The sequence below is a fragment of the Arthrobacter sp. Y3223151 genome, from assembly GCF_059091125.1.
The window spans coordinates 1-57,671 of the sequence record NZ_JBNHGI010000012.1 but is presented as its reverse complement, the minus strand read 5'-3'; the positions used below and the strand labels follow the sequence as shown (position 1 = coordinate 57,671).

At 69.9% G+C, this 57,671-nt stretch carries 46 protein-coding genes, 1 tRNA gene and 1 pseudogene (1 of these 48 running past the window's edge); 28 read left to right on the top strand and 20 right to left on the bottom strand.

Going from position 1 to position 57,671, the window contains the following annotated elements; all coding sequences use genetic code 11:
- Nucleotides 1-1,207, bottom strand: the 5' portion of a protein-coding gene (locus AC5RUP_RS14585; protein ID WP_494158691.1) for a zinc-dependent metalloprotease. Its footprint begins 275 nt before the window's first position; the window shows 1,207 of its 1,482 coding nt (coding positions 1-1,207); its start codon is at nucleotides 1,205-1,207; its stop codon lies beyond the left edge, outside the window.
- A gap of 270 nt (nucleotides 1,208-1,477) precedes the next feature.
- On the opposite strand from AC5RUP_RS14585, the gene AC5RUP_RS14580 reads away from it, so the two are divergent.
- The 4 genes from AC5RUP_RS14580 to AC5RUP_RS14565 all read left to right on the top strand — a co-directional run bounded on the left by AC5RUP_RS14580 (nucleotide 1,478) and on the right by AC5RUP_RS14565 (nucleotide 7,288).
- A complete protein-coding gene (locus tag AC5RUP_RS14580; protein ID WP_494154461.1) occupies nucleotides 1,478-2,614 on the top strand; it encodes a YlbL family protein in 1,137 nt (378 codons plus the stop codon).
- A 271-nt stretch (nucleotides 2,615-2,885) separates the two neighbouring features.
- Complete coding sequence (locus AC5RUP_RS14575) at nucleotides 2,886-5,810, top strand: UPF0182 family membrane protein (protein ID WP_494154462.1); 2,925 nt, start codon at nucleotides 2,886-2,888, stop codon at nucleotides 5,808-5,810.
- Nucleotides 5,811-5,855: 45 nt separating this feature from the next.
- Nucleotides 5,856-5,932 (top strand) — tRNA-Met (locus AC5RUP_RS14570).
- A 210-nt stretch (nucleotides 5,933-6,142) separates the two neighbouring features.
- Nucleotides 6,143-7,288, top strand: a complete 1,146-nt coding sequence (locus tag AC5RUP_RS14565; RefSeq protein ID WP_494158690.1) for a hypothetical protein — start codon at nucleotides 6,143-6,145, stop codon at nucleotides 7,286-7,288.
- 113 nt (nucleotides 7,289-7,401) lie between these two features.
- Here AC5RUP_RS14565 and AC5RUP_RS14560 read toward each other — a convergent pair whose 3' ends face one another.
- Both AC5RUP_RS14560 and AC5RUP_RS14555 read right to left on the bottom strand, forming a co-directional pair.
- Nucleotides 7,402-8,169, bottom strand: coding sequence for a PspA/IM30 family protein (locus AC5RUP_RS14560; RefSeq protein WP_494067293.1), 768 nt, complete (start codon nucleotides 8,167-8,169; stop codon nucleotides 7,402-7,404).
- A 74-nt stretch (nucleotides 8,170-8,243) separates the two neighbouring features.
- Nucleotides 8,244-10,307: a TPM domain-containing protein gene (locus AC5RUP_RS14555; protein ID WP_494158689.1), complete on the bottom strand. Its 2,064-nt coding sequence runs from the start codon at nucleotides 10,305-10,307 to the stop codon at nucleotides 8,244-8,246.
- A gap of 339 nt (nucleotides 10,308-10,646) precedes the next feature.
- On the opposite strand from AC5RUP_RS14555, the gene AC5RUP_RS14550 reads away from it, so the two are divergent.
- The 4 genes from AC5RUP_RS14550 to AC5RUP_RS14535 all read left to right on the top strand — a co-directional run bounded on the left by AC5RUP_RS14550 (nucleotide 10,647) and on the right by AC5RUP_RS14535 (nucleotide 14,977).
- On the top strand, nucleotides 10,647-12,221 hold the full coding sequence (locus AC5RUP_RS14550) for a S1C family serine protease (protein WP_494158688.1): 1,575 nt from the start codon (nucleotides 10,647-10,649) through the stop codon (nucleotides 12,219-12,221).
- Nucleotides 12,222-12,425: 204 nt separating this feature from the next.
- Complete coding sequence (locus tag AC5RUP_RS14545) at nucleotides 12,426-13,241, top strand: electron transfer flavoprotein subunit beta/FixA family protein (protein ID WP_494000244.1); 816 nt, start codon at nucleotides 12,426-12,428, stop codon at nucleotides 13,239-13,241.
- 33 nt (nucleotides 13,242-13,274) lie between these two features.
- Nucleotides 13,275-14,219 carry an electron transfer flavoprotein subunit alpha/FixB family protein gene (locus tag AC5RUP_RS14540; RefSeq protein WP_494067289.1) on the top strand — a complete coding sequence of 315 codons (945 nt, stop codon included), beginning with the start codon at nucleotides 13,275-13,277 and terminating at the stop codon, nucleotides 14,217-14,219.
- Nucleotides 14,220-14,224: 5 nt separating this feature from the next.
- Nucleotides 14,225-14,977: a PIG-L deacetylase family protein gene (locus AC5RUP_RS14535; protein ID WP_494067288.1), complete on the top strand. Its 753-nt coding sequence runs from the start codon at nucleotides 14,225-14,227 to the stop codon at nucleotides 14,975-14,977.
- A gap of 41 nt (nucleotides 14,978-15,018) precedes the next feature.
- On the opposite strand, the gene AC5RUP_RS14530 is transcribed toward AC5RUP_RS14535, so the two are convergent.
- The 3 genes from AC5RUP_RS14530 to AC5RUP_RS14520 form a co-directional block, all read right to left on the bottom strand.
- On the bottom strand, nucleotides 15,019-15,603 hold the full coding sequence (locus AC5RUP_RS14530; protein ID WP_494154908.1) for an anti-sigma factor: 585 nt from the start codon (nucleotides 15,601-15,603) through the stop codon (nucleotides 15,019-15,021).
- Between the two features lie 74 nt (nucleotides 15,604-15,677).
- Entirely contained in the window at nucleotides 15,678-16,145 is a 468-nt protein-coding gene (locus AC5RUP_RS14525; RefSeq protein WP_494131901.1) for a tRNA (cytidine(34)-2'-O)-methyltransferase, read from the bottom strand.
- A gap of 85 nt (nucleotides 16,146-16,230) precedes the next feature.
- Nucleotides 16,231-17,157, bottom strand: coding sequence for a J domain-containing protein (locus AC5RUP_RS14520; RefSeq protein WP_494158687.1), 927 nt, complete (start codon nucleotides 17,155-17,157; stop codon nucleotides 16,231-16,233).
- A gap of 110 nt (nucleotides 17,158-17,267) precedes the next feature.
- On the opposite strand from AC5RUP_RS14520, the gene AC5RUP_RS14515 reads away from it, so the two are divergent.
- On the top strand, nucleotides 17,268-18,173 hold the full coding sequence (locus AC5RUP_RS14515) for a diacylglycerol/lipid kinase family protein (protein ID WP_494158686.1): 906 nt from the start codon (nucleotides 17,268-17,270) through the stop codon (nucleotides 18,171-18,173).
- Here the strand turns inward: AC5RUP_RS14515 and AC5RUP_RS14510 are convergent.
- The 3 genes from AC5RUP_RS14510 to AC5RUP_RS14500 are packed head-to-tail and all read right to left on the bottom strand — an operon-like array spanning nucleotide 18,095 to nucleotide 21,101.
- Nucleotides 18,095-18,913: a pyrimidine reductase family protein gene (locus AC5RUP_RS14510; RefSeq protein WP_494131898.1), complete on the bottom strand. Its 819-nt coding sequence runs from the start codon at nucleotides 18,911-18,913 to the stop codon at nucleotides 18,095-18,097. The genes AC5RUP_RS14515 and AC5RUP_RS14510 overlap by 79 nt on opposite strands.
- Nucleotides 18,910-19,854 carry a dihydropteroate synthase gene (gene folP / locus AC5RUP_RS14505; RefSeq protein ID WP_494158685.1) on the bottom strand — a complete coding sequence of 315 codons (945 nt, stop codon included), beginning with the start codon at nucleotides 19,852-19,854 and terminating at the stop codon, nucleotides 18,910-18,912. Before folP ends, AC5RUP_RS14510 begins: the two co-directional genes overlap by 4 nt.
- Nucleotides 19,851-21,101 (bottom strand): NAD(P)/FAD-dependent oxidoreductase, encoded by a 1,251-nt coding sequence (locus tag AC5RUP_RS14500; protein WP_494158684.1) that lies wholly within the window; start codon nucleotides 21,099-21,101, stop codon nucleotides 19,851-19,853. Before AC5RUP_RS14500 ends, folP begins: the two co-directional genes overlap by 4 nt.
- A 175-nt stretch (nucleotides 21,102-21,276) precedes the next feature.
- Between AC5RUP_RS14500 and AC5RUP_RS14495 the strand changes: the two genes are divergently transcribed.
- From AC5RUP_RS14495 to AC5RUP_RS14475, 5 genes are all read left to right on the top strand, one after another.
- On the top strand, nucleotides 21,277-21,933 hold the full coding sequence (locus AC5RUP_RS14495) for a helix-turn-helix transcriptional regulator (RefSeq protein WP_494158683.1): 657 nt from the start codon (nucleotides 21,277-21,279) through the stop codon (nucleotides 21,931-21,933).
- A gap of 78 nt (nucleotides 21,934-22,011) precedes the next feature.
- Nucleotides 22,012-23,235, top strand: coding sequence for a cysteine desulfurase family protein (locus AC5RUP_RS14490; RefSeq protein ID WP_494131894.1), 1,224 nt, complete (start codon nucleotides 22,012-22,014; stop codon nucleotides 23,233-23,235).
- A gap of 90 nt (nucleotides 23,236-23,325) precedes the next feature.
- Nucleotides 23,326-24,462 (top strand): tRNA 2-thiouridine(34) synthase MnmA, encoded by a 1,137-nt coding sequence (gene mnmA / locus AC5RUP_RS14485; protein ID WP_494155049.1) that lies wholly within the window; start codon nucleotides 23,326-23,328, stop codon nucleotides 24,460-24,462.
- Between the two features lie 150 nt (nucleotides 24,463-24,612).
- Nucleotides 24,613-24,978, top strand: a complete 366-nt coding sequence (locus tag AC5RUP_RS14480; protein ID WP_494067277.1) for a chorismate mutase — start codon at nucleotides 24,613-24,615, stop codon at nucleotides 24,976-24,978.
- 1 nt (nucleotide 24,979) lies between these two features.
- On the top strand, nucleotides 24,980-26,053 hold the full coding sequence (locus AC5RUP_RS14475; RefSeq protein ID WP_494158682.1) for a uroporphyrinogen decarboxylase/cobalamine-independent methonine synthase family protein: 1,074 nt from the start codon (nucleotides 24,980-24,982) through the stop codon (nucleotides 26,051-26,053).
- A 38-nt stretch (nucleotides 26,054-26,091) separates the two neighbouring features.
- Here AC5RUP_RS14475 and AC5RUP_RS14470 read toward each other — a convergent pair whose 3' ends face one another.
- From AC5RUP_RS14470 to AC5RUP_RS14445, 6 genes are all read right to left on the bottom strand, one after another.
- The gene (locus tag AC5RUP_RS14470; protein ID WP_494155306.1) at nucleotides 26,092-26,736 is read right to left on the bottom strand and encodes a DUF4166 domain-containing protein; all 645 of its coding nucleotides are present in this window, start codon (nucleotides 26,734-26,736) and stop codon (nucleotides 26,092-26,094) included.
- 63 nt (nucleotides 26,737-26,799) lie between these two features.
- A complete protein-coding gene (locus tag AC5RUP_RS14465; RefSeq protein WP_494158681.1) occupies nucleotides 26,800-28,092 on the bottom strand; it encodes a DUF58 domain-containing protein in 1,293 nt (430 codons plus the stop codon).
- A gap of 8 nt (nucleotides 28,093-28,100) precedes the next feature.
- Nucleotides 28,101-29,126 carry an AAA family ATPase gene (locus AC5RUP_RS14460; RefSeq protein WP_494067273.1) on the bottom strand — a complete coding sequence of 342 codons (1,026 nt, stop codon included), beginning with the start codon at nucleotides 29,124-29,126 and terminating at the stop codon, nucleotides 28,101-28,103.
- Nucleotides 29,123-30,382, bottom strand: a complete 1,260-nt coding sequence (locus AC5RUP_RS14455) for a DUF4350 domain-containing protein (RefSeq protein ID WP_494158680.1) — start codon at nucleotides 30,380-30,382, stop codon at nucleotides 29,123-29,125. The genes AC5RUP_RS14460 and AC5RUP_RS14455 overlap by 4 nt, the downstream gene beginning before the upstream one ends.
- Entirely contained in the window at nucleotides 30,379-31,077 is a 699-nt protein-coding gene (locus AC5RUP_RS14450; protein WP_494158703.1) for a DUF4129 domain-containing protein, read from the bottom strand. The genes AC5RUP_RS14455 and AC5RUP_RS14450 overlap by 4 nt, the downstream gene beginning before the upstream one ends.
- 2 nt (nucleotides 31,078-31,079) lie before the next feature.
- Nucleotides 31,080-32,363, bottom strand: coding sequence for a proline-rich domain-containing protein (locus tag AC5RUP_RS14445; protein WP_494158679.1), 1,284 nt, complete (start codon nucleotides 32,361-32,363; stop codon nucleotides 31,080-31,082).
- A gap of 191 nt (nucleotides 32,364-32,554) precedes the next feature.
- On the opposite strand from AC5RUP_RS14445, the gene mtrA reads away from it, so the two are divergent.
- The 7 genes from mtrA to secA all read left to right on the top strand — a co-directional run bounded on the left by mtrA (nucleotide 32,555) and on the right by secA (nucleotide 42,608).
- Complete coding sequence (mtrA, locus tag AC5RUP_RS14440) at nucleotides 32,555-33,232, top strand: MtrAB system response regulator MtrA (protein ID WP_493989146.1); 678 nt, start codon at nucleotides 32,555-32,557, stop codon at nucleotides 33,230-33,232.
- Nucleotides 33,233-34,927 carry an MtrAB system histidine kinase MtrB gene (mtrB, locus tag AC5RUP_RS14435; RefSeq protein WP_494012514.1) on the top strand — a complete coding sequence of 565 codons (1,695 nt, stop codon included), beginning with the start codon at nucleotides 33,233-33,235 and terminating at the stop codon, nucleotides 34,925-34,927.
- Nucleotides 34,908-36,635 carry an LpqB family beta-propeller domain-containing protein gene (locus AC5RUP_RS14430; protein WP_494131887.1) on the top strand — a complete coding sequence of 576 codons (1,728 nt, stop codon included), beginning with the start codon at nucleotides 34,908-34,910 and terminating at the stop codon, nucleotides 36,633-36,635. The genes mtrB and AC5RUP_RS14430 overlap by 20 nt, the downstream gene beginning before the upstream one ends.
- Before the next feature lie 108 nt (nucleotides 36,636-36,743).
- Nucleotides 36,744-37,595, top strand: a complete 852-nt coding sequence (locus AC5RUP_RS14425; RefSeq protein ID WP_494131886.1) for a ComF family protein — start codon at nucleotides 36,744-36,746, stop codon at nucleotides 37,593-37,595.
- Between the two features lie 239 nt (nucleotides 37,596-37,834).
- Nucleotides 37,835-38,557 (top strand): ribosome hibernation-promoting factor, HPF/YfiA family, encoded by a 723-nt coding sequence (hpf, locus tag AC5RUP_RS14420; protein WP_494154638.1) that lies wholly within the window; start codon nucleotides 37,835-37,837, stop codon nucleotides 38,555-38,557.
- A gap of 29 nt (nucleotides 38,558-38,586) precedes the next feature.
- Nucleotides 38,587-39,837 carry a winged helix-turn-helix domain-containing protein gene (locus AC5RUP_RS14415; RefSeq protein ID WP_494154639.1) on the top strand — a complete coding sequence of 417 codons (1,251 nt, stop codon included), beginning with the start codon at nucleotides 38,587-38,589 and terminating at the stop codon, nucleotides 39,835-39,837.
- Between the two features lie 44 nt (nucleotides 39,838-39,881).
- A complete protein-coding gene (gene secA, locus AC5RUP_RS14410) occupies nucleotides 39,882-42,608 on the top strand; it encodes a preprotein translocase subunit SecA (protein WP_494158678.1) in 2,727 nt (908 codons plus the stop codon).
- Nucleotides 42,609-42,617: 9 nt separating this feature from the next.
- Here the strand turns inward: secA and AC5RUP_RS14405 are convergent, their stop codons facing one another.
- Nucleotides 42,618-43,244, bottom strand: a complete 627-nt coding sequence (locus tag AC5RUP_RS14405) for an Rv3235 family protein (RefSeq protein ID WP_494158677.1) — start codon at nucleotides 43,242-43,244, stop codon at nucleotides 42,618-42,620.
- Nucleotides 43,245-43,338: 94 nt separating this feature from the next.
- The gene (locus AC5RUP_RS14400) at nucleotides 43,339-44,061 is read right to left on the bottom strand and encodes a LysM peptidoglycan-binding domain-containing protein (RefSeq protein ID WP_494158676.1); all 723 of its coding nucleotides are present in this window, start codon (nucleotides 44,059-44,061) and stop codon (nucleotides 43,339-43,341) included.
- 157 nt (nucleotides 44,062-44,218) lie between these two features.
- On the opposite strand from AC5RUP_RS14400, the gene AC5RUP_RS14395 reads away from it, so the two are divergent.
- Nucleotides 44,219-44,779, top strand: coding sequence for a hypothetical protein (locus AC5RUP_RS14395; protein WP_494158675.1), 561 nt, complete (start codon nucleotides 44,219-44,221; stop codon nucleotides 44,777-44,779).
- Nucleotides 44,780-44,783: 4 nt separating this feature from the next.
- Here the strand turns inward: AC5RUP_RS14395 and AC5RUP_RS14390 are convergent, their stop codons facing one another.
- Nucleotides 44,784-44,999 (bottom strand): helix-turn-helix domain-containing protein, encoded by a 216-nt coding sequence (locus AC5RUP_RS14390; RefSeq protein ID WP_493979122.1) that lies wholly within the window; start codon nucleotides 44,997-44,999, stop codon nucleotides 44,784-44,786.
- Nucleotides 45,000-45,237: 238 nt separating this feature from the next.
- On the opposite strand from AC5RUP_RS14390, the gene AC5RUP_RS14385 reads away from it, so the two are divergent.
- From AC5RUP_RS14385 to AC5RUP_RS14370, 4 genes are all read left to right on the top strand, one after another.
- A complete protein-coding gene (locus AC5RUP_RS14385) occupies nucleotides 45,238-45,885 on the top strand; it encodes a hypothetical protein (protein ID WP_494155192.1) in 648 nt (215 codons plus the stop codon).
- Complete coding sequence (locus AC5RUP_RS14380) at nucleotides 45,882-47,195, top strand: CpaE/TadZ family protein (protein ID WP_494158674.1); 1,314 nt, start codon at nucleotides 45,882-45,884, stop codon at nucleotides 47,193-47,195. The genes AC5RUP_RS14385 and AC5RUP_RS14380 overlap by 4 nt, the downstream gene beginning before the upstream one ends.
- Nucleotides 47,196-47,273: 78 nt before the next feature.
- On the top strand, nucleotides 47,274-52,106 hold the full coding sequence (locus AC5RUP_RS14375) for an NAD-glutamate dehydrogenase (RefSeq protein WP_494154311.1): 4,833 nt from the start codon (nucleotides 47,274-47,276) through the stop codon (nucleotides 52,104-52,106).
- Between the two features lies 1 nt (nucleotide 52,107).
- Nucleotides 52,108-53,583, top strand: coding sequence for a sensor histidine kinase (locus tag AC5RUP_RS14370; protein WP_494154310.1), 1,476 nt, complete (start codon nucleotides 52,108-52,110; stop codon nucleotides 53,581-53,583).
- A 76-nt stretch (nucleotides 53,584-53,659) separates the two neighbouring features.
- On the opposite strand, the gene AC5RUP_RS14365 is transcribed toward AC5RUP_RS14370, so the two are convergent.
- Nucleotides 53,660-53,908: a WhiB family transcriptional regulator gene (locus AC5RUP_RS14365; RefSeq protein ID WP_086994524.1), complete on the bottom strand. Its 249-nt coding sequence runs from the start codon at nucleotides 53,906-53,908 to the stop codon at nucleotides 53,660-53,662.
- Nucleotides 53,909-54,183: 275 nt separating this feature from the next.
- On the opposite strand from AC5RUP_RS14365, the gene AC5RUP_RS14360 reads away from it, so the two are divergent.
- Nucleotides 54,184-54,600, top strand: coding sequence for a hypothetical protein (locus tag AC5RUP_RS14360; protein WP_494092511.1), 417 nt, complete (start codon nucleotides 54,184-54,186; stop codon nucleotides 54,598-54,600).
- Here AC5RUP_RS14360 and AC5RUP_RS14355 read toward each other — a convergent pair.
- Entirely contained in the window at nucleotides 54,572-57,502 is a 2,931-nt protein-coding gene (locus AC5RUP_RS14355; RefSeq protein WP_494158673.1) for an FtsK/SpoIIIE domain-containing protein, read from the bottom strand. The two genes, AC5RUP_RS14360 and AC5RUP_RS14355, sit on opposite strands and share 29 nt — an antisense overlap.
- A gap of 73 nt (nucleotides 57,503-57,575) precedes the next feature.
- Here AC5RUP_RS14355 and AC5RUP_RS14350 point away from each other — a divergent pair.
- Nucleotides 57,576-57,671 (top strand): annotated as a pseudogene (locus tag AC5RUP_RS14350) (PAQR family membrane homeostasis protein TrhA); the annotation flags it as partial.

Genomic DNA, 57,671 nt, shown 5'->3' with positions numbered 1-57,671 from the left:
GCAGCAGGTCGGGGTGGTTCCAGATCGCGTCCCGTCCTTCGACTCCGCGTTCCTCCTTCAGGGCGGACCACAGGGCGGCGGCATCCCGCAGCCTGCGGGGGCGCAGCTCAAGTCCGACCAGGGCCGCGAAGGCGTGTTCCGACGGCCCGCCGGTGGCCCGCCGCCGTCGGACCGTTTCGCGCAGCGCCGGTGCCGAGGGCAGCTTGGCCGCTGCGCCGGCGGTGAGCTCGTCCACCCAGCCCTCGACCAGCGCGAGCGCCGTTTCGAGCTTGGCCAGGGCTGCTTCCTGTTCCGGCGTGCGCTTCGGCATGAACACGCCCTGCGAGAGCGCCTGCTGCATGGATTCGGGGTTTGTGGGGTCGAGGTCGCGGGCCACTTCCTCGATCCGCCCCATGTCGATATGGATGCCCCGGGCGTAGCTTTCGATAGCGCCCAGCAAGTAGCCGGAGAGCCACGGGACATGGGTGAACAGGCGGGTGTGCGCAGCTTCCCGGATGGCCAGGAAGAGCAGTACGTCCTGCCCGGGGATGTCCAAGCCCTCGCCGAACGACTTGACGTTGGCCGGCAGCAGGGCCATCTTGCCTTCCACCAGCGGGACACCGATGTCGCTGGAACTGACCACGTCCTTGGCCAAGGCACCCACGGCCTGGCCCAGTTGCATGCCGAACATCGCGCCGCCGAGGTTCTGCAACATGGAGTGTGCCCCGCCGAGCATCTGCTTCATCTCCTCCGGCACCTGCTCGGTCAGCGCGCTGGTCAGCGCGAAGGCGATGCTGTTGGCGACCGGCTCCGTCAACCGCTTCCAGGTCGGCAGCGTTGCCTCAACCCACTCGGCGCGGGACCAGGCCCTGCCGATCAGCCCGGTGCCGGGCATGCTCGTCACCGGATCAAGCCACATCTCGGCCAACCGGAGCGCTTCGTCGACGGCGCGGCCCTGTGCGGTGGAGACGGACGGGTCGCTGTCCGAGGCGGCCACCTTGCGGGCGCTTTCATGGGCCAGTTTCCAGTTGACCGGACCTTCGGCGGGGGCACTCATCATCGCCTGGACCTGCTGGAACATCTGCGCCAGGGCACCCGGGTCGGAGGGCAGTCCTGCCGCCTTGGCTATTTCCGCGGGATCCATTGCCCCGGCCTGGCCACCGAAGAGCTTGGCGAACATCTCCGCCAGCGGATCCTGCGGGTCGTCGTCGGGCTGCTTGGGGGTCATCACTACCACCGGTCCTCGAGGGTTGGAGCGGGCACGGGCCGCAGCGGCTGCCGGGGAGGCGGCGGGCTGTGCCCGGGTGTTGCGTGAGTTCCACGTTACCGGCAGCCGGGATTCCTTGTCGCGCCGGGGACGGGCAGTTCGCTCAAGGCCGAGCAGACGCAGCACCACCGATGCCGGGCCGACGGCGTACGCTAGAGCAGGCGCCGCGAGCGCCCCGGGCGGCAGCGCGTTGGGTGCACGGCCCGGACAGCTGCGGGAGGGAACCACCAGGTGACACAGTCCACCAACAAAGGCACCGAGCACGGCACGGACGGCTGGGCCGATGACGCTCCCGGTCCGCAGCCGGCTGCGCCGCGGACCCGAAACCGCAGGCAACCGGTGATGGCGACCGCCGCTGTCGTTGCCGTGGTGGCCGGTGCCGCAGGGCTGGCTCTGCCGGCAGGCTACGTCATCGAGACGCCCGGCCCCACCATCAACACCATCGGAGAGGTCTCCGGCGCCCCGCTGATCGAGGTTCCGGACCGGCCCACCTACAAGACTTCCGGCGCCCTGGACCTGACGACGGTGTACGTGAGTGGCGGCCCCAACTCGCACGTCAACATGCTGCAGGTCCTGGCCGCCTGGCTCGACCCCCAGCGCAGCGTCGCACCGGCCGACCTGGTCTATCCGCCGGACGTCACCCCGAAAGAGATCCAGCAGCAAAATGTGGCGCTGATGGCGTCGTCGCAGGAGTCGTCGATCGCGGCGGCCCTGACCCAGCTGGACGTGGAGTACTCGCAGACCCTCTCGGTGGCCGATCTCACCCCCGACGCGGCGGCGGCCGGGGTCTTGAAGCCGAAGGATGCAATCCGGACGATCAACGGTCGGCCGGTCACCGGCATCGAGGTGCTGCGCGAGGAGCTCAACGCCAGTGCCGGCGCCCCGGTCGAACTGGGCATCGCGCGCGACGGCCGCGAGGAGACCGTGGACGTGGCACCGCGGGCCAACGACGACGGCGACTACCAGTTGGGCGTCCTGCTGGGCACCGAGTTCGACTTCCCGTTCGAGGTGAAGATCCAACTGGACAACGTCGTCGGCCCGAGCGCCGGCATGATGTTCGCGCTGGGCATCATCGACACCCTGACGAAAGGCGAGATGACCGGCGGCAAGCACTTTGCCGGGACCGGCACCATCGACGCCGAGGGCACCGTCGGGCCGATCGGCGGCATCCGGCAGAAAATGATCGGCGCCCGGGAGGCCGGCGCCACCGTCTTCCTGGCGCCGGAGGCTAACTGCGCGCAGGTCGCCGGCCACGTCCCTGAGGGCCTGCAGGTCGTGTCGGTGGCGACGCTGGACGACGCCGTCGAGGCCGTCACCGCGATCGGAGGCGGCAGCGATGCAGCCGCCCTGCCGCCGGGCTGCAGCTGATTCGTTTCAGCGGCGGCGCGGTCACATTCCGGCAACGGTGCCGGACCGTTCCCGCGCCGCGGTTCGCCGGGGCAGGTGTTGACAAGGCAGAATGGGAACGGAACCCTCCGAGACCGCCGTTCGTGGCATCTAGGGGGAGTGTCCCCGCAGCGGCGGTTTCGCCGTGATGCCACGCATGCAGACAACGAGGTAACGAGTGACGTTCGGACAAGACCGGTCTTACGGCGACCGGCCAACACCGCTTAGCAGTCCTGGCAAGAAACGTTCCGCCTTGGTGCCCACCCTGATCGTGGTGGCCGTCCTGGTGGTGGGCTTCGTCTTCTTCTCCCAGATCTACGCAGACATCCTCTGGTACAACCAGCTGGGCTACCTGGAAGTCATGCTCAAGGAAACCGGCACCAAGATCGCCATCTTCCTGATCGCCTTCCTGATCATGGGCCTTGCCGTCTACTTCAGCCTCCGGCTGGCATACCGTTCACGCCCGGTGTACGCGCCGGACAGCTCGCTGCAGGACAACCTGAACCGTTACCAGCAGCAGCTGGAGCCGGTGCGGCGCCTGCTGATGATCGGCATCCCGGTAGTGCTGGCCGGTTTCGCCGGCACCGCCGCCGCCTCGGCGTGGCAGACCGTCCTGCTGTTCTTCAACCAGCAGCCGTTCGGCCAGACCGATCCCCAGTTCGGCCTGGACTTCAGCTTCTACATGAACACCCTGCCGTTCCTGGGTTTCATCAACGGCTTCCTGATCAGCGTGGTGCTGATTGCCGGCATCGCCGGGCTGCTGACCCACTACCTCTACGGCGGGATCCGGCTGGAGGACAAGGGGTTCTTCGCCTCCACCGCGGCGAAGATCCATGTGGGAATCTTTGCCGCGCTGTTCCTCATCCTGCAGGGCGTCAACTACTGGCTGGACCGGTACGCCACCGTGCAGTCCGATGCCGGAAACTGGACCGGTGCGCTGTACACCGACGTCAACGCCGTGATTCCCACCAAGGCCATCCTCGCCGTCGCCGCCGTGCTGGTGGCCATCCTCTTCATCGTCTCGGCCTTCATCGGCCGCTGGCGGCTGCCGATCGTCGGCACGGCCATGCTGATCGTCACCGCCATCCTCGCCGGCGGGGTCTACCCGTGGATCGTCCAGCGCTTCCAGGTGATCCCGAATGAGCAGGACGTCGAGGCCCAGTACATCGAACGCAACATCGCCCTGACCCGCCTGGCCTACGGGCTGGACGACGTGCAGACCATGAACTATGAAGCTACGGTGGACGCGGAAGCCGGCGCGCTGCGCGAGGACGCCGAAACCACGGCCAATATCCGCCTGCTGGATCCGAACCTGGTGTCGGACGCGTTCGCGCAGCTGGAACAGTTCCGCCAGTACTACCAGTTCGACGAGACGCTCAACGTGGACCGCTACACGGTCGACGGCGAGGTGCAGGACACCGTCATCGCCGTCCGGGAACTGAACACCGCGGGCGTCCCGGCGGGCTGGGTCAACGAGCACCTGCTCTACACCCACGGCTACGGCGTGGTTGCGGCCGCGGGCTCCCGCGTGGAGCCGGACGGCAAACCGTCCTTCATGCTCTCCGGGATCCCGTCGCAGGGCGTGTTGGGCGACGACTCAACCTACGAGCCCAGGATCTACTTCGGCGAGGCGTCTCCGGACTATTCGATCGTCGGCGCGCCCGAGGGCAGCTCCCCGATCGAAATCGACCGGCCGCAGAGCGCCAATGCCGAAACCGATACCCGGAACACGTTCGACGGCGACGGCGGTCCCAACATCGGCAACTGGTTCAACCGGTTGGTCTACGCCCTGAAATTCCAGTCGACGGACCTGATGCTGTCGGACGCGGTCAACTCGGAGTCGCAGATCCTCTACGACCGGGATCCGCGCCAGCGGATCGAAAAAGTCGCTCCGTACCTGACGGTGGACGGCAACGCCTACCCTGCCATCGTTGACGGCCGCGTGAAGTGGATCGTGGACGCCTACACCACCAGCGAGCACTTCCCGTACTCGACTCCGCAGCAACTGGAGTCGGCCACCATCGACTCCGGGACCACCGGGGGCGCCACGGTGGCGCTGCCGGCGGAGGAGGTCAACTACATCCGCAATGCCGTCAAGGCAACCGTTGACGCCTACGACGGGTCCGTGGACCTCTACGCCTGGGACGACCAGGATCCGCTGCTCAAGGCCTGGACGAACGTGTTCCCGACGACGATCAAGCCGTACAGCGAGATGTCGGCCGACCTGATGGCGCACGTGCGCTACCCCGAGGACCTGTTCAAGGTGCAGCGGGAGCTGCTCACCCGGTACCACGTGACCAACGTCAACCGCTTCTACGAGAACTCCGACGCCTGGAGTGTTCCCACGGATCCGACGCTGGGCGAGGGATCGACCGTCAAGCAGCCGCCGTACTACCTGTCACTGCAGATGCCCAACCAAGATGCGGCGTCCTTCTCGCTCACTACCCCGTTCATTCCGTTTGCCGTTCCCGGCGAGCAGGCACGCAACGTGCTGTACGGGTTCCTGTCCGCCAACGCGGACGCCGGCACCGGCGAGGATGGCGTGAAGTCCGAGGACTACGGCACGCTGCGGTTGCTCGAACTGCCGCGCGACATCACCGTGCCCGGTCCCGGCCAGGCACAGAACCTGTTCAACTCGGACACCGAAGTGTCGCAGGCGCTGAACCTGCTGCGCCAGGGCGCTTCCGAGGTGAAGAACGGCAACCTGCTCAGCCTGCCGGTCGGCGGGGGCATGCTGTACGTGCAGCCGGTCTACGTCCAGTCCTCGGGTGCTTCCTCCTACCCGATCCTGCGCCGGGTGCTGGTGAGCTTCGGTGAGGAAGTCGGCTTCGCCCCGACGCTGTCCGAAGCATTGGACCAGGTGTTCCAGGGCGATTCGGGCGCCACCACCGGCGACGAAGAAAACGTCGGGGAGACGCCGACGACGCCGGACGCACCGGAGACCAGCGCCGAGGAGGACCTGCAGGCGGCCCTGCAGGCCGCGCGCACCGCGATCCAGGAGGGACAGGCCGCGCTGGCGGAGGGCGACTTCGCCGCCTACGGCGAAGCCCAGGAGCGGCTCCAGGCGGCGCTGCAGGACGCCATCGACGCCGAGGCTGCGATCTCCGGCGCCGCCCCCGAAGGCGGAGCGGACGGGGCAACGGAGCAGCCTTCTCCGGAGGCGACCGAGGGCAACTGACCGATTTGCTTCGCTACCCCGCGGCCGGTAATGTATTCACTGCGCCGCGGGGTGGAGCAGTTCGGTAGCTCGCTGGGCTCATAACCCAGAGGTCAGAGGTTCAAATCCTCTCCCCGCAACCAAGAGCTAAGGCCCCGTCCGATGTCATATCGGGCGGGGCTTTTGCGTGCCTGTAGCCGCAAGCCGGACCGGCCGTGCCCGGGGCGGCAAGCCCGGGGGCCGCAAGCCCGGGGGCCGCAAGCCGGGCAGGGTAGTGCCCGAGGCCACAACCCCGCCCGGTAGAATGGTTTCACCCGTCCCCGATTTTCCCTCGGAAAGATCGTTGTTGTCCCATGCTGGAATCAGTGAGCAGCTACGCCCTGGCCGCCGGAGTGGCAGCCCTGTTCAACCCCTGCAGCCTGCTCCTGCTGCCCGCGTGGCTCCTGATGGTCGCCGGCGACAGCTGGCACAGCACGGCCGCTGACGCCGTGCGCCGGTCCGCCGCGACGGCGCTGGTCTTGACCGGCGGCTACACGACGTCGTTCTCGTTGGCGCTGCTGGCGGCAGGTAATCCGGCGACCCATGCCGGGGCTTTGGCCTACATTTCGGCCGGGACCGGGATGCTGTTGGTCCTGCTCGCGTCCTTCCTGGTGGCCGGCGGGCGGGTCCGGCTGTTGCAGGCAGCGGCGGCCGGAGGCGGATCATTCGTCCGGCTCGGCGCGATGGCTGTTGCCGGTGCGGTGATCGGGCTGGCCTCGCTCGCGCCGCAGCTGCCGGAATTGCTGGCCGCGGCCGGGGAACAGGGCGGCGCGGAAGCCCCTGTCGCCGGCATGGCCGCCTACGTCCTGGGCCTGCTCGCCGCTTTCGGTCTGCTGTGCGCCGCCGCATCGTCGGTCGGGGCCGCCGCCGGCCGACGATGGCCCGAAGCCTGGACCGTGCTGGAAAAGGCCCAGGGCTACCTGCTGCTGCTCGCCGGGCTGGGCACCGCCTACTACGCCTTCTTCGCCGTCCGGAATGCCGCGGGGCACGAGGTCGAGGACCGGCTCATCGATGCCGCGCACGGGGCCCATGGGTTGCTCACCGAGGTGCTGCACGCCGTCCCCGCCTGGTTGGTTCCAGCCGCCTACCTTGCACTGATCGGCTGGCTCCTGCTGCGCAGGCGGCGTCCCGGGCCCCAGGAACCTGACACCGGGCATGACCGGGCCGCCGCCCCTGCTCCGGCCGCGGCGCCCGCCGCACAGCAGGCTCCGGCCGCGGCGCCCGCCGCACAGCAGGCTCCGGCGGTGTCCCGGGCGGGATCCCGCCGTCGTCCGTCGCCGCAGCAGGACGGGGGAGTGGCCCCGGCGCCGCGGGGGCAGGGCGCCGGCGTGCCGGACGCAGCCGAGCACCGTCCCCGGCACTACAATCCCAAAGCCCTGCGCCGCGCGCGGATCCGCGCCTCGCGACCGGGCCGTTTCACCGGCCGCAGCCTCCTCCGGGCCGTGAAGCCGCGCCGATAACGCGATCGCACCGCCCCCGGAAAAGAAAGACCCGGCCCGACAGGAAAGGCTCCGGGCCACACCGCGAAGGGTGCGGCCCGGAGCCATTCATGCGTGGGCCGGAGGGCCGGTGCTCAGTAGCTCTCTGAGGTAGTTTCCTTACCGGCCTCCAGCGACGACGGGGCCGGGCTGGTGCCGGACTTCAGGGCTGCCAACCGTGCCTCCACCTCCGTCTGCTCGCCGAGGTCTTCCAGGCTCTCGAACTGGGTGTCCAGGCTGGAAGCGGCCAACTCGGCCTGGCCGCGTACCTTTGCCTCCTCGCGGCGGATCTTCTCCTCGAAGCGGCCGACTTCGCTGGTCGGATCCAGAATGTCGATGCTCTTGATGGCGTCGTGAACCTGCGACTGGGCCTGCGCGGTCTTGGCGCGGGCGATCAGCTCATCGCGCTTGTTCTGCAGCTCATTGAGCTTGGACTTCATCTGGTTGAGTCCCTGCTTGAGCTTTTCGACGATTTCGGTCTGCGAGGAGATCGTGGGCTCGGCGCCCTTGGCTTCGTTCTCGGAGGAGATCTGGCGCTGGATTGCCACCTTCGCGAGGTTGTCGAACTTTTCGGCGTCGGCGGCATGGCCCGAGGTGCGGTATTCGTCGGCCTTTCGGCTGGCGGCCAAGGCCTTGTTGCCCCAGCTGCGGGCGTTCTCGAGGTCTTCGTTGTAGTCGTCCTGCAGCATGCGCAGGTTGCCGATGGTCTGCGCGACGGCGCTTTCGGCTTCGGCAATGTTGTTCGTGTAGTCGCGGACCATCTGGTCCAGCATCTTCTGCGGATCCTCCGCCTGGTCGAGCAGGGCGTTGATGTTTGCCTTGGCCAACTGTGCCATGCGGCCGAAAATTGAGTGCTTTACCACGGTGATGCCTTTCGATCGGTATTACTCGAACTTTGCCTTCCAAGCAGCCAAGGTGGCTGCCCGGTCTGTCTGGTCTAGAAGCCGCCGCCGGCGCCGCCGTCGCCGAAGCCACCGAAGCCGCCGCCGCCACCGCCGAAACCTCCGAAGCCGCCGCCGCCGAAGACGTCACCGCCTCCGCCGCCACCGAAGATTCCGCCGCCGCCGTGCGAGCCGTGTCCGCCGTGCAGGATGGAATCGATGAGGATGCCGCCGAGGATCGCCCCGCCCAGGCCGCCGCCCCGACCGCCGAACATGCCGCCGCCGCCGAAGCCGCCCATGCCGCCGCCGAAGCCGTCCACATCCTCCTGGGCCATCTGGCTGGCCTGCTGCGCCAGGGCATTGGCCTGGCGGGCGTAGTTGAGCGCCTGCTCAGGATCCGAGTCGGCGATGGCCAGCGCATGGTCGAGGTTCCGTTCCGCCTCCGCCAGCCGGGTGCGTGCCTCGCTGCGAACGCCGCCGCGCCGCGCTTGAATGTAATCCGAGGTGCCGGAGATCTGGGCCTGCGCGGACATGATGGCGTGCTGCAGGGCCTCGCGGGCACGCCGGTTGCGGTCCTCGGCGTCCCGGATCCCGGAGAGTGAGGCGTCCAGGGGCTCCATGGCTGTCTCCAGCCGCTGCACCATCATGATCGGATCGATGCGTCCCCCGGCAACCTCCTGCCGGACGGCGGACACCGCCGCTTCCAGCCCGGCCAAGGGGCCCGTCAGCTCGGGATGCTGCCCGGACGCGATGATGGCCCTGGCCTGGGCGATGTCCTGGGTCGCGTCGGCGATGGTGCGTTCCATGCTCTGCCGGGCGTCCTCGAGGTCCTTGGCCGTCCTGGCGATGGCCTCCAACAGGATGTTGGCCTGGTGCAGGCTCTCCTCGGCCGCGCGCACGGCAATCACGGCGGCGCTGCGGTCTCCTTCGTCGAGCTTGTCCTGCGCGGTGCCGGCCGCGTTCTCGACGAAATCCAGCCGTTCCCCGGCCTGGCCGATGTTGTCGGCGACCTGTTGCAGCGCGCTGTCGGCAAAGCGGGCGCGAAGCTGCTCCAGCCGGGCCGTGCCGTCGTCCAGCCTGCCGCGGGTTTCCCGGGCGGCGGCCCGAGCCTGCTCAAGCGCCTGCGGTGCGGTTTTTTCCAACTCCCGCAGCGCGTCGAAGTCCTCTTTGTGTGCCTGGAGGGAATCGTTGACTGCCTCACAGCGGCGGATGATGTCGCCCAGCCAGGCGCGCTGCTCTTCTTCCGTGTCCGGAATATGGTCGTCGAGCTGCTGCTGCAGCTTGAAGGACTCCATCATGTGGGACTTGGCCGCGGTGATGTCCTGGCGGAACGGCTGCACGGCTTCGTCCCCGTACTGGGCCATGGCGAAGCCCAGTTCCTGCTCGCTCGATTTGATCGCGTCGTCGGCGGCCACCAGCAGGCTGCCGGCCTTCTTGCGAAGGTCCTCCACAGACATGGCGTCGTGCGGATCCAGCGGCCGCCCGTCGGGGCCGGTCTGCAGCTGAGGCTGCGGGCGCTGGTTCTTGTTCCGCCGGGACCGCGCATACAGTAGGGCCGCGCCGCCGCCCACCACCACGACGCCGCCAATGAGCAGCACCGGGCCCAGCGAGCCGCCCCCGCCCCCGGTTCCGACGGAACCGTCACCGCCGGTGGCGGCGTCCTCGACCGCCGCCACGGCGGTCAGCGCGGCCCCCGCCCAGTCCGCTTCGCCGAGGGCAGGCCGGATGGATCGCGCGATGTTCTGGTCCTGGGAGACGACGGGATTGCCCTCGGCCGACTGGAACAAGTACTCGCGGCCGTCGACGGAAACCGCCAGCAAGCTGTCGACTTCGCCCAGCGAGTTAAGCTCGGCCATGTCCAGCACCCACTGGTTGCGGTCGGCCGGTTCGGTGAATTCATCCACGAAGACGATGTAGACGTTCAGGCCTTCGGACCTCTGCAGTTCGCGTACTGCGTCCTCGACCTCGGCCGTCCGGGCGCCGAGCACACCGGCCTGGTCCACCACGAACTCGCCCGGCGGAATGTCGACCGGCGGCACCGCGTGCGCCAGCGCTGCGGGCGCGAGGAAGACTGCCGTCAGGCCGGCTACGGCCGCCAGACGCCTGAACGGTGAGCGCATAAGGGTCCCTTCAGCAGCAGCCGGGGCCGTGGCGCCCCGGCTCATCGGCGGTCCTGGCCCCGGCCGGGGCGGATCCACCCACTCGTGATTCTATGGTCCTGCGTTTGGCACCGTCCACCACAGCCCTCCGCCCGCGGCGAACACCCCAGCAGCTCCTGCGCCGCAGGTGGAGGACGGCGATTCATCGTTTGACCCTACAAAGCCGAGCGTGAGCAGGCGTCGGGCGGGGCCGCGACCGCCGTCGGCATACGGCTGGTTTCCAGTTTCCTTACAGGAAACGTGCGACGTTATCCCAGCGAAGCCGTGCATAGTGGAATGCAGACCCAGAAAGGACCTGCCATGAGCGAGAATAACCAGGAGCCGCAGCAGCGGCCCGCCCGGCCGATGCCACCGCTGCCGCAGAATCCGCCGGCCTTCCGTGCGGGGGAGCAGCCGGCGGCAGCCGACGAGACCCAGCCGTTCCGCCGCCCGGCACCGGAAGCTGCGCGGCAGGTCCCGGCGCAAGACCAGGCCCGGCAGGAGCCCCAACACCACACCCCGCAGCAGCCCCGGTACGGCCAGCACGCCCCGGGCACCTTCGGCCAGTATGCCGTGCCGTCCTACGGCCAGGAGAACGCGGGCAGCCCTGCCGGCTACGGAGGCCAGGGCCACAACTCCGGATACGGGAGCGGAAGCCCCGGGCAGGGGACCGGCTACGGAAACCCGTCAGGCGGGCGGCCTGCCGGGGCGGGCACCAGGAAGCGTTTCGGCACCGGGACGCTGATCGCCGGCATGTTGCTGGCCGGCCTGGCCGGCGGTGGGGTCGCGGTGGGCTCGCAGGCGCTGGCGGACGGCTCGGCGGGCACCTCCATCACCGGCAGCGGGCCGGAGCAGCTGATCGTGAACAACACGGACTCGGTCAACGAGATCACCGCCGCGGCGGCCAAGGCCTCGCCGAGCGTCGTGACGATCTCGGTGGCCAGCGGCAACACGGGCGGATCAGGATCGGGTATCATCCTGGACACGGAGGGGCATATCCTCACCAACGCGCACGTGGTGACGCTGGGCGGCCAGACGGCCAACCCCGACGTCGAGGTGCGCACCAGCGACGGCGGCGTGCACAAGGCCAAGGTGGTCGGCACCGACCCCTTGTCGGACCTGGCCGTGATCAAGACCAATGCCAAGGGCCTCACGCCGGCGACGTTTGCCGACTCCGACAAGCTCAATGTCGGCGACACCACCATCGCCATCGGAGCGCCGCTGGGCCTGGCGGGCACCGTCACCGACGGCATCGTGTCCACCTTGAGCCGCACCATCAGCGTCTCGTCCTCCGCCGTGCCGGAGAATTCCGGCGACAGTGCCCAGCCCGGCCCGGGCGACCATTGGAACTTCCAGTTCCCGGGCGAGGAACGCTCCTCGAACCAGGGCAGCATTTTCCTGAACGTCATCCAGACCGATGCGGCGATCAACCATGGCAACTCGGGCGGTCCGCTCGTGAACACCAACGGAGAGGTCATCGGCGTCAACGTGGCCATCGCTTCCTCCAGCGAAGACAGCGGCAGCATCGGCGTGGGCTTCTCCATCCCGAGCAACTACGCGCAGCGGATTGCCCAGGAGTTGATCGAAGACGGGACGGCGAGCCACGGCCAACTCGGTGTGACGGTGACGGCCAAGCCCTCCGGCAACTCCTCCGGCAACACCCAGTTCTCCGTGGGCGCGGCCGTCGTGGAGGTCGTTGAGGGCTCGCCCGCCAAGGAGGCCGGCCTGCGGAAGGGCGATGTCATCACTCGGGTGGAAAACCGGGTCATCGGCGACAGCCAGTCCTTGACCGCGGCCATCCGTGAACATGCCGCCGGCAGCACCGTGCAGCTCACCTACCTGCGCGGCGGCGAAGAACGCACCGTCGACGTGACACTGGGCGAAGGTCAGGCCTGACCGCACGTCCCCGGTGAGGCACCGGCCCCACCGGGGTGGCGCACACGGCAGCCCCGCAGCTGTTGACAGCCGCGGGGTTTGCCCTGGCGCACACGGCAGCCCCGCAGGTGTTTACCGCCGCGGCGTTGCCGGTAAGGTTAGGGTGTTTGCAGCGGCCCGCAACACCCGCGCGGGCCGTGGACGGCGGAAGGAAGTTCAGCGAGGATGCAAAAAGCAGCAGGCACAGCCTTGAACATCGTGGTGCTGGTCAAGCACGTACCGGACGCACAGTTCGACCGGCACCTGACCGGCGATCCGGCAACGGTGGACCGCTCGGAGAGCATCCTGTCCGAACTGGACGAATACGCCATCGAAGCCGCCCTGCAGTTGGCGGAGGAGCGCGGCGGCCCGAAGGCCGGCAACCGGGTGATCGCGCTGAGCATGGGCCCGGCAGCAGCGGCCACCGCGGTGAAGAAGGCGCTCCAGATCGGCGCCACCGAAGGCATGCACGTAAACGATGATGCCCTGGCCGGCTCGGACGCCGCCGGGACGTCGCTGGTGCTGGCCGCCGCCGTCCGCAGCCTCGGCGACATTGACCTGGTGCTCACCGGCATGGCATCCACCGACGGCGAAACCTCGCTGGTTCCGGCGCAGCTGGCCGAGCGCCTGGGCCTGCCGCAGCTGACCTTCGCCGCCAGCCTGGAGGTCGACGGGACCACCGTGCGCGCCCGTCGGGACGGCGATACCCACGCCGACAGCCTGGAAGCGGAACTCCCCGCGGTGGTATCGGTCACCGACCAGATCAATGAACCGCGTTACCCGAACTTCAAGGGCATCATCGCCGCCAAGAAAAAGCCGGTGGCCACCGTGTCGCTGGCGGACCTGGGCATCGAACCCGGTGCGGTCGGCACGGCGGGTGCCTGGACGGCCGTCGCCAAGGCAGAAGCGCGGCCGCCGCGGTCGCAGGGCACCATCATCACCGATGAGGGCGACGCCGGGATCCGCCTGGTGGACTTCCTGGCCGCCCAGAACCTGCTCTAGTCCGCCACGGAAACCGCGAAGGATATCGGCACCATGACTACTGTTCTTGTCTTCATCGACCGTCCCGGCCACGCCCTGCACAAGATCCACCGGGAACTGCTCACGCTCGCCCGCAGCATCGGAGAACCGCTAGCGGCATTCAACGGCGATCTCACCGACGCCCTGCGGACCGAGCTCGGGGAGTACGGCGCGGGCACCGTCTACGTACCGGCCGCCGACGTGGACGGCGCCCTGGTGGCCCCGAAGGCCGCCTTCCTGGCGGCAGCCGTGCGCCAGGCCGCTCCGGCCGCAGTGCTGCTGGACAACACGTTTGAAGGCAAGGAGATCGCCGCCCGGGCCGGCATCAAGCTGTCCTCCGGGGTCATCACCGACGCCATCGACGTCTCGGCGGACCTGACGGTGACCAAGAGCGTGCTGGCCGGCGCCTATACCGTGCAGGCCAATGTCACCGAAGGCACGCCGGTCATCACCGTGAAGGCCAATGTCGTGGCCGAGGCTCCGGCGGCCCAAGCGGCGGCGCCGCAGGTCGTGACGGTCGACGCCGGGGACTTCGGCCCCGCCGCCCGCATCACCGAACGCACCGAGAAGGCCGCCACCGGCCGTCCTGACCTGACCGAGGCACGCGTCGTCGTGGCCGGGGGCCGCGGCACCGGCGGCGATTTCGCGCCGATCGAAGACCTGGCCGACGCGCTCGGCGGGGCGGTGGGTGCCTCCCGGGCCGCCACCGATGCCGGCTGGATCGAGCACTCGGCGCAGGTGGGCCAGACCGGCAAGACCGTCTCGCCCCAGCTGTACATTTCCGCGGGCATCTCCGGGGCCATCCAGCAGAAGGCCGGCATGCAGACCGCCAAGGTGATTGTTGCGGTCAACAACGACGCCGACTCGCCGGTCTTCGAGATCGCCGACTTCGGCATCGTGGGCGACCTGGCCACCGTCTTGCCGCAGGCCGCCGCCGAGATCCGCCGGCGGAAGGGCTAGCGGCGGTGACGGCGGTGACAGTCGAGGAATTCCGGCCGGCACGCGTCCTGGTCTTTGCTGCGCACCCCGACGACCTGGACTTCGGGGCCGCCGGCACCATTGCCCGCTGGACCGCGGCGGGCGTGGAAGTCAGCTACTGCATCATGACCGACGGCGACGCCGGCGGCTTTGACGACGCCCAGCGCGCCGGCATCGTCGAACTGCGGGCAGCCGAGCAGGCCAAGGCCGCGGCGCTGGCCGGCGTCACCGACCTTCATTTCCTGCATCAGCCCGACGGCTACCTGGAGCCCACCCACGACGTGATCCGCCAGGTGGTGGAGCTGATGCGCCGCATCCGGCCCGACATCGTGCTGTCCATGCATCCGGAGCGTGCCTGGGACCGGATCCAAAAGAGCCACCCGGACCATCTGGCCTGCGGAGAAATCGTCACCCGCGCGATCTACCCGGCCGTGGAAAACCCGTACGCCTATCCCGAACTGCTCGAGGCAGGGCTGGCCGCCTACAAGGTGCCGTTCCTGTGGTTCTACGGCGGGCCGCGGGAACGCGAGAACCACTACGTGGACATCACCGACCACGTCGACACGAAGCTGGCCGCCATCCGGATCCACGCGAGCCAGCATCCGGACCTGGCCGCGATGGACGCCCGCGTGCGCCAGAACCTGGCCGAGAACGCCATGCGCGGCGGCCTGCCCGGACGCAGCGCGGAAGCCTTCCACGTGGTGGGGATCAATACCCCGGAAACCATCGCCGGATTCTGACGCAGGCCGCCCGCGGCGGCACGGTGGCCGGCGGCGCCGGGCTACGGCGTGGCGAGCGGAATGACGACGGCGAACGGCAGGCTGGGGGATTCGGCCCCGCCGGGTGCCTCGATGGAGACGGCCAGTTCGCGGCTGGTGGAGATGCCGTCGATAACGACCGGCTTGCCCGAGGTGATGTCGGCGGCGTCGATGGTGCCGGCCGACACCGGCGCCGAGCCGTCCGCCGGAAGCCGCCAGACCTGGTACGTGCGCCCCTCGGACGCCTGGACGCCGTGGAACGTCAGGACGGCGGCGTTCTCGCGGAGCGACACCGAGGCGTCCACGGTGCCGCCTCCCTCCAGTTCCTGCTGGCTGGCGACGACGTCCGCGGCAGCCGTGACGTCCTGGTCCGAGGTTCCGCCCAGGGTTTTCGCTACGGCGATGGCCCCCACCACCACGACGACGGCGGCCAGGGCAAGCAGCAGCCACTTGGTGACGGCCGGCATCGGCCGCCGCTCGGTGTCTTCCGATCCGCCGGTGAGCTGGTCGGCGTGCAGCACGGAGACATCGTCATCCGGTGCGTAGTCGTGGTCCCCGGTGGAGTTACCGGGGCTGGCCAGGCGATCAGATGGCTGGGGCGTATCCATAGGATTCAAGTCTATCCGCCCCCGCCGGAGGCAGGGTCCAGCCCGACACGCCGCCGCATCGCAACGCGTCGGCGCTACAGTTTCGCCCCGGCAAAACCGTGCTGCCGCCACGCCTCATAGACGGCGATCGAGGCCGAGTTGGCCAGGTTCAGCGAGCGCAGCGACGGAAGCATGGGCAGGCGCAGCCGCGCCGTGACGTGCGGATCCCGTTTGACCGAGGCCGGCAACCCGACCGACTCCGGCCCGAACATCAGCACGTCGCCGGGAGCATAGGCGACGTCCGTGTAGGAGCGCTCCCCGTCGGACGCAAAAGCGAAGACCCGCTCCGGCTGAAGGGCGTGCCACGCCGCCTCCAGATCCGCGTGGACCCGGACCACGGCGAGGTCGTGGTAATCCAGCCCGGCGCGGCGCAGCTTGGAGTCTTCGAAGGTGAAGCCCAGCGGTTCGACCAGGTGCAGTTCGGCGCCGGTGACCGCGGCCAGCCGGATGGCGTTGCCGGTATTGCCGGGGATTTCGGGGGCGTAGAAGAGGATGCGGAACACGGATTCCATCCTAAGCGGGCCCCGGGCCCGGCCCGGCATCCCTCGGCGGGCGGAACAGCCCCCGGGCAGGCGGAGCAGCACGCCGTCAGGCGTGCATGCCGCCCAGCAACTTGGCGAGCGAGGGAACGAGCACGGTGTTCGGCGCCGGGCCGGAGGACAGGAACTGTTTGAGTTCGCGCACCAGCCGGGCCGCGTTGACCACGTGTACCGGGACGATCCCGTCCGGGTCGTAGCCGCGCGTGTAATCGATCACCGGTTCGTGCAGGTTCCCGTCCGCGGAGTGGATCACCGTCCAGCCGGTGACATTGAGCTCCGGAAACAGTTCCTGCATCCTGCGCACCGCGGGTGCCAGCCTCGGCGGTTCCACGATCCGCCCGTCCTTGTGCAGGGTGCGGCCGTCCCAGCGGAAATTCCCCCGCGGCAGCAGCATCGAATCAATCAGTGCCAGCCGGTAGCCTGCCAACAGCGCGTGGTCGATGAAGCCGTTGTCCGCCGGCGAATGCAGGCCGTTGACCAGCCGTGCGGACGGGATGGCCGGCAGGATCTGCCGGCTGATCAGCTGCGCCGTCAGCGCCTCGCGGCGCAGCCTGGCCCCGGCGCCGAAGATGCCACGCTTCCGCGGCGCCCCATGGATGTGTTGGCGGGCGATGTTCTCCGGCAACGCGGGGGACCCGTCCGGGGAGCCGTAGGCAGGAACATAGACGGGGGAGTCCGACGCCGACGGGCCGCGTTGCCCGGGCGCCGAGGGCCGGGGTGCGGGGCCGGCCGCGAACGTTCCGGTGCTGTCCGTCGGCGCGCCCGGGCCGGCGGCACCGTAGGAACGGTCGTAGCGGGACCTGGCCTGCGGGTTGCTGAGGACTTCGTAGGCCAGGCTGACGCGGCGGAACTCGGCGGCATCCCCGCCATGGTCCGGGTGGGTGGCGCGGGCGGCCCGGCGGTACGCGGCCTTGATCTGGTGCGCCGTGGCATTAACCGGCAGCCCCAGGACGTCGTAGTGGGATAGGGGAATCACCGGCCGCCTCTCTGTCGGGTCTCGGGGGTCCTGCGCGAAGCCAAGTGTAACCGCCGGCCGCCTGTGTCGTACCGCGGCCGCGGGCCGCCGCGATGCCACAATCATCTGCTGTGACCTCGCTGCCGTCCTCCGCGCCGATCGCCGTCGCCGTCAACCCCCGCGCGTCCTTCGGAGCGACCGCCGGTGCCGGAGCGGAGGTCATGGCAGAGCTCGCCCGGCGTGGCCGCCCCGCCGTGGAGCTGCGGGCGGAAACGTGGGCCGCGCTCGCCGACCTGGTCGCCGGCGCGCTGCGCCGCGGGGTCTCCGCCCTCCTGGTGGTGGGCGGTGACGGAATGGTTCACTTAGCAGTCAACGCGCTGGCGGGCACACAGGTTCCGCTGGGCATCGTGCCGACGGGCACCGGAAACGACTTTGCCCGGCTGTTCGGCCTGCCCGCCGGGCCGGCCGCCGCCGTCGGGCATTTCCTGCACGCCTTGGAGCAGCCGCGCAGGGTGGACCTGGGCCGGGTGACGCATCCGGACGGTTCCACGGCCTGGTTCGCCGGGGTGCTCTCGGCCGGCTTCGACGCGGCGGTCAACGACCGCGCCAACCGCTCGAGGTTCCCCCGCGGCCGGCTGCGCTATCCGCTGGCCATGCTGCGCGAACTCGCCTCCTTCCGGCCCATCCGCTACCGCCTGGTCGTGGACGGCGTGCCGCGGGAGGTCGACGCGATGCTCGTGGCCGTGGCCAACGGCCGCTCCTTTGGCGGCGGGATGCGCGTGGTGCCGGTGGCGGCGTACGACGACGGTTTGCTGGATCTGTTCATCGTCTCGCCACTGTCCCGTCCGGCCTTCGTCGGCATCTTTCCGCGCGTCTACGCCGGCCGGCACGTCGGCCATCCGGCGGTCCGCATCGAGCAGGTCAGGACGGTCCGGTTGGAGGCCGCCGGCGTCACCGCTTACGCCGACGGCGAGCGGGTGGGGAGGCTGCCGGTGTCCGTGGACGTGGTTCCCGGTGCGCTGTCCGCGGCGGTGTAGCGCAACAGCAGCATCGACCCGGACTCGAGCACCTGCCGCAGTTGAAGCCGCTGCAGCGACTCGCGCGCGCCGGGAACGTGGTCCGTTATCCGCTTGGCGGCCCCGCCGGCCAACACCGGGCTGATCGTCAGGCACAGCTCGTCCACCAGTCCCGCCGCCTGGAAGCTGCCGAAGAGAAGCGGCCCGCCCTCGCTGTGGATCTGCTCGTAGCCGCGGGCGGCCAGCGCCTTCACCACCCGCGCCGGCTCCACCTGCGTGGTCCCGGCGTCGAGCACATCGGCCACCGGTTCCAGCGCCCGGCGCCGGGTCGCGGGCGACGCGGCGCTGGTCAGTACGATCGGCCGCACGGGCGCGGCGGTGAAGAATTCGCTGCCCGGGTCCAGGTCCAGCGACGCCGAGACCACGGCGACGGGCGGATGCGCACTCATGCCGCGGGCCAGGCGCCATGCCTGGGACTCCGCCGAGAGCAGCTCGCCGCCGTAGCCCTCGGCCCGGATCGTTCCGGCACCGACCACCAGGACATCGGCCAGCCTGCGCAACAGCAGGAAGACCCGCTGGTCCACCTCGTCGCCCAAGGTTCCGGAGCGGCCGGCATAGGTCGAGGCGCCGTCCAGGCTGGCCACGAAATTGAAGCGGACCCACGGGCCGGAGCGGGGGAGTTCGCCGTACCAGGCCAGCAGCTGCTGGTCGGTGGCCTGCTCCGGCCCAGGCGGCAGGAGGCGCCGGATCGGGCGTGTCACGGCGCCGCCGGTTCGTTGACGTCGCCCATGTTGTGCCGCAGGCAGGACGGTTCCCGCCAGCCCATCACGGCCTCGGTCATACGGATGGCCGCGCTGGCTTCGGCGACGTTGTGCATGCGCAGGATCCGCGCCCCGTTCATGATGCACATCACCGCGGCGGCCAGCGAGCCGGAGAGCCGTTCCTGCTTGGGCTGCGCCAGCGTCTCGCCGATGAAGTCCTTGTTGGACACCGCCGCCAGCGCCGGGTAACCGAGGGACGCGATTTCGGCAAAGCGCCGGGTGATTTCCAACGAATGCAGCGTGTTCTTGTTCAGGTCGTGGCCCGGGTCGACGATGATTTTCCCGGCCGGGATGCCCAGGTCCAGGGCCAGCTGCACCTTTCGTTGCAGGAACCCGGCGACGTCGTCGACCACGTCGTCGTAACGGGGGCGGGGATACACGGTGCGCGGGGCGGCGAGCGAGTGCGTGATGACCAGGTGCGCCCCGCCTTCCGCCACGACCGCGGCCAACTCCGGGTGGTGCAATCCGGTGGTGTCGTTGATGACGTTGGCTCCGGCGCGGATGCTCGCCTCCGCCACCTCGGGCAGGAAGGTGTCGGCGGAGATGATGGCGTCCGAACCGGCCCGCACGGCCTCGATGACCGGAACCACCCGCTCGGCTTCCTCGCGCGCGGACAAGGCCGGGCCCGGGGCGAACGGCACGCCGCCGATGTCCACCCAGTCCGCGCCCGCGGCCACCGCCGCCAGGGCTGCGTCAATGGCGGCCCGCCGGGTGAAGGTGCGGCCGGTGTCGTAGAAAGAGTCGGGGGTGCGGTTGACGATGGCCATCAGCGCCACCTGCCGGCGGAAGTCGATCCGTCGGACACCGAAGTCGTGCACCGGGTGGTACAGCTCGGGCAGGAAGACGCTGGACGGCGGCCGCGCCGTCAGTGGCTGGCTCACAGGCTGGTCAGCTCCTTGTCGGTATTGGACAGGTCCGCGGCATCCACGCTGCGGCCGGAACGGATCAGGTCCTGGATGGGCTCCTGGACGTCCCAGATATTTACATTCATACCAGCCACCACCTTGCCCTCGCGCAGCCAGAACGCGATGAACTCCAAGGAGTCAAGGTCCTGGTAGTTGCCCCGAAACACCGGCTCGCCCCGCGCCGACCACGGGAAATAGCCGGAGTACTCCATGCCGATCCCGAACTGGTCGGTGTAGAAGTACGGGATGTCGTCGTTGGACGCGTCCCGGCCCAGCATGGCGGCAGCGGCGGTCTTCCCTTGGGCCAGGGCGTTCGCCCAGTGCTCGCTGCGCAGCGGGCCGCCGTAACCGGGATGGTAGGCATGGGCAACATCGCCGGCGGCGTAGACATGCTCGGCCGAGGTGCGCAGGGTCTGGTCGGTGTCAATGCCACTGGACACGGCCAGCCCCGCAGCTTCGGCCAAGGCGGTGTTCGGGACGGCGCCGATGGCGACCAGGACCGCGTCGGCGCGCAGGCGCTCGCCGTTGTCCAGGACAACGCCGGCGACCCTGCCGTCCCCGCCTGTGCCGTCCTCGCCGAAAATCTCCACCGGCCAGCGACGGGTGCGCAGCAGGACGCCCTCGCGGCGGTGGGTATCGGCGAAGATGCTGCCGATGGCGTCGCCCAGGGCGGGGGCGAGCGGGATGTCGCCGCGGCCCAGGACCGTGACCTCGTTGCCGAGCTGGCGGGCCGTGGCCGCAACCTCCATGCCGATCCAGCCCATGCCGATCACGACCAGCCGCTGGTCCCCGGAGGCCAGCACGGCGTGCAGGGCCCGGCTGTCCGCCAGCGTGCGCAGGTAGTGCACGCCGCCCAGCCCGGCGCCGGGCAGTTCCAGCCTCCGCGGCGACGCCCCGGTGGCCAGCAGCAGCTGCGAGTACTCCAGCGTGCCCGCATCAGAGAGCGAGACGGTACGGGCAGCGGGATCGAAGGATTCCACCGTGGTGCCGCGCAACAGTTGGACGCCGTGCTCCGCATACCAGCCGGGCTGCTGCACGAGCCCCGACTCTTCATCCTCCCGGCCGGCCAGAAAGCCCTTGGACAGCGGCGGCCGAAGATAAGGGTTTTGGTCCTCGGCGCCGGCCAGCACGATCTCGTCGCCGAAGCCGCCGCTGCGCAGCTCCTTGGCCGCTGTTGCGCCGGCCAGGCCGGCTCCGGCGATAACGATCGGTTTCCCAGCCATGGCAGCGCTCCTTCATGTGCCGGCGGGCACGCGGCGGGTCCGCCCCTGGCCGCCGATCTGATGGAAGCACCGGCAGCTGCCTGTCGGGGCAGGGCCAGATGTTCTAAAATGGGTACATCCGACTTTAGAAATCAGCTCCGGATAAGTCAATGCACCTGCCACCGGAAAGGACCCCATGGCCGACCAGCCGCCACCCGGACTCCCTGCCGTCTCGGCCCTGGGCGACGACGTCCGCCGCCGCCTCTTCGAATTCGTCCGCTACAGCGCCGAACCGGTGACCCGGGACCAGGCCGCCGCCGCCCTTGATTTGCCGCGCAGCAGCGTGTCCCTTCAGCTGGACGCGCTGGCCGGCCACGGACTGCTCAGCATCGAGTTCCGGAAACTCAGCGGTAAATCCGGGCCGGGCTCCGGCAGGCCGGCCAAGGTCTACGCGGCAGCGGTGCCGGAGGTATCGGCCTCCGTGCCGGAACGTGCCTACGGCCTGGCGGGCGAGCTGCTGGCCGCGGCGGTCGAGAAGTCGGCCCGGACCTCCCGCCCGGCGCACGAACTGGTGGCCGAGGCCGCCCGCGCCAAGGGCCGTGAGCTGGGGGCCGGCGCCGGCGGCCTGGAGGAAGCCCTCGCCGCCGCGGGCTACCGGCCGCTACCGGACGCGGCCGGTTTCGCGCTGGGAAACTGCCCGTTCCACCTGCTTGCCCGCAGCCACACGGAAACCGTGTGCGGCCTGAACCTCGCCCTGCTGCAAGGGATGCTGGCCGGCTGCGCGGACCAGTCCCACAGCGTCGCCGCAGATCCGGACGGGCCGTTCTGCTGCGCCAGGATCAACCGGCGCTGAGCCGCCTGCAGGCTCCGGTCCTCCCGGCGCCGGGCGCCGGGCTGAAACCAGGCGCACCGGGGCATGTAAAATATTGGCGTGCCCGTGTACCTTGACCACGCGGCGACCACGCCCCTTGTGGCGCAGGCCCTGGCCGCACTCACCCATGAACTCAGCCGCAGCGGCAACCCCTCCTCGCTGCACGGTTCCGGCCGGCGTGCCCGCAGGGTGGTCGAGGACGCCCGCGAAACCATCGCCGCCGCGGCCGGAGCGCATCCGTCCGAGGTGATTTTCACGTCCGGCGGTACCGAAGCCGACAACCTTGCCGTCAAGGGCCTGTATTGGGCCCGGCGCGACGCCGACCCCCGGCGTCGGCGGATCCTGTGTTCACCGGTGGAGCACCATGCCGTGCTCGACACGGTGGAATGGCTCCAGAAGCATGAGGGCGCCGAGGCGGTCTGGTTGCCGGTCGACGCCCACGGCGTGGTCTCCGTCGAGGCCCTGCGACGGGAAATCGAAGCCGACCCTGCAGCGGTGGCGCTGGTCACCGTGATGTGGGCCAACAATGAGGTCGGCAGCGTCCAGCCGATGGCAGAGATCGTCGCCGCCGCGCAGCCGCACGGCATCCCGGTCCACTCGGACGCCGTCCAGGCGTTCGGCCACCTGCGGGTGGATTTCAAAGACTCCGGGCTGGACACCCTCGCCATCAGCGGGCATAAGATCGGCGGCCCGGTGGGGGTCGGTGCGCTGCTGGTCGGCCGGGACGTGAAGCTGACGCCCGTCCAGCACGGCGGCGGCCAGGAACGCGACATCCGGTCGGGCACCCTGGACACCCCGGCGATCGCGGCCTTCGCCGCGGCCGCGGAGGCCGCCGTCGGGCAGTTGCCGGAAGAAGCCGCGCGGCTGGCGGAATTGCGCGACCGGCTCATCGCCGGCGTCGCGCGCGGCGTCCCGGAGGCGGTGTTGCGGGGTACCCCGGATCCGCGGCACGAGGGCCTGCGGCTGCCCGGCAACGCGCATTTCACCTTCCCCGGCTGCGAGGGCGATTCACTGTTGTTCCTGTTGGATCTGGCCGGCGTGGAGTCCTCCACCGGGTCGGCCTGCACCGCGGGAGTGCCCCGGCCATCGCACGTCCTGCTGGCCATGGGGTTGAGCGAAGAAGAAGCCCGCGGGGCCCAGCGCTTCACGCTCGGGCATACAACAACCGAGTCAGACGTTGACTCACTGGTGGCAGCGCTGCCGGAGGCATACGCACGGGCCAGGAAGGCCGGGATGGCCGGCCACGTCTCCAGCATCCAGACCGCGGGCACGCAGTCCGGCTGAGGCCTCGGTTGACCGGGCAGGTGCGGTGGGGCGCACGGACCGTGACGGCCGCGGCAGACACGAACAACGAATCAGTAGGGAAACGAATTCATGAAGGTACTGGCAGCGATGAGCGGCGGCGTGGACTCCGCCGTGGCGGCGGCACGGGCGGTGGAGGCCGGCCACGACGTGGTGGGCGTGCACCTGGCCCTGAGCCGGATGCCCGGCACCCTGCGCACCGGCAGCCGGGGCTGCTGCACCATTGAGGATTCGCGCGACGCCTGGCGTGCCTGCGACATCCTGGGCATCCCGTACTACGTCTGGGACTTCTCCGAGCGGTTCAAGGAAGACGTGGTGGACGATTTCATCGCCGAATACGCCGCCGGCCGGACGCCGAACCCCTGCATGCGCTGCAACGAGCGGATCAAGTTCGCCGCCCTCCTGGAGAAGGCGCTGGCGCTGGGGTTCGAAGCGGTGTGCACCGGCCACTACGCCAAAGTGGTGGAGGACGCGCAGGGCAACCGCGAACTGCACCGCGCCGCAGACTGGGCCAAGGACCAGTCGTACGTGCTGGGCGTGCTGACCCACGAACAGCTCAAACACTCCATGTTCCCGCTGGCCGAAACGCCGTCCAAGGCCGAGGTCCGCGCCGAGGCCGCGCGGCGCGGACTGTCCGTGGCGAACAAGCCGGACAGCCACGACATCTGCTTCATTTCCGACGGCGACACCCGCGGCTGGCTGGCCGAGAAGATCGAGATGGAGTCCGGTTCCATCGTTGACCAGGACGGCCAGGTGGTCGGCGAACACGAGGGCGCCAACGCGTTCACCGTGGGCCAGCGGCGCGGCCTGAAGCTGGGCCGGCCGGCGCCGGACGGCAAACCGCGGTTCGTGCTGGAGATCCGGCCCAAGGAGAACAAGGTGGTGGTGGGACCCGAGGACCTGCTGGCCGTCGACCAGATGCGCGGCATCAAGGTCTCCTGGGCGGGCCTGCCGTTGCCCGAGGTCGAGGCCCGCACCGAGTTCGACTGCATGGTGCAGGTCCGCGCGCACGGCGACCCGGTGGCGGCGCGCGCCCAGGCGGAGGCCGGCGAGGACGGCCGGCAGCAGTTGGTCGTGACCCTCATCGAGCCGATGCGCGGCGTGGCCCCCGGCCAGACCATGGTGCTCTACCAGGGAACCCGGGTGCTGGGTCAGGCAACCATCGACTCGGCGCGTTCGCTGAGCTGGGACCCGGCCAACGTTTCCTAGGCGCAGCACGCTTCGGCGCGGAACCCTTCGTCCAAACCGCGCCGGCCGCGATCGTCCTTTCGTGCCGGGGCCGGGCCGGGAGGACAGGCGGTGCTTCACAGAGCGGTAACCGGTGCACCTCCCGCGCGGGCCGAACCATAAACTGGTGGCATGACCGACCCCCGCGTTGCCGATGACTACGACCCGACCGCCAGTTCCCTCTCCGACCAGGTGGCGCCCGAGGTGATGGCGGAGCTGTTGGCGGTGCGGGGAAGCATCGACAACATCGACGCAACGCTGGTCTATCTGCTCGCCGAGCGGTTCAAAGCAACCCAGCGGGTGGGGTACCTGAAGGCCACGCACAAACTGCCGCCGGCCGACCCCGACCGGGAGACCGCCCAGATCAACCGGCTGCGGCGGCTGGCCGAAGAAGCGCATTTGGATCCGGCCTTCGCCGAGAAGTTTTTGAACTTCATCATTTCGGAGGTCATCAGGCACCACCAGGCCATCTCCGACGAGCATAACGGCGGCAACTGACATGGCCGCCGGTTCCCCCGGGCCCGCCGCCGACGCGGCTGCCGCCGCCGGGCGGCCCGCCCACGTGAGCGCCACCGGGCTGGGCAGCTGGCCCGGCACCGAACCAGCCGAGACCGCGCGCATCGTCCGCGGTGAACTGGGCGAGCCGAACCTGCCGCACCTGGTCGAGCTGCCGGACCGCGGCGCCGGGTCGGACCCGACCGCACGAACCGCGGGCATGCTGGAGGGACTGTTCATCGATCTGCAGCCGCACGGCTGGCGCTTGGTGGACCGCCCGGGGCAGGATCACCGCAGGGCCGTGTCCGCGCTGCGCACCGACCTGAACGTGCTGGCCGATGTGGTCGGCGCCGAAGACCGCCCCGGCAACCAACTCAAGATCCAGGTGCGCGGACCGATGTCCCTGGCCGCAAACCTCCACCTGCACAACGGCGAACGCGCCCTGATCGACGCCGGCGCCCGGCGGGACCTCGCCCAGTCGCTCGCGGCAGGCGCGGCCGGACACCTGGCCAACGTCAGGGCCGCGCTGCCGGCCGGCACGGAACTGGTGGTCCAGCTCGAGGAGCCGGAACTCGATGCCGTGCTGGCCGGGACCATCCCCACGGCCAGCGGATACCGCACGCTGCGCGCGGTCGCGGCCACGGAGGCCTCCGCCGCCTGGGACCTGGTGGCCGCCGCACTGCGCGATGCCGGAGCCGTGGAAGTTGTCGCCCTGGTCCCGGCCGCCGATTCGTCCCTCGACGCCGTGGCGGGCAGCGCACTGGACGGGCTCGCCCTTCCCACCGGCGCGCTGACCACCCGGCAGTGGGAAACCCTCGCCGCCGCGGTGGAAGCGGACCGGACGGTGTGGGCAGGCATCATCGACCCGGCAGCAGGCGCCGTCCCGCAGGTCAGCGCGCTCGTCGATGCGGTCGTCCGCCCCTGGCGGCAGCTGGGCCTGCCGTTGACGCGGCTGCCCCGGGTGAGGATCACGCCCTCCGCCGGCCTGGCCGGGCGTTCGCCGGAGACGGCGCGCGCGGTGGTCAAGCGGCTCACCCAGACGGCCGACGCCCTAAACCAGGTCGTCGCGGAGGCATGAGCCTGGGGCGGCCCGCCCTCGCGGCAGGACCGGGCTCCTTAGCCCACGAGCACCGAGTACGTAAAGGATCCGGAGTATTCCAGCACGGTACCTAGCTGGCGCTGGATGACCTTCGTCCGGATCCGGAAACGGCCCTCGGATCCATCCCACCACTGTTCCGTGAAAGCCGCGGCATCCAGCAGCAGCGGAAGCCCGATGGTGAGCGGGCCGGCTGATATCCGGCAGCGCCGCGACGCCAGCCGCATCCGGCCGTCGGCGCCGACCGAGCACGCCACGTCCGTCAGCAGGCGGCCGCTGCGGCCCAGCGCACCGACGGGCCGGCGCAGATGGTCGTCCCAACCGGTCCGGTCCTCCACGATCCGGGTCCGGTCGTGGAAGCTGAGTGTCCTGACGGCGGTGAGCTCCGGCTGGCCGCCGGCGTTCAGGGAAGCGCGGTTCTCGATGCTGAAGGGCACGTTGTGCTGGTACTCGGGGAACAAGGCGTTGTCGCCGCTGGTCAGGCCGAGGAACGGCCGCAGCGCCGGAACCGGGCAGCCGGCGACGTCGAACAGGCCGGAGCCGAAGCCGCGGGCTTCGTGTCCGCCGTCGTCCGCTGCCGGCGGGGCGAGCGAGAAGTATTCCTGCAGTTCGGGCGTCAGGCGCGGGAAGTCGTGCCCCAGGGCCAGCTGGTAGACGGAAACCATTGCATCACCATCCGGGTCGGGGACCGCGCCGGCCCGGCAGGCCGGTGGCGGGGTCCATGGCGGTTACAGCCGTCCGGCGGCTTTGAGCCGGATGTACATGTCGGCCAGCTGAGGCGGCAGTTCGTGCGGGGGAGCGTCCACCACTTCCGCGCCGGACTGGCGGATCTGCGCGGCGACTGCCGCCCGTTCCAGCACGGCACGCTCGGCGGCGGCGGCCCGGTAGGTGTCGTCGGCGGTCCCGCGGACCGCGCGCAGCCGGTCCACGTGCGGATCGCTGACCGAGGCGACCACCACGGTGTGCTTGGCGGTCAACTGGGCCAGCACGGGCAGCAGCCCCTCCTCGGCCGCCCCGGAGTCCAGCGAGGTCAGCAGCACCACCAGCGACCGGTGCGAGGACAGGGCGTGGATCTCCCCGGGTATCTGCGACCAGTCCGCTTCGATCAGTTCCGGTTCCAGCGGGGCCATGGCGTTGACCAGTTGGTTGAGCAGGTTGCCCTTGGCCGCGGAGGCGACCCTGGCCCGCGGCCGCCGGTCGAAGGCCAGGAAATCCACGCGGTCGCCGCCGCGCTCGGCGAGCACGGCCAGCAGCAGCGACGCCTCGATTCCGGTGTCCAGCCGCGGCTCGTCCTCGATCCGTGCGGCCGAGGTGCGGGAGGTGTCGAGCACGATCACCACCCGCCGGTCGCGTTCCGGACGCCAGGTGCGGACGACGACGGCCTGCCGCCGGGCGGTGGCGCGCCAGTCGATGGAGCGCACGTCGTCGCCGCGCACGTAGTCGCGCAAGGAATCGAACTCCGTGCCGGCCCCGCGGATCTGCACCGCCACGCGGCCGTCCAGTTCACGCAGCTTGCGCAGCTTGGAGGGCAGGTGCCGCTTGGAATGGAACGGCGGCAGCACCCGCAGCCGGCCGGGCAGGGCGATGGTGACCTGGCGCGCGGCCACCCCCAGCGGACCCAGCGACCGGACGGTGACGTGGTGCGCCTGCAGGTCGCCGCGGCGCTGCGGCGTCAACTGCACCTCGACCAGCCGCCGTTCCCCGGGCGCGAGGCGCACGCGCTGCTCCGGGTTGGCGGCGCCGGCCGAGGGCTGCCAGCCGTCGCGCACCACGGCCCGCAACCGGCGGCGGCCATGATTGGCCAGCACCAGCCGGGCCGTCACGGATTCCCCCAGCCGGACATTCGACGGCAGCCTCCGCTGCAGCCCGACGCGGCGCGGCGACAGCGCCAGCGACAGGTCCACGCCGACCGCCGCGGCCAGCAGCAGGCAGCACACCAGGGCCGTGACGGGGCTGGGGAAGAGCATCAGCGGGAGGACGCCCGCCAGGGCCAGCAGGACAAAACGTCCGGTGATCGCCACGGCGTCACTCAGCGGGGGACCGGCACGGTGGCCAGGATGCTCTGCAACACGTCGTCGGCCTGCACGCCGTCCATTTGCGCCTCCGGCCGCAGCCCCACCCGGTGCCGCAGCGCCGGCAGGGCCATCGCCTTGACGTCGTCCGGCGTGACAAAACCGCGGCCGTTCAGCCACGCCCAGGCCCGGGAGGTGTTGAGCAACGCGGTGGCGCCGCGCGGCGAAACGCCGAGCTGGAAGGACGGCGCGGACCGCGTGGCCCGGACCAGGTCCACGATGTAGCCGACCACCTCCGGCGCGATCGCCACCCGGGCGACGGCGGCCCGGGCCTGCACCAGGTCCTCGGCGGAAGCGGTGGCCCGGACGCCGGCGGCCTGCAGGTCGCGCGGGTCGAAGCCCTGGCTGTGGCGGCGGATGATTTCGATTTCCGCGTCCCGGTCGGGCAGGTGCATGGTGAGCTTCAGCAGGAAGCGGTCCAACTGCGCTTCCGGCAGCGGGTAGGTGCCCTCGTATTCCACCGGGTTCTGCGTGGCCGCCACGATGAACGGTTCGGGCAGTTTCCGTGAGGTGCCGTCCACCGACACCTGGCGTTCTTCCATCGCTTCCAGCAGCGAGGCCTGCGTCTTCGGCGGCGTCCGGTTGATTTCGTCGGCCAGGAGGATGTTCGTGAAGACCGGGCCCTCGCGGAAGCGGAATTCAGCCGTGTGGGTGTCGTAAATCATGGAGCCGGTGACGTCGCCGGGCATCAGGTCGGGGGTGAACTGGATCCGCTTGGTGTCCAGGCTCAGGGCGGCGGAGAGCGAGCGGACCAGCAGAGTCTTGGCGACGCCGGGCACCCCCTCCAGAAGCACATGCCCGTGCGACAGCAGGGCGATCAGCAGCCCGGTCACGGTGGCATCCTGGCCCACCACCGCCTTCGCCACTTCGGTGCGGACGTCATGCAGGGTCTGGCGCAGGCGGTCGTCGTCAGCGGGCGGGGTGGCGACGGCCGGGCCCGCGCCGTAGTGGGATGCCTGCCGTTGTCCTGGCTGATCGCTCATCGGTGCATTATCTCTTTCTCTAGCTGCTGCAGTTCTTGTGCCCAGGCCGCCAGCCGGGCTTCAGTGCCGGGTGCCTCGTGGCGCAGGAGGCGCTCCACTTCGACCCGCGGGCGGCTGCTGTCCCGGGATACCGCATCGACGACGTCGGCGCTGGCGGCGCCCGCGGGCAGCCGCAGGTGGGCAGCGAGCCGGGTCAGGGTGGCGGCGCGCAGGTTGTCGGCGGCGTGGTTCACTGCCTTGGCGCTCTGGTACAGCCGGGCACGGCCCTCGATGGTCTCGGCCGAGCGGACCACCACCGGCAACGGCTCGGACACCAGGGGCCCGAGCCGGCGTCCGCGCCAGAACATCGCGGCGACGCCGACGGCCATGAGCCACAGGGACACCGGAAGCACCCAGGCGGGCAGCAGGCTCATGGGGTTGACCGCTTCGCCGGACACCGGAAGGTCCTCCAGCCCCGCCCGGTACCACACCAGCCGCTCGGTCGCTCCCAGCGTGCGCAGGGCCAGCGCGGCGTTGCCCGCGCTCACGACGCCTTCGTTGCTGAGCACGTGGCCGGCGCCGAGCACGATGGTGGCACCGTCGTCGGACATCACGAAGGGCGCCGCGTCCTCGGCCGGTGTCTCGAAGGCGAAGCACAGCTCGCCGCCGCCGCGGTAGGCCAGGCCGCCGCGGGTGATTTCGCCGGCCGCGGCGGGGCCGGGCAGGCCGCAGGCGGCCGCGAGGTTGCCCCCGTCGGCGGGGACGACGCCGGCGGCCCGGACGCCGGGGGCAAGGGCCCGCAGCGCCTCGAAGCCGGGCTCGAGCAGCACGATCCGCGCGGCCCGCTCCTTCAGCGGTTTCAGCTGCCCGGCGGTCAGGTAGCCGTCCGGGTCGTGGATCAGCAGGGCGGCGTCGCCCGCCGTCAGCTGGTCCCGGGTCTCCTGCAGCGAATGCGTGGCGGTCACCTGCACGCCCTGCTGGCGAAGCACTTCGGCCACGGCCTGGGCCCCGTTGGGCGCGGCGTTGCCGGGGGAGAGGTCGGCGCGGTCGGCGGCCGGGCCGCGGAGCAGCTCCAGCGCCACCACCCCGCACAGCAGCACCAGCAGCAGGAGCCAGAAGCTCCACCGCCGGAGCCGGTTGCGCAGCGTGGACAGCACCGAGCCGCCGTCGCCGACCGTCTCTGGCAGGTCTCCGGGTGCGCCGCCGGTTCCGGTGGTGCCTCCGGCGAAGCCATCGGCTGCCGCAGCAGTCCGGTGCGCGGAGGGTGCCCGGCTCATCGCGGAACCGCCAGCGGCGCCGGGCCGCTACCGCCCGGCTGCGGGGACGCCGCGGCCAGGGAATCGTCCAGGGCCGCCAGCTGGTCAAGGTCCGAAGCCGTGGCGGGCACCTTGCCGTACCGCACGGCGTCGAACCGGTTGGCCGCTACACGCAGCCGCCCGGCCTCGGCGCTGAACGCGGCGGCGATGCCGGCGGCCGCTTCGTCGGCGGTGCGGCCCGGCCGGGCATCCAGGATTACGCGTTCTTCCATCGAGCGCACCAGTGCGCGGAACCGCTCGGTCAGCGCCGCATCCCAGTCGCCCCGGTCCGCGGCTGCCCGCGACTTCCGGCGGTGTTCGTCGGCCGTGAGCGGGACGGCGCCGTCGAACATCTCCGCCGCCGCGCGGCTGCGGGCGTTGCGCCGGGGCTTGACCAGCCACACGGCCGCCCCGATCAGCAGCAGGGCAGCCAACACCAGGACCAGCGTGCCGAGGTTGGGGCTGAAGCCATTGAGTTGGGCGATCAGCCCGGCCAGCCAGTCGAGGATGGCCTGCAGCACCGATTCCAGGACGCCGGGCCGGGCGTCCTGGTACTCCTCCTTGGCCAGTTCGCGGATCAGCAGTTCGCGCGCCTCTTCCGGCCCCGGCTCCACCGGGACCTCGAAGGGAACAGCTGCGGAACCCGGTGCGGCCGCCGCGATGCCCGGGGCGTGCATGGTCACGTGGGCCAGGGGCCGGCCGGCCCGGGAACCGCGGGGCCGGGTGCCGCGCCGGCGCCGAGTCCCGGAATGGTCCGGGTCTCCCGGCCGCCGGAGGCTTCATGTTCGCGCAACAGCACCACGTCGAACCCTTCGCGGCGGATCCGCAGGTCGATGTAGACCAGGGCGATCACGGCCGCTTGGAAGGCGTAGCCGATGGCCGAGAAGATGGATGACAGCAGCATCGAGACCAGCGTGAGCGGGCCCATGGTCGCCAGCATGCTCTCGGCCGAGGTGGGATCGCCCAGCAGCGGACCGGCGAGTCCCACGATGAACGAAATGGGCATGCTGACCACGGAGGTGATCACCGTGACGATGATGCTGCACAAGAGGATGATGCCAAAGGTCCGCCACCAGCTGCGGTCGGTCAGCTGCCACGACCGGGCGAGCGCCCGGACGAGCGGAGCGCGTTCCATGATGATCACCGCCGGTGCCAGCATCAGCTTGATGCCGATCCAGACGGACACCGCCGTCAGGCCCACAATGATCAGCACGATGATCCAGACAGAGGACACGCCGAGCTGGTCGGCCAGGAAGAAGGAGCCGGCGATGATCGCGACCAGTGCGGCAGCGGTGAGGGCGAGATAGAGCAGGGCCAGCCCGACCAGCGCACCGATCCGGCCCTTCGCGAGCGCGAACATCAGGCCAAAGCCGGTTTTCTGGTTGACCGCGGCCCGTGCGGTGGGAATGGCGAGGATGCCCTGCAGGACCAGGATCCCCACCCCGGACAGCAGGCCCAGCACCAGCGAGGAGATGATGATGGACAGGCCGAAGGCCACCGCGGATGCATCCGTGAGTTCCTCGTTCGCCATGACCTGCAGGCCGCCGAAGGCCGAAATGATCAGCCCGCCGACCAGCCAGGCCAGCGCGCTGACGACCACTTGGAGCAGCACCGCGGTGCCGAAGACCGCCGCGGCGTTCTTGCGGGCGGCCTGGAAGGCGCCGTCGAGGATCTCGCCGACGCCGAGCGGACGCAGCGGGATGACGCCCGGTTTCGGCGGAGCAACATAGCCGCGATACGGGCCCGGACCGGCGGGCGCCGGCCAGCCGCCCTGCTGTTGTGCGCCGGGCGCGGGCTGTCCCCACTGCGGCTGCGGGTTCCATCCGGACTGGGCGGGCGGAGGCCAGCCTCCCTGCTGCTGTGCGCCGGGCGCGGGCTGTTCCCACTGCGGCTGCTGGTTCCACCCGGACTGGCCTTGCGGATCCCTGCTGTCGTGCCCGGCGTCATTGGCCCCGTGGCTCATCGCGTCCCGTCTTCCTCATCTCGTGTCGCCGGCTGCGGGAGGCCTCCGGCGAAGTGTTAGCCTCTCATCAGCCTATAGTTTCGGTCCGCCAGTTCCTACCATCCCGGCGCGGGCCCGCCGTGGGCGCAGTGTCGGTGTGCCCTGTGCGTCGTGACGTCAGGGATGAGGGGAATAGGGAACAATAGGGAGATATGAAGGCACGCATTCTGGTCGTAGACGACGACGAGGCCCTGGCCGAGATGATCGGCATCGTGCTGCGCAACGATGGCTTCGATCCCGTGTTCTGCGCGGACGGCGCCCAGGCCCTCGAGGTTTTCCGCAGCAGCAAGCCGGACCTGGTGCTGCTCGACCTGATGCTCCCGGGGCTGGACGGCATTGAGGTCTGCCGCCAGATCCGTGGCGAATCGGACGTTCCCATTGTCATGCTGACGGCCAAGTCGGACACCTCCGACGTGGTCCGGGGCCTGGAATCCGGTGCCGACGACTACGTGCCCAAGCCGTTCAAGCCGGCAGAACTCGTGGCCCGGGTGCGCGCGCGCCTGCGTCCGGGCGACCAGCGGGCGCCCGAGACCCTGCGGATCGCCGACGTGGTGATCGATGTTGCCGGGCATGTGGTCCACCGCGGGGACGAGAAGATCTCGCTCACCCCGCTGGAATTCGACCTGCTGGTGGCCCTGGCCCGGAAACCCTGGCAGGTCTTCACCCGCGAATTGCTGCTGGAGCAGGTCTGGGGCTACCGCCACGCCGCAGACACCCGCCTGGTCAACGTGCATGTCCAGCGGCTGCGCTCCAAGATCGAACGCGATCCGGAGGCCCCCGAAGTGGTGCTCACGGTGCGCGGCGTCGGTTACAAGGCCGGCCAAGGGTAAGTGGAGCCGGTTCTCAGCCGGTGGACAGCCAAGCTGAAGGCGGCAGCTGAGGCCGCTTGGCATGCCACGCTGCGGGCCCGCGAGTTCCTGAACCGGAAATGGCGGCGGTCGCTGCAGTTCCGCACGGTGACCGCCGCCGTCCTGCTCACCGCCTTCGCCTTCATGGGCGTGGGTGCGTTCCTCTCCAGCCAGATCGCCTCCGGGCTCTATCAGGAGCGGGTGAACCAGGCGGAGGCCGAGTCCCGGCGCGGGCTGTCCCAGGTCAAGACAATCTTCGAGAGCTCCTCCGCCAGCGACCGGGCGACCGTCTCCAGCATGGTGGCGGACACGCTGAAACTGCTGGAGGGTACCGGCGCCGAAGCGCCGCGCTACTACCTGCTGACGCCGCTGCCGGGCGGCCAGAACCTCTACGTGTTCAGCCAGTCGAACACCTCCATCACCGCCAACATCATCCCGGAGGGGCTGGCCCGGGAAGTCGCCACCGGCACCGGGCAGTACCGCCAGGCGCTCGCGCTGCCCGTGGGCGACAGCGATGTCCCCGCCATCGGATTCGGCACCAAGGTGTCGTTGCCGCCGGGCAATTCGTATGCGCTGTACCTGATCTACGACCTCTCCTCGGTCCAGCAGACCCTGGACTTCATTCACCGGGTGCTCTGGATCGGCGGCGGGCTGCTGCTGATCCTGGTCGGCGGCATCGTCTGGCTGCTGACCCGCGCCGTCGTGCACCCGGTCAGCCAGGCGGCGATCGCCTCGGAGAAGCTGGCGGCAGGACAACTGCAGGAGCGGCTGGAAGTCCGGGGCGAGGACGAACTCGCCCGGCTGGGGGCCTCCTTCAACCACATGGCGAACAGCCTGCAGGAGCAGATCACGCAGCTGGCCGCGCTGTCCGAAATGCAGCAGCGGTTCGTGTCCGACGTGTCGCACGAACTGCGGACGCCGCTGACCACGGTCCGCATGGCCGCGGAGGTGCTGTACGAATCGCGCGGGGACTTCGATCCAATCAACGCCCGCTCCACGGAACTGCTGTACAACCAGGTGGAGCGTTTCCAGGCGCTGCTCGCCGACCTCTTGGAGATCTCCCGTTTCGACGCCGGTGCTGCCGCACTGGACGCGGAGCCGACCGACTTGGTGGAGATCGCCCGCACCGCGCTCGACGCCGCCCAGCCGCTTGCGGAGAACAGCGGGTCGGAGCTGCGGCTGATTGCCCACGAGCCGCGCTGCATCGCGGACATGGACCGGCGCAGGATCGAACGCATCCTGCGCAACCTGATTGTCAACGCGCTGGAACACGGCGAAGGCAAACCGGTGGAGGTCACGGTCGGGGCAACCGAGGACGCCGTGGCCGTCTCGGTGCGTGACTACGGCATCGGGATGACGCCCATGGAAGCCTCCAGGGTGTTCGACCGCTTCTGGCGCGCCGACCCGGCCCGGGCGCGGACCACCGGCGGCAGCGGCCTGGGGCTGTCGATTTCCACCGAGGATGCCCGCCTCCATGGCGGCTGGCTGCAGGCGTGGGGCGAGCCGGGCAATGGTGCCTGCTTCCGGCTCACACTGCCGCGGCACAGCGGCGGCACGCTCACCCATTCGCCGCTGCCGCTGCCACCGGCCGGCGCCTCCGCATGGCACGGCCAGCTGGTGGCCGAGAATGTGCTCCTCGAACAGCAGGAGGAAAACGGTGTTCCGGATCCCAGCTGAGCCTGCCCGCCTCTCCCGGCTGCGCGCCGTCGTCGTCATGCTCTGTGTCATGCTGGCGCTGGCCTCCTGTTCCTCCATCCCGATGTCGGGGCCGGTGGGCACGGTCCAGGCCGATTCGGGCGAAACCGGGGGAACCGGCTACACCTTTAACCCGCCGGGGCCGTCGCCGGGGGACTCCCCGCAGCAGATCGTCGCCGGCTTTATCCAGGCGGGCACAGCCACGCAGGACGATTACCGGATTGCGCGCGAATTCCTCGCCCCGGACCTGGCCGGCGAATGGCAGCCGGTGCAGCGGACGCTGGTGTACCGGAACGTCGTGAGGATTGTCGGATCGCCGTCCGAAACCGAATTCGTGCTCCAGGTGGAGGTCGATGCCACGATCAACGAGTCGGGCGTCCGGACCCAGGCCGAGGAAGGGGCCACCGAATCGCTGCCGGTGGAACTGGCTCAGGTGGACGGCGAATGGCGAATCTCCAGCGTTCCGGACGGGACCATGGTCTCCACGGTGGACTTCCGCACCTTGTTCTCCCCGTTCAACCTGTACTACTACGACCCGACGTACACGTATGCCGTGCCGGACGTGCGCTGGTTCGCCAACCGGCAGGGCATCTCCGCGGCCATCGTGGCTGCCATGCTGGAGGGGCCCGCACCGTACCTGGCCGGCGCCGTGATCAGTGCCTTCCCGGAAGGCTCGCAGCTGGTGCGGCGGGCCGTACCGATCGAATCGGGGGCTGCCAGCGTGGACCTGTCGGCCGAAGTCCTGACGGGCACCACGTTCCTGCGCCGGCAGCAGATGCAACAGCAGCTGGAACTGACGCTGGGGGAGCTCAATACCGTCTCCACCGTACAGATGACCGTGGACCAGCGGGAAGTGGACCTGGGCAATTCCCCCGATCCCCAGTTCCAGGCCGCGGTGACCGACCCCGCGGTCGGCAATGTGCAGATCGGGGTTTTGGACGAGGAACTGGTGTTCTACGAAGGATCGCGGCCGGTCAAGCCGGAGGACCTGCCGTCCGTCAGCCGGCTGCGCCCGCGCGAACCGGCGATGTCGCTGGACCAGGAACGCTTTGCCTTCCTGACCGCCGAGCGCAACCGGATGTTCGTGATCGGCGAGGACCGCCGCGCGGTGGAGGCGGCATCCGGAAGCAACCTCACCGGACCCAGCGTCGATCCCTTCGGCTGGGCCTGGGCGGCGGCCGGTGACGGCAGCGGGAAAGTCTCCGCGGTTTCCATCGAGGAGCCGGACGAATCGGTGGCGGTCAGCGCCCAATGGCTCACGGAGCGGACCGTGACCGAGCTGCAGATCTCGCGTGAAGGATCCAGGGCGCTCATCACCACCCGCGAAGGCGAGAGCACCTCGGTCTATGTGGCCGGCGTCGTCCGGGACCAGGACGGCCGGCCCCGGGGCATCACCACGCCCAAGCGGTTGAGCCCCTCGGTCCCGGTGGACTCCGGCGTCTGGGCCGACGAAGATACCGTCGTCGTCATGCAGGCCTCGCCCGACGAAGCGGTGACCGCGGAGGTGCTGAACCTGGACGGCAGCACCCTGCGGACCGCGCCCCTGCAGGGGATGGTGGAGATCAGCGCCGGCAACGGCAGCCAGGACGTGTACGCCCAGACCAACGAGATGCTCTACATCCGCGTCGGCAACAGCTGGGCTCCGCAGCGCAACTCCCCGCTGGTCATCGATCCGTCCTTCCCCGGATAGCCCCGCCTCCACAGCCGCCCGCAGCACCGCAAGACACCACAACCGGTGCCCGGACCACGCCGGCCGGGCAGGGCGCGGCCAGACTGAAGGCATGGCGGGGACCCGGTGGTGAAGGCGACGGCAGGCGTGGGCACCCGGCTGGACAGGCTGTATTTCAGCCGGGCCGCCCAGGCGCTGCGGATCTGGTCCGGGCAGTTCGGCCGGCTGCTGCTGCCGACCGACTGCGTGGCCTGCGGTGCGCCGGATTACGTCCTGTGTGCTGCCTGCAGGCGGCGCCTGCGCCGCTCGACGGTGCGCCCGGTGGCCGTGGAGCAGGACGCCGACTCCTTGCCGCTGGACGAGGCCGGCCGCCCGCTGCCGGTGACCGCCGGGGGACCCTACCGGCGTGAACTCTCCCAGACCGTGCTGGCCTTTAAGAACCACGGCCGGACCGAGCTGGCGCCGGTGCTGGCCGTCGTGCTGGCCGGCGCCCTGGACGCGGCCGCGGCACGTGCCGGCCGGCCCGCCGCGGCCGTGCTGGTCCCGGTTCCCTCGCGCGGCAGCTCCCGCCGGCGCCGCGGCTACGATCCGCTTCAACTGCTGCTGTCCCGCCTGGCCCGGCAAGGCCTGCTGCCGGCCGGCCTGCAGTTGCTGCCCGCCGTCCGCCAGGTGGACCCGGTGCGGCGCCTGCAGCGGCCGGGGTCCCGGGGCGGGCAGAAGGCGCTGGGCCGGTCGGCCCGGCAACGGAACGTTGCCGGCAGCATGGCGGTGCCGCCGGGGTACGCACCCCTGATCGCCGGGAGGTGCTGCCTCCTGGTGGACGACGTGCTCACCACCGGGGCCACGATGGGTGAGCTGGCCCGCGCGGTGCGTGCCGCCGGCGGACATCCGCTGGGCGGAGCGGTGCTGGCAGCCGCCTCGGCTCCGGCCGGGCCCGCCGCCGGAGATGCGGGCGGTCAGGCCGCGCGGCGGCCCTCGTGAGCGCCGAGTAATGACGCGGGGTGTAACGATTATGCAGTCCCGGGTGTACCGGCCGTCGGGGTGCCCTCGGACATCGCCGGTAAATGTTGTAGATATTCGTGAGTAAAGGGTGAATAAAAGGTGTCCGTGATCTAACGTGAAGTATGGGCTCCCGCGAGGGAGGCAACCCGTCTTCAGCGGCTGAAAGGAGTTTCTCTTTCGGTCGCTGTTGTGTCATCTAGGCAATTATGGAGGGCACCATGGAATTCAACATCAACGGCCGCAACCTGTCCGTTTCGGATCGGTTCCGCGAGTACGCTGAGGAGAAGATCTCCAAGATCGAGCAGTTGGGCGACAAGGTCCAGCGGCTTGATGCCAAAGTCACCAAAGAGGCCAATGCCCGCAATGCCGAAAGCTCGATGACCGTCGAGCTCACCGTGCTCGGACGGGGCAGCGTGGTCCGCGCCGAGGCCAAGGCCGCGGACAAGTTTGCAGCTTTCGACATTGCCTATAACAAGCTTTTGGAGCGCCTGCGCCGCGCCCGGGACCGCCGCAAGGTCCACCACGGCCGTCACACCCCGACCGCCGTCCACCAGGCCACCGCCACGCTGGAACCGGCCAGCTCGGACATGCCGCTGCACGAAGCGACGCTGGCTGCGGCAACTGCCCAGGACCAGGCCGAGGACCGGACCGGCTACGACATCGACAACGATCTTCCCGCCGGAGACTCACCGGTGCTGATCCGCCGCAAGGTCTTCCCGGCCGCGGCCATGACCCTCGACGATGCCGTGGACAACATGGAACTGGTGGGACACGACTTCTACCTGTTCATCGACAAGGCGACGAACGCACCCAGTGTCGTCTACCGCCGTCGTGGCTGGACGTACGGCGTGATCACCCTCGACGCCGATTGCAGCGCCGAAGAAGCCAAGGCGCGTGAAGAGGTGCTGGCCTACCGCGCGTCGGCGGGCGCCAAGGCCTGACAGCGCCGCGGCTTGCCTAGTATGAAGGCATGACAGCCCGCATCACTCCGGCCCAGGCCCGCCGCATCGCGCTGGCGGCGCAGGGATTGGTTCAGGAACGGCCCACCGGCCTTGTCACGGCAAGGCAGGTGGGCCGGACCTTTGACCGGCTGCGGCTGCTGCAGATTGACTCCGTGAACGTGCTGGTGCGCGCACATTACCTGCCGTTCTTCTCCAGGCTCGGCGGCTACGACGTCGACATCCTCCACCGGTTCGCGGGAAAAGCGCCGCGCCGCATGATGGAGTACTGGGCGCACGAGGCCAGCTATATCAAGCCGCAGGATTTCGCCGATCTCCGCCAGTGGCAGCGTCGCCGGTGGGTCGGCGCGGCCGGCATGGACCCGGTCCTCGTCCGGGACCTGACCGCCAAGATCCTGGACACCCTTTCCTCCTCGCGCGGCCTGACCGCCCGGGCGGTCGCCGACCGGATCGGCCATGACGCGCACCAGCCGAAGACCGACTGGGGCTGGAACTGGAACGCGGTCAAGCGGGTGCTGGAGGACCTCTTCGAACAGGGGCTGGTCAGCGCCGCCGCGCGGACTCCCCAGTTCGAACGGCTCTACACCCTGACCGAGCGGGTGCTGCCCGCCCCGCACGACGCACAGTACCGGCCCGATCCGGAACAGGCGATGCTGAGGCTGATCGAGGCCGCGGCGCTGGCCCACGGCATCGGGACCGTCAAGTGCTTCGCCGACTACTTCCGGGTGCCCGTGCGGGCGGCCGCCGTCGCGGTGCGGACGCTGGAGGCGGCCGGAAAGTTGGAAGTGGTGCAGGTGGACGGCTGGAGGGGCGACGTGTACCTGCACGCCGAGGCAGCCCGGCCGCGCCGCGCCACCGGCAGGGCACTCCTGAGCCCCTTCGATTCCTTGGTGTTCGAACGCCAGCGGGTGGAGCGGCTGTTCGGCTTTCGCTACCGGATCGAAATCTATACGCCGGCGCCGAAGCGGACCTACGGCTACTACGTCCTGCCGTTCCTGCTGGGGGACCGGCTGTGCGCCCGCGTGGACTTGAAGGCGGACCGGGCCTCGGGCAGGCTCGTGGTCCGGGCTGCGCACGCCGAAGACGACGCCCCGCCCGGAACCGCGGCGGAGCTGGCAGCGGAGCTGGCCGGCATGGCCGAATGGCTGGCGCTGGACGCCGTCGTGGTTCAGGAGAGGGGCGATTTGGCCCCCGCCCTGGCCCGTGAGAGCGCGAAACGGCCGCCGGGAACCAAAACGCTGCCGGACTCGTCTCTCACGTAGACTGAACAAGCCAGATTTCTGCGCAACTGACTGGGAGCTATGTAGTGCCAACGATTCTCGAGCGTGTGCTTCGTACCGGCGACAAGAAGACGCTGAAGAGGCTGCGCGGCTACGCCGATGCGATCAACGTCCTGGAAGAGGACTTCAAGTCCCTCACGGATGCCGAGTTGCGCGGGGAAACCGACACGTTGAAGCAGCGCTACCAGGACGGCGAGCTGCTCGACGACCTGCTCCCGGAAGCCTTCGCCGCCGTCCGCGAAGCCGCCAGCCGCACGCTCGGCCTGCGCCACTTCGACGTCCAGCTGATGGGCGGCGCAGCCCTGCACATGGGCAACATCGCGGAGATGAAGACCGGTGAAGGCAAGACGCTGGTGGCCACCGCGCCGGCCTACCTGAACGCGCTCACCGGCAAGGGCGTCCACGTGGTGACGGTCAACGACTACCTGGCCGAATACCAGTCCGACCTGATGGGCCGTGTTTACCGCTTCCTGGGCCTGACCAGCGGCTGCATCCTCTCCAACCAGAACCCGGCGACCCGCCGCGAGCAGTACGCGGCGGACATCACCTACGGCACGAACAACGAATTTGGCTTCGACTACCTGCGCGACAACATGGCCTGGAGCCGTGACGAACTGGTCCAGCGCGGACACCACTTCGCGATCGTGGACGAAGTCGACTCCATCCTGATCGACGAGGCCCGCACCCCGCTGATCATTTCCGGCCAGGCCTCCGGCGACGTGAACCGCTGGTACACCGAATTTGCGCGCGTCGTGATGCGGCTGAAGGACACCGAAGACTACGAAGTCGACGAGAAGAAGCGGACCGTCGGCGTGCTGGAGTCCGGCATCGAAAAAGTCGAGGACTACCTCGGCATCGACAACCTGTATGAATCGGCGAATACGCCGCTGATCGGGTTCCTGAACAACGCCATCAAGGCCAAGGAGTTGTTCAAGCGGGACAAGGACTACGTGGTGCTCAAGGGCGAGGTGCTCATCGTCGACGAGCACACCGGCCGCATCCTGGCCGGCCGGCGCTACAACGAAGGCATGCACCAGGCGATCGAGGCCAAAGAGGGCGTCGAGATCAAGGCCGAGAACCAGACGCTGGCCACGGTGACCCTGCAGAACTACTTCCGCCTCTACGGCAAGCTCTCGGGCATGACCGGCACCGCCGAAACCGAGGCGGCCGAGTTCATGAGCACCTACAAGCTCGGCGTGGTTCCGATCCCGACGAACAAGCCGATGGCCCGCATCGACCAGTCGGACCTGATCTACAAGAACGAAGTCGCCAAATTCGACGCCGTCGTGAAGGACATCGCCGAGCGCCACGAAAAGGGCCAGCCGGTCCTGGTGGGCACCACCAGCGTGGAGAAGAGCGAGTACCTGTCCAAGCAGTTGGCGAAACAGGGCATCCGGCACGAAGTGCTTAACGCAAAGAATCACGCCCGGGAAGCGGCCATCGTCGCGCAGGCCGGCCGCAAGGGTGCCGTCACGGTGGCCACCAACATGGCCGGCCGCGGTACCGACATCATGCTCGGCGGCAACGCCGAATTCAACGCCGTGGCCGAGTTGGAACGCCGCGGCCTCGACCCCGCCGAGAACCCGGAAGACTACGAGGCCGCCTGGCCCGCGGCCCTGGCAGCGGCGCAGAAAGCCGTGCAGGCCGAGCACGACGAGGTCAAGGAGCTCGGCGGGCTCTACGTGCTGGGTACCGAACGGCATGAATCACGCCGCATCGACAACCAGCTCCGCGGCCGTTCCGGCCGCCAGGGCGACCCGGGCGAATCCCGCTTCTACCTCTCCCTCACCGATGACCTGATGCGGCTGTTCAACTCGGGCGCGGCCGAACGGATCATGAACTCCTCCCGCATGCCCGACGACGTGGCGTTGGAGTCCAAGATGGTTTCCAAGGCCATCCAGAACGCCCAGGCACAGGTCGAAGGCCGGAACGCCGAGCAGCGCAAGAACGTGCTGAAGTACGACGACGTGCTCAACCGGCAGCGCGAGGCAATCTACAATGACCGGCGGCGCATCCTGGAAGGCGACGACCTGCACGAGAAGGTCGCGTTCTTCCTCGAGGACGTGGTGACGGCGATGGTCAACGAAGCCACCATGGAGGGCCATGGCGACGACTGGGACTACGAGCAGCTGTGGACCAACCTCAAGCAGCTCTACCCCATCGAACTGACGATCGACGAGGTGCTGGAGGAAGCCGGCGGGCGTTCGAGGGTCACGGCAGATTTCCTGCGCGCAGAAATTGTCTCCGATGCCAAGGTCGCCTACGCGCAGCGTGAGCAGACACTCGGCTCCGAGACCATGCGCGAACTGGAGCGGCGCGTGGTGCTCTCGGTGATCGGCAGGAAGTGGCAGGAACACCTCTACGAGATGGATTACCTCAAGGAGGGCATCGGACTGCGGGCCATGGCCCAACGCGATCCGCTGGTCGAATACCAGCGCGAGGGATTCGTGATGTTCCAGGCCATGATGGAGTCCATCCGCGAAGAGAGCATCGGCTATCTCTTCAACCTCGAGGTCCAGGTGCAGCAGCCGGCCGAGGCGACGGTCCCCGGGGTCGCGGACGCCCGGGCGGCGGCGGCGCCGCAGATCACTGCGGCCGGGCTGGAAGCCCCGCAGCGGCCGGCGGCCCTGCAGTTCACGGCGCCCAGTGCATCCGGGGAAGCCGAGACACGGGTCGAACGCCAGGCCCCGGCCAAGGCGGCAGCGCCCGCCAGGGACAAGCGCCCCGCCAAGAGCGGCAAGCGCCGGAAGTAGTTTCGGGGTTCAGCCGATCTCCAGGGCCGTGACCTTCCACAGTCCGCGGATCCACTCCAGCCGCAGCGCCACCGCGCGTATCCGGCGCGTCTCGGCCACCACCAGCGACGCTTCATAGGCGCTGTCGGCGGCACGGCACACCCGGGAGGAGTGGACCACGGCGCTGCGGTGCAGCCGCAGCGGGGCGGCGCGGCCATCGGAACGCAGTTGCGCCCGGTGCGCCCTGGCGATGTCCGCCCGGTGCACCAGCTTTTCGAAGCTGGCGGGGTCCAGCCAGCGGGCGAGCTGTTGGACCGGCCGCGTGCCGGAGACGGCCTCCAGGCAGGCCTGCGCCACGGAGCGGGCCATCGCCGTGACGTGGAGCAGTTCGGCCTCCGCCTCGGGATCCCCGCCCACCGGCAGCGGAACGGGCCGGGACACAGCGGCGGCTCCGGCCGCCCCGCGGGTGTCCTCCGGTCGCTTGGGCTGCAACCGGATGACGGGCGCAAAGTAGCCGTCCGGCCCCGCCGGTTTGACCCGCCGTACCGTCAGGGGCCGGGGCGCCCCGCTCGCTGGTGCCAGCGCGTCCACACGCGCGCCCGCCCCGGCTTCTTTCCCCGGCGCCTGCGCGGCCGGGAGGTGTCGAACGTTGTCCATGTCCTGCCCTTCCTTCCACTGGTACTGCCTTGGCTTCCGGCCGCGCCCCACAGCGCGGCGCCTGTGTGCGTCTCTCCGCCGCTTGCGGAAAGCTTCACCATCCGGGCGGAGGTACGACGAGCGTTTGCCCGGGTTGGATTAGCGAGGGGTCGCGGCCGATGAGGGTCCTGTTGGCGGCATACCATTCCGGCCACCGCTCGGCGATTTCCGCGTCGGTCGCCAGCGGGCCCAGCTCGGCGGCCGCGAGCCGCCACAGGGAATCGCCGGCGGTGACGGTAACCAGGCGGGGTTTGTCGGGAGTGTCCCTGGTCGGCGGCTTGGCGACGGCGCCCGGGGCCGCGGCCGGGGGACCGGGCCTCCACGACGGGTCCACCGGAGGATGTGCTGGTCCGGCCAAGCCGTCCGGCTGCCACCGAGGATCCACCACGGCGGCGCTGGACGTGCCGGTCCCGGCCGCAGGTTCGACCATCCGCGATGCGGCCGCCGCATGCGCACCTGCGATCACCACCAGATTGAGGCCGACGACCGCGCCCGCCAGGCGCCGCATGAATGCGGGACTCCACGCGGCCGATCGGGCCGCCAGGCGACGGTGGCCGGTCTTGGCCAGCACCGCGCAGGCCGCCGCTGCCGCCATGCCCAGGAGCAACCAACAGAGCACGGCCGCGCCGGCTCCGATCGACAGGAGCGCCAGCAGGTCCTGGTAGTCCTGCGGAGGCCACGCGGCGCCGGTGGCCAGTTCCCTCCCGGCGAGCATCAGCACGGCGGCACAACCCGTCACCAGCCCTGCGGTTGCCAGATCGGCGGTGGTTCTGAGCATGGGAAGTGCCTCCGGTCGGGGCCTGCTTTGATATCGTTTGGTGCTTTTTGCTTCGATTTGCTTCTGTTTGATCTCCCATAGTGGCAGCGTCCAAGGCTTGTTGTAAACAGTCGGTTTTCGATTGACGGGATTTGGTGCAGGTTCCTAGGCTGGCGCCATGCGTTGGGACGCCCTGTTTGCCGATTTGGAGACCCAGCTACACGCCGCGGACAGGTTGGAGCTGGAAGCGGAGGTGAACGAGCGCGCCCGGATCGAGCTGGCCGCGGTGGGTCTGGCCGACCGGCTTCGGGGGCAGCTGGGCAGCAGTCTGCGCGTCCGTCTGGGCGCAGGCCTCAGGTTCGAGGGGACGCTGGCCCATGTCGGATCAACCTGGTTGGTGCTCAACGAGGGAGTGCGGAGCGTGCTCGTGCCGTTGGCCGCTGTCCAACTGCTCGAAGGAATGGGCCGGCATGCGGTCGCCGACCCGACCGGGGCGCGTCGGCTCGGGCTCGGTTCCGCCCTTCGGGCCCTGGGCCGCGACCGAGCACCGGTCGCCGTATACCTGTCGGGCAGCCCGGGCATGCCGGCGGCCGAGGGCGTGGTCGACAGGGTCGGGGCGGACTCCTTCGACGTCGCGGCCGTGCCGTCGGGCGAGGACAGGCGCGCGGCAAATGTCCGGTCGGTCTACACGGTGCCCTTCGCGGCCATTGCGGCCCTCGTGTCGCGCAGCCCGGACTAGATGCTCATTCCGTGGTCGACTTGGCCTCTTCGATCAGCCGCCGCGTCTGGGCGTACTTGTCCTGGATGTACTGGTCGAGCATTACCTGCTCGACGCGCCATTGGCCCCGGCCGCCGATCTGGATGGCGGGAAGTTCGCCGCTGCGAACCAGGGCGTACGTCTGCGACGAGGAGATCTGCAACTCCTCCGCCACATCGGACAGGGTGAGGAACCGTGGCATGGGCAGATCCTTTGGAACGGGGGCGGTTTCAGCCATTATGGCACCGTTTGATGCCGTTTGATCCGACTGGCCCCGTTTGTTCCGAAAAGTTTTCCCCAGATCGGGTCCGGGCGGCCGCAGCGGTTCCCTTTTCCTGTGGACCGCGGCCAGAATGGTGCCACCCGCGGCCTCGGGGCCGGCTCTCGGAGCGCAGCGTGGCTGTCCTTCCGGGGCGCGGGAATTAAGGGGAGGAAGATCCGTGAGCGCTGCCATCGCAGAAAAGACCGTGGCACAGCGGTTGAAACGCCCGTCCTGGAAAGATCCCCGGTTGCTGGTGGGACTGCTGCTGGTGGCGGCTTCGGTGGCCGGAGTGGCCGCGCTGGTCAACAGCGCGGATAAGACCACCGGCGTCCTGGCGGCCAGGTCGGACATCGCGGTGGGGCAACCGATCTCGGCCGCGGACGTGGTCGTCGTCGACGTCCGGCTGGGCGAGGCGGGGGGCCTCTACCTGCCGGCGGCAACGGGGCTGCCGGCAGGTGCCGTCGCCACCGCGCTGGTCCGGGGCGGGGAACTGCTGCCGGCTTCCGTGCTGGGTGTCAGCGACGACTTGGACCGGAAGCCGATCGGCCTGAATATCGAGAGCCCGTTGCCCGAGGAGGCCGGTCCCGGTTCCCGGGTCGATGTCTGGGTGTCGCTGCCGGACGGACGGAACGGTTTCGAGCAGCCGGAGAGGCTGCTCGAGGCGGCCGAGGTGTCGCAGTTGACGCGCGCCACCACAGCTTTCGGCGCGTCCGGAGCGGAACGGCTGCACGTCCTGGTGGGGGATGACACCATGCCGGCGCTTCTGCATGCCCTCGCCAACGGGGCACGCATCAACGTGGTACTCAACCCGGCCGGCACCCCATGAGCCTGCCGGTCGTCACGCTGGGGACGGCGGCCGCCGACTTCGTGACGGGCCTGGAACGGCTCCATGGACCCGTCACGGTGGTCCGGCGCTGCACCGACCTCGCGGAGTTGCTGGCGGCGGCGCAGTCCGGGCTGGCCCGGGCGGCCATCGTGGCGGGCCGGACGAGGGAGCTCGACGGCAGCGTGCTGGAGCGGCTGCACAGCGCCGAGGTGTCCGTGGTGGCGTTGACCGACGACGGCGGGGAACGCCTCCGGCTCGAAGCGCTCGGCATCCGCACGGGTGCCGAAACCGTCGAACCCGTGGCCCTGGCAGCACTGGTGGCCGAGTCCGTCGCGCAGCTGGGCTCGCTGACGGCGGCCGGAGCGGCAGCATCAGCCGCTGCGCCGGGACGGGCAGCGCTGGCCGACCCTGCCCGGGCCCTGCGGCCGCACGGCGCCGCAGTTGAACCGCCGGTACCTGCAGGGGCCAGGGGTGAACTCGTCGCGGTGTGGGGCCCGGCGGGGGCGCCGGGACGCACCACCGTGGCGGTCAACCTCGCCGCCGAATACGCCGCCGCCGGTCGGCGGACCCTGCTGATGGATGCCGATACCTACGGGGCCAGCGTCGCCGCGTTCCTTGGCCTGCTCGATGAATCTGCCGCCCTGGCCCACGCCTGCCGCCTGGCGGACCAGGGCGTGCTGGACAGCCAGGCCCTGGAACGGGTCTGCCTGAAGGTAGCCGTGGCCGGAACCTCCATGCTGGTGCTGACCGGGATTACCAGGGTGGACCGGTGGACCGAGCTGAGGCCGTCGGCGCTCGGGGCGGTGCTGGACGTGGCGCGGGCGGTGGCCGAGACCGTCGTCGTGGATTGCGGTTTCTCGCTGGAACACGACGAGGAGCTGAGCTTTGACTCGATGGCGCCCCGGCGCAACGGCGCCACCTTGCGCGTGCTGGAGGCGGCGGACCGGGTGCTGGCCGTGGGCAGCGCGGATTCGGTGGGGCTGCCGCGGCTGGTCCGCGGGCTGGACGAACTGGCGCATGCCGTCCCCTCGGCCCCGGCGGAAGTGGTGCTCAACAAGGTCCGGGCGGCGGCCGTGGGAGCCCGGCCGGAAGCACAGCTGCGGGAGGCCTGGGAACGGTTCGTGCCGGCGGCCGGGGTCCCTGCCCTGCTGCCATCCGATACCGCCGCAGCCGATGCCGCCCTGCTGGGCGGCTCGGTCCTGTTGGAAACCGCGCCCGGCTCTGCGCTGCGGCACGCAATCGCCGGGCTGGCCGGAAGCCGGCCGGCGCCGCCAAGGCGGGGAATCCGCCGTCGTGCCCGCCCAAAGTGAAGTTTTGAACGCGCCGCGTTAGGCTTGCCAAAGGACCGCAACGGCGCGGTTGGGACCCACCTATCGGAGGCGTTTTACATGTCGACTGGATCCAGCATGGCGGATCTGTCCAGCTCAGCTACCGGCGATGAGGAATTCATCGCTAAATACTACGAGCACCTGGCCGCGGAGGATGCCGCGAGCTACAGTCCGGATGTGCTCCGCGCCCGCGCGCTGGCGCACCGGGAGCTGGCGGTTCACCGCCCTCCGGCCCAGCCCGTGATCGGCATCCGGGACGAAGCCGAGGCCAGCGTCGTCATGATCGTCACCGATGACATGCCGTTCCTGGTCGATTCGGTCACCGCGGAGCTGCTGCGTCACGGCATTGCCATCCGGATGATCACGCACCCCACCTTTGTGGCCACCCGGGCCCGGGACAGCCACGACCTCGCCGGCGTTGAGCAGGTGCCGGCCGCCGCCGGAGTGTCCAGCGGCGACACGGCGGCACTGCCGCAGCTGGGATCCTTCGAGACCGGCGGCGACGAGGTCCTGCGGATCGAATCCTGGATGGCCGTGGAGACCGGACGGATCGAGCCGGACAAGGCCGCCGAGCTGACGGGCGGCCTCAAGAGCGTCCTGGCGGATGTCCGGGCCTCGGTCGAGGACTGGCCGGCCATGCGGCGGCAGGTGCGGCAGGTTGCCGCCTCGCTGGATTCGGTCGTGGGCGCCGAGGAGATTCCCGACCTGCAGGAGGCCAAGGAGCTGCTTGAGTGGCTCGACGACGGCAATTTCACCTTCCTGGGCTACCGCGAATACGATCTCGTCACCCAGAACGGGGAAGACGTGCTCCTGGTCCGGGAGGACAGCGGCCTGGGCATGATGCGCCACATCGGCGACACGAAGCGGGTCCAGCACCTCACCGAAGAGGGCCGCGCCCGCGCCCGGGAAAAACGCGCGCTGGTGATTACCAAGGCGAACTCGCGGTCCACGGTGCACCGCGCGGCATACCTGGACTACATCGGCGTGAAGAGCTTCGATGCGCAGGGCAACGTCGACGGCGAGCGCCGCTTTATCGGCCTCTTCGCCACCAGCGCCTACAACCGTTCGGTGAAGAGCGTCCCGATTGCCCGGGAAAAGGTCGCGGCGGTGCTGCAGCACAGCGGCTTCCCGGCCGATTCGCACTCCGGCAAGGACCTGTTGTCGATCCTCGAAACGTACCCGCGGGACGAGTTGTTCCAGATGGACGTCGAGGAGCTGGCCGCGACCGCGATGGGCATCCTCCGGCTGCAGGAGCGGCGCCGGACCCGGCTGTTCCTGCGCACCGACGCCTACGGCAGGTTCGTGTCGGCCCTGGTGTTCCTGCCGCGCGACCGCTACACGACCGCCGTCCGGCTGCGGATCGAGCAGGAGCTGCGCAACACCTTCGACCCGCAGAGCATCGACTATGAGGCGCGGATGTCCGAATCCGCGCTGGCCCGGCTGTTCTTCCGCATCCGGCTCAAGCGTGCCTCCACGGTGCCGAAGGTCGACACCGCCGACCTTGAGCGCCGGCTTGCCCAGGCGTCCCGGTCCTGGTCGGAGGGCATCGAAGAGGTGCTGCGCGCCAATTTCGACGGCGAGGAGGCTGCCCGCCTCTCGGCGAACTGGAAGGACGCGTTCCCGCCCAGCTACCGGGTGGACTACGAGGTGGAAGACGCGCTCGAGGACATCGCCCGTTTCCGCAACTACGAGGGAGGCGAACCCGGCGCGGCGCCGGTGCTGCACGTCTACGTTCCCGAGGACAGCGCCGACGTCCTCGCCGCCGACGCCCGGCTGAAGCTGTACCTGCCGGAGGCCCGGTCGCTGAGCAACATCATGCCCGTGCTGCAGAACACCGGGCTGGAGGTACTGGACGAGCGCCCGTTCGAGATCAACACGGCGGACGGCGAAGACTACTTCCTGTACGACTTCGGCCTCCGGTACCCGGCGGGCGTCGACCCGATCGCCACCGGCGACCTGCTCGAGGAAGCCTTCGGCGCTGCCGTCACCGGACGCAGCGAGTCGGACGGCTTCGACCGGCTGGTCCTGGCCGAGGGCATCGGCTGGCGCCAGGTTGCGGTGCTGCGCGCCTACACCCGCTACCTGCGGCAGCTGGGCAACCTGGTCTCCTACGCCTTCGTCTCCGACACGCTGCTGGCCAACCCGGCGGTGGCCCGCGCCCTGCTGGCGGTGTTCAACGCCAGCTTCGATCCGGACCTTGAAGGCGACCGCGAGGCGGCGGTCGAGGCCGCCCGCTCCGAGCTCGCAGCGGGACTCGAAGCCGTGCCCACCCTGGACGCGGACCGGGTGCTGCGCTCGCTGGCCAACCTGATCGACGCGACGCTTCGCACCAACTACTTCCAGGACAAGCCCTACTTCAGCTTCAAACTCAGCCCGTCGCGGATCGAGGGTGCACCGTTCCCGCGGCCGAAATACGAAATCTGGGTCTACTCGCCGCGGGTCGAAGGCGTCCACCTTCGCTTCGGCGACGTGGCCCGCGGCGGACTCCGCTGGTCCGACCGGCGGGAGGACTTCCGCACGGAGATCCTGGGACTGGTCAAGGCGCAGACCGTCAAGAACGCGGTCATCGTGCCCACCGGCGCCAAGGGCGGCTTCTTCGCCAAACGGCTGCCCGACCCCGCCGTGGACCGCGCGGCCTGGATGGCGGAGGGGCAGGAAAGCTACCGCACCTTCATCCGCGGCCTGCTGGACATCACCGACAACCTGGTCCGGACCGCAACCGGCCAGGACGTGGTGCCGCCCGAGCGGGTGGTCCGGCTGGACGGCGACGACACCTACCTGGTCGTCGCCGCGGACAAGGGGACCGCAAGCTTCTCCGACATCGCCAACGACATCTCGCTGGAATACGGCCACTGGCTCGGCGACGCCTTCGCGTCCGGGGGCTCGGTCGGCTACGACCACAAGGCGATGGGCATTACCGCCCGCGGCGCGTGGGAGTCGGTCAAGCGTCACTTCAGCGAACTCGGCGTCGACACCCAGACCGAGGACTTCACCGTCGTCGGCGTTGGAGACATGAGCGGCGACGTCTTCGGGAACGGGATGCTGCTTTCCGAGCACATCCGGCTGGTCGCGGCCTTCGACCACCGGCATATTTTCCTGGACCCGGACCCCGACGCCGCTGCCTCCTTCCAGGAGCGCCGGCGCCTGTTCGAGCTGCCCCGGTCCTCTTGGGCCGACTATGACGAGAAACTGATCAGCGCAGGCGGCGGGGTCTACCCGCGGTCGGTGAAGTCGATCCCGTTGTCCGGGCAGGTGCGGGAAGTCCTCGGCCTCGATCCGCAGGTCACGAGCATGAGTCCGCCCGAACTGCTGCAGGCCATCCTGAAGGCGCCGGTGGACCTGCTGTACAACGGCGGCATCGGCACCTATGTGAAGGCGTCGACCGAGTCGAATGCCGAAGTCGGCGACAAGGGCAATGACGCCATCCGCGTCAACGGCGCCGACCTGCGGGTCAAGGTGATCGGCGAAGGCGGCAACCTGGGGATGACCCAGCGCGGCCGGGTCGAAGCCGCCGGCAAGGGGATCATCCTCAACACCGATGCCATCGACAACTCTGCCGGCGTGGACTGCTCCGACTACGAGGTCAACATCAAGATCCTCGTGGACCAGATGGTCGCCGCCGGGAAACTGCCGGTAGCGGAGCGTGCCGACCTGCTGCAGTCGATGACCGAGGACGTCGGACGCCTGGTCATCCAGGACAATATCGACCAGAACGTCCTGCTGCTCAACGACCGCCAGCGGATCATCGAGTGGAGCCCGAGCTTCGAACGCCTGATGGACTGGCTGGAAAACCACGCCGAACTGGACCGGCAACTCGAAGCGCTGCCGTCCACCGAGGAGCTGCATGAACGGATCGCGGCCGGCCAGGGCCTGACCTCTCCGGAGCTGGCCGTGCTGGCGGCGTACGCGAAGATCGAGCTGACCCATGCGCTGACCGAGAGCAACCTGGCCGACGATCCGTACTTCGACGGTGTGCTGCGCGGTTATTTCCCGCACCAGCTGGTCGAGCGGTTCGGCGACGACATGGCGGGCCACCCGCTGCGCCGGGAAATCATCGCCACCGTCGTGGCCAACGACATGATCAACATGGGCGGGATCACCTTCGCCTTCCGGGTCATGGAGGAAACGTCCGTCTCCGAGGCGGACGTGGCGCGGGCGTTCGTGGCGCTGCGCGAGATCTACGAATTCGACAAGCTCGTGGAAGCGCTGAACGCCTTGCCGGCCAGCTTCCCGACGGATTTGTGGTGCACGGTGCACCTGGACATGCGCCGCCTGCTGGACCGGGCGGTGCGCTGGTACATCAACCATGTCGACAGCGGAACACCGGTCGCAGACGGCGTCGCGATGTTCAAGCCGCAAATGGATCCGTTGCGGAACAACCTGGCCCAGTACCTTCGCGGTGACGATCTGGACCGCGTGCACGAATGGCTGGAAACCGCCGAAGAACGCGGGCTGCCGGCGGGGATCGCCCGGCAGTGGGCCGAGCAGTTCGAGAGCTTCGGCTTGCTCGACGTCGCCCGCATCGCCGGGCAGATCGACGAACCGGTCGAGTCCGTCGCACGCGTCTACTACGCGGTCTACGACCGGTTCGACGTCGACAACCTGCTCGAGCGGATCACGGCGCTGCCGCGGGAGGACCGCTGGCAGTCGCTCGCCCGGGCCGCCATGCGCGACGACCTGTACACGACGGTCACGGACATCACCGTGGCGGTCATGCAAAGCACCCCGGCGGGGGAGCAGGCCGAGGCCAGGCTCGACGAGTGGGAGCGGGCCAACGCGGAGAACATCAAGCGCACCCGGGACATGTTCGAGGAAGTGAACAAGCTCGAGCAGGACGACATGGCGTCGCTGTCCGTGGCACTGCGACTGATGCGCTCGACTGTGCGGCGATAGCTTGGCGATCTTCACCGATCCCATCCGCGACTACGCGGAATTTCGTCCGGGTGACGCGGAGTGGCTCCACCTGCTGGTCGGCGACTGGCAGCTGATCGCCGACCTGGCGTTCGCCGACCTGGTCCTGTGGTTCCCGACGCCGGACGGGAGCTACGTGGCGCTGGCGCATGTGCGCCCGTCAACCACCCACACGGTGTTCCACCGGGACTTCGTGGGGGAGCGGATCCGTGCGGACCTCAAGCCGCTGGTGGACCAGGCACGCCGGTCGCAGGGGATCGAACGGTCGTCGGAGGCCGACTGGACCACCGAGATGGCCATGCGGGTCGAGGCGGTGCCCATGGTCCGCAACGGCCGGACGCTGGCCATCGTGACATCGCACATGGACCTGTCCAGCTCCCGGATGCCGTCGAGGCTGGAGCTGACCTACCGGCAGTGCGCCTACGACCTCCTGAAAATGGGAACGCTGGGACTGTGGCCGGACTTCGCCTCGCCGACCGGGTCGCGCCGCGGCGCGCCCCGGGTCGGCGACGGCCTGATCAGGCTGGACGCCGACGGGGTGGTGGAATACGCCAGCCCCAACGGGGTTTCGGCTTTCCGGCGCCTCGGCGACGTCGAGTCCCTGGAGGGCCGCTCACTGGCCGAGGTGACGACGGCGCTGCTGAAGGACCGGCGGATGGTCGACGAAACCCTGCCGCTGGTGGTTACCGGGCGCATGCCCTGGCGCACGGAGATTGAATCCCGCGGCGTCTCGCTCTCGCTGCGGGCCATACCGCTGAGGAACGAGCAGGAGCGTTTCGGCGCCCTGGTGCTGTGCCGGGACGTCTCCGAGCTGCGCCGGCGGGAGATGGAGCTGGTGTCGAAGGACGCCACGATCCGGGAGATCCACCACCGCGTGAAGAACAACCTCCAGACGGTCGCGGCGCTGCTGCGCATGCAGTCGCGCCGGATGGTCAGCGACGAGGCAAAGCAGGGGCTGGAACAGGCCATGCGCCGCGTGGCCTCGATCGCGCTGGTGCACGAAACTCTGTCCCAGGGCTTGGCGCAGAACGTGGACTTCGACGAACTGATCGGGCGTCAGTTCCGGCTCTCGGCGGAAGTAGCCTCGCCCACGCAGGCCGTCCGCACGGAGCGCAGCGGCGAGTTCGGGGAACTGCCCAGCGAGTTCGCCACACCGCTGGCGCTGGTGATCAATGAACTGGTCACGAACGCCGTCGAGCACGGGCTGGCCGGGCGGCACGGCACCGTCCGGTTGACTGCCCGGCGGAGCCGGCGGGGCGACGACGAAGTGCTGACCGTCTCGGTCGAGGACGACGGCGTGGGCCTGCCCGAGGAACCGCGGCGGGAGGGCCTGGGCCTGCAGATTGTCCGCACCCTCGTCACCAGCGAACTCGGCGGCCGGATCGAATGGACCCCGCGCGACGGCGGGGGAACGTGTGTGCGGATCGACCTGGTGCTCAATACCAAGGGGGCCCGCTGAGCGCGGGCGGGTCTGCCTACGCGAGAGGCCGCTGCCGAATCCGGCAGCGGCCTCTCGCCACACTGGGGGTGTCGGGTCAGGAGGCCCGGCGGGCCCGGGCGGCGCGGCGCTTCAGCGCCCGGCGCTCGTCCTCGCTCATGCCTCCCCACACGCCGGCGTCCTGGCCGGACTCGATGGCCCACTGCAGGCACGTATCAATCACCGGGCAGCGCCGGCAGACGCTCTTGGCCTCTTCGATCTGCAGGAGTGCCGGCCCGGTGTTCCCCACGGGGAAAAACAGTTCCGGGTCCTTGTCCAGGCATGCCGCGCGGCTACGCCAATCCATGCTGATCACATACTCCTTTAAATGGTGTCCGGTGGTTTTTGTGAAAACATTCACGAACAGACTCATAGAAAAGGGAGCCCGACCGGCCCCCTCTGCGCTTCGCCATCAAGCGTTTCATGTTGAATCCGCGTAAACAAGAGGTCATGCGGACTTAACCGGCCGTAATACCTGAGTCATTCGTCACAGGGTGATATGGTTCGGCTCCAAGTGGGAGCCGGTGCCCGGCTATCTGGAGCCGTTAATCCGACTATCTAAGGTAGGGTGCGAGTGTGTCAATGCCTGCACCCTCATCCTTCCCTGCCGTCCGTCCGATCGCCATCAAAATCGTCGCGGCGGCAGTGGTCCTGGAAGCACTGGTGCTCTTGGGCGGAGCGGCCCTGTACGCCTACGGGCTGGCCACCCAGACCCCGATCTCGCTGGCCAGCAGCGTCTTCCTGCTGGTCCTGATGCTGGTCTTCGGCCTCTGGCTGCTGGTCGTCGGGCATTACCTGTTCCGCGGGTACCGCTGGACCCGCGCTGCTGCCCTGGTGTGGCAGATCTTCGTGGTCGTCGTGGCCATCTCCATGATCCAAGGCGGCCAGCTGCTGCTGGGCCCGGTCCTGTTGTTGGCGGCCGCAGCCTCCTTCGTCCTGCTGCTGACCAAGCCCGTGACGGATTTCCTGGTCAAGGGCTCCGCACCCCGCGCCCTGTAGCCACCGCCACCTGCAGCGGGACGGCCCGGCCGGCCTCGATCCGGTAGCCGCGTCCCGGCGGTCTCCACCCGTCGTCGAGCCGCACACCGAAGAAGTCCGCATCCGCGCCCGCCCGCGGCGCCAGGACCAAGCCGCGCCCGCGTGCCCTGGCCTGCAGGGCCAGCGGAACCTGCTGCGGCAGCAACGGACCGGGGCGCGCAGCCACCACGGCCGAGGCGCCGGCGGCGACCAGGGCCGTGACGGCACCGTGGGCACGCACGCATAGGTCCTCCGCGTCGTCGACCAGCAGGACGGCGCCGCGGCCGACGGCCGCGCGGCCGGCCCAGAAGTCGTCGGAGTCTCTGCCGTGGGGCGGTGCGACACAGGGCCTCAGTCCCTCCAGCGCCCGCTGCAGCACGACCATCAGGTTGGTCTTCCCGCTGCCATCGGGGCCCAGCACCAGGTACACCTCGCCGGCGGCCAGCGGCAGCGTGGAGGGCTCAAGCTCGTCGCCCTCCACACCGATCACCGGAAACCCGCGGGCCGCGCGCGGCAGCGTGGCCGCGGAAACCGTCAGCGGCAGCGCTTCCACCCGGAAGGGGCGGGCGCGGGCCGCGGCCGGCGGCGGGCAGCCGGCCGGATCGGTGGCCAGCTGGCAGACCCCGCCGTCGCCGCCGATCCGTCCCTGCACCAGAGCCCTGCCGGGCACGGCGTCCATGGGCGGAAGCCGGGGCCAGCCCAGCAGCGTTTCGGGACCGGCCCCGGTCGGCAGGTAGAGCCGGTTGCCCATGAGCGGCAGGAAACGGCTGCCCGACAGTTCACGGTCTCCGGTCACGGCCAGGACGACCCCGGTCGCCCCGCCGTCGCGCGCCAGATCCTGCAGGCAGTCTTCGGCCCAGCCGAGCCGGCCGGCGCGGAAGCCACCGAGCCAGCGGCCCCACCCGCTGACCAGGACGAGCAACGTAACGGCGGCCGCCGGTTCGGCCGGACCCCCGGCCGAGGCCAGGCTGCCGAGCCGGGAGGCAACCTCGTTGGCCAGGCGGCGCAGCACCCGTGCCGCCCGTTCGCTGTCCTGGGGGCCGACGTAGGCGCCGGTCCGGCCGGCGTCCGCGGCGAAGCCCAGCGAACCGTCACCGTCCAGCACGTAGCAGTGGCGTTCCACCGGTCCGCCCAGGAGCTGCGACGCCAGGACCCGCAAAAACTCCCGGTGTCCTCCGCCTCCTACCCCGAGAACGGCCAGGTGGCCGTCGTGCTCCGGCTGCCAGCGCAGCGGCACCTGCCGTTGCCGGGACGGCATGTCCAGCAGGCCGATCGGGATGCTGCCCCCGTCCTGGGGCGCGGCGGCGGCGGAAACCGGGCTCCAGCCGCCGCCGCCGGGAGACCGGGCGGGGCCGCACAATCCGGGCACCGCCAGGTCGGCGACGGCCAGGCTCGCAGGCAGGGCCGGCGGCAACCGCCGGGCTTCCGGCAGGCCGAGGCCACGGGAGGCGGCCGCAGCCTCGGCCACCAGCTGCTCGACCACTCCGGTGCCCTCGGACGCCGGCGCTGCCGGTGGTTCTGCCGCCAGCCATTCATCCACGGTCCGGAAGAGCGGGACGTGTCCGGCGGCCGGCAGGGTGCTGCAGGCCGACTGAAAGGGCACCGCACCCTGCGTGCCGACGCGCAGGTAGGCCCTGCCCCTCGCGGTCACCGGAATGTCGGCGGCCGCGGCCGAGTCCAGTAGGTCGCGGGACTCGGCCGTGTTCTGCGTCCGCAGCACGATCATGGTGGTGATATTCGCGCGGATGTCCGAGGAGACTGCGCCCTGCGGCCGTTGCGTGGCCAGCACCAGGTGGATGCCCAGGGCACGGCCCACGGTGGCCACGCGCATCAGCTCGGGAAGCGCCTGCGGCGCGTCCTCGGCCAGCATCCGGAATTCGTCTACGACGACGACGAGCCGCGGCAGCGTGCCGGGCGGGCAGGCCGCGATGTCCCCGATGCCGAGGCCGGCCAGCAGGCCCTCGCGGCGGCGCACCTCCGCCTGCAGCCAGGCCAGCGACCGGCCGACTGCCTCCAGCGTCAGGTCCGTGAGCAGGCCGGCGCAGTGCGGCAGCCGCGCGAGCGGGCCGAGCCCGGAACCGCCCTTGAAGTCGATCAGCAGGAAATTCACCGTGGCCGGGGACCTGGTCAGCGCCAGCGAGAGGATAAGGCTCCGCAGCAGTTCGGACTTGCCGGAGCCGGTGGTGCCGACGACCAGCAGGTGCGGGCCGTGGACGGCCAGGTCGAGCGCCAGCGGTCCGGCGGCGCCGGCACCCGGCAGGGCGGTGAGGCCGGGACGGCGGTCGCCGCGGGACCATCGCCCGGCCAGCGGCTCCCGCGGCAGCATCGACTGCAGGCGGCAGCGCGGCGGCAGCGAACCGGTGGCCGGCAGCGGCGTGAAAGGCATGGCCCCGGCGGCCAGCCGGGCCAGACGGTCCAGCGTGGGAGCCTGCACCAGATCCGCCGAGAACACGACGTCTCCGCCGTCTGCGCTCAGGCGGGAGGCCTGTCCGGCCACGATGATCCGGGTCCCGGCGTCGGCCGGACCGCCGAACCAGAGTTGCGCGGCCGGGCGTCCGGAACCCGCCAGTACGCGGGCCGCCTCGCCGCCGCGTCCGGCTACCAGCAGCACGAGGCTGCCGCCGCCGGCGGCGAGCCGCTCCGCCAGTTGCCCGGGCCGGTCCACCAGCTCCACGCCGGGCAGGAACCGCGCCGACGCGCGGACGGACTCCGGCAACGCGTAGCAGACAACGCGCAGGGCGGTTTCCGCCACCCGTGCGGCCAACTGCAGCAGGGCCGAACGCAGCAGCCCGTCCAGCCCGGACGGTGTTCCCTGGATCCGCAGCGGGGACCCGGCGAGCAGGTCCACGCACAGCGGAACATCCCTGGCGGGAGCCTGGACCACCGGCGCCGACGCCGAACCGATGTGTGCCGGCAGGCTGGCCGTCCCCAGCCGCAGCCACACGTGGGCCGGGCGGGCCCTGCTGCTCTTCGGCGTCAGCGCCGTCTACCACCGCGGCAACTGGAGCCCCCGCGTCAAACTGGTGCTCAAGCGCCTGGACCACACCAACATC

Excerpts from the sequence above, each read along its gene's own strand:
- AC5RUP_RS14390 (WP_493979122.1), bottom strand. The coding sequence starts at position 44,999 with ATGCCACGGTTCCTCACCCTGTCCGATGTGGCGGAGGAGTTGCAGATC.
- AC5RUP_RS14545 (WP_494000244.1), top strand. The coding sequence starts at position 12,426 with ATGCAAAAAGCAGCAGGCACAGCCTTGAACATCGTGGTGCTGGTCAAG.
- AC5RUP_RS14395 (WP_494158675.1), top strand. The coding sequence starts at position 44,219 with ATGCGTTGGGACGCCCTGTTTGCCGATTTGGAGACCCAGCTACACGCC.
- AC5RUP_RS14555 (WP_494158689.1), bottom strand. The coding sequence starts at position 10,307 with ATGCGCTCACCGTTCAGGCGTCTGGCGGCCGTAGCCGGCCTGACGGCA.
- AC5RUP_RS14475 (WP_494158682.1), top strand. The coding sequence starts at position 24,980 with ATGGCCGCCGGTTCCCCCGGGCCCGCCGCCGACGCGGCTGCCGCCGCC.
- mtrA (WP_493989146.1), top strand. The coding sequence starts at position 32,555 with ATGAAGGCACGCATTCTGGTCGTAGACGACGACGAGGCCCTGGCCGAG.
- AC5RUP_RS14380 (WP_494158674.1), top strand. The coding sequence starts at position 45,882 with ATGAGCCTGCCGGTCGTCACGCTGGGGACGGCGGCCGCCGACTTCGTG.
- mnmA (WP_494155049.1), top strand. The coding sequence starts at position 23,326 with ATGAAGGTACTGGCAGCGATGAGCGGCGGCGTGGACTCCGCCGTGGCG.
- AC5RUP_RS14480 (WP_494067277.1), top strand. The coding sequence starts at position 24,613 with ATGACCGACCCCCGCGTTGCCGATGACTACGACCCGACCGCCAGTTCC.
- AC5RUP_RS14450 (WP_494158703.1), bottom strand. The coding sequence starts at position 31,077 with ATGCACGCCCCGGGCATCGCGGCGGCCGCACCGGGTTCCGCAGCTGTT.
- AC5RUP_RS14460 (WP_494067273.1), bottom strand. The coding sequence starts at position 29,126 with ATGAGCGATCAGCCAGGACAACGGCAGGCATCCCACTACGGCGCGGGC.
- AC5RUP_RS14550 (WP_494158688.1), top strand. The coding sequence starts at position 10,647 with ATGAGCGAGAATAACCAGGAGCCGCAGCAGCGGCCCGCCCGGCCGATG.
- AC5RUP_RS14495 (WP_494158683.1), top strand. The coding sequence starts at position 21,277 with ATGGCCGACCAGCCGCCACCCGGACTCCCTGCCGTCTCGGCCCTGGGC.
- AC5RUP_RS14500 (WP_494158684.1), bottom strand. The coding sequence starts at position 21,101 with ATGGCTGGGAAACCGATCGTTATCGCCGGAGCCGGCCTGGCCGGCGCA.
- AC5RUP_RS14365 (WP_086994524.1), bottom strand. The coding sequence starts at position 53,908 with ATGGATTGGCGTAGCCGCGCGGCATGCCTGGACAAGGACCCGGAACTG.
- AC5RUP_RS14565 (WP_494158690.1), top strand. The coding sequence starts at position 6,143 with ATGCTGGAATCAGTGAGCAGCTACGCCCTGGCCGCCGGAGTGGCAGCC.
- AC5RUP_RS14375 (WP_494154311.1), top strand. The coding sequence starts at position 47,274 with ATGTCGACTGGATCCAGCATGGCGGATCTGTCCAGCTCAGCTACCGGC.
- AC5RUP_RS14405 (WP_494158677.1), bottom strand. The coding sequence starts at position 43,244 with ATGGACAACGTTCGACACCTCCCGGCCGCGCAGGCGCCGGGGAAAGAA.
- AC5RUP_RS14540 (WP_494067289.1), top strand. The coding sequence starts at position 13,275 with ATGACTACTGTTCTTGTCTTCATCGACCGTCCCGGCCACGCCCTGCAC.
- AC5RUP_RS14360 (WP_494092511.1), top strand. The coding sequence starts at position 54,184 with ATGCCTGCACCCTCATCCTTCCCTGCCGTCCGTCCGATCGCCATCAAA.
- AC5RUP_RS14445 (WP_494158679.1), bottom strand. The coding sequence starts at position 32,363 with ATGAGCCACGGGGCCAATGACGCCGGGCACGACAGCAGGGATCCGCAA.
- AC5RUP_RS14530 (WP_494154908.1), bottom strand. The coding sequence starts at position 15,603 with ATGGATACGCCCCAGCCATCTGATCGCCTGGCCAGCCCCGGTAACTCC.
- AC5RUP_RS14400 (WP_494158676.1), bottom strand. The coding sequence starts at position 44,061 with ATGCTCAGAACCACCGCCGATCTGGCAACCGCAGGGCTGGTGACGGGT.
- hpf (WP_494154638.1), top strand. The coding sequence starts at position 37,835 with ATGGAATTCAACATCAACGGCCGCAACCTGTCCGTTTCGGATCGGTTC.
- AC5RUP_RS14470 (WP_494155306.1), bottom strand. The coding sequence starts at position 26,736 with ATGGTTTCCGTCTACCAGCTGGCCCTGGGGCACGACTTCCCGCGCCTG.
- AC5RUP_RS14415 (WP_494154639.1), top strand. The coding sequence starts at position 38,587 with ATGACAGCCCGCATCACTCCGGCCCAGGCCCGCCGCATCGCGCTGGCG.
- AC5RUP_RS14455 (WP_494158680.1), bottom strand. The coding sequence starts at position 30,382 with ATGAGCCGGGCACCCTCCGCGCACCGGACTGCTGCGGCAGCCGATGGC.